This is a genomic window from Paraburkholderia sp. RL17-368-BIF-A, from assembly GCF_046054045.1.
In the GTDB taxonomy this organism is placed as follows: domain Bacteria; phylum Pseudomonadota; class Gammaproteobacteria; order Burkholderiales; family Burkholderiaceae; genus Paraburkholderia; species Paraburkholderia graminis.
Genome location: NZ_JARESN010000008.1, coordinates 56043 through 109963, shown reverse-complemented (window position 1 = coordinate 109963; position 53921 = coordinate 56043). Strand labels below are relative to the sequence as shown.

The 53921-nt window shown below is 60.6% G+C and carries 66 protein-coding genes and 1 pseudogene (1 of these 67 only partly in view); 37 read left to right on the top strand and 30 right to left on the bottom strand.

From position 1 onward, the window contains the following. Window positions 1-10: 10 nt before the first annotated feature. The 13 genes from P0D87_RS16095 to P0D87_RS16035 all read right to left on the bottom strand — a co-directional run bounded on the left by P0D87_RS16095 (window position 11) and on the right by P0D87_RS16035 (window position 15843). Window positions 11-388, bottom strand: coding sequence for a hypothetical protein (locus tag P0D87_RS16095; protein WP_408636949.1), 378 nt, complete (start codon window positions 386-388; stop codon window positions 11-13). Between the two features lie 25 nt (window positions 389-413). Next, entirely contained in the window at window positions 414-6137 is a 5724-nt protein-coding gene (locus tag P0D87_RS16090; RefSeq protein ID WP_408636948.1) for an LPD22 domain-containing protein, read from the bottom strand. A gap of 40 nt (window positions 6138-6177) precedes the next feature. After that, entirely contained in the window at window positions 6178-7041 is an 864-nt protein-coding gene (locus P0D87_RS16085; protein WP_408636947.1) for a hypothetical protein, read from the bottom strand. Further along, complete coding sequence (locus P0D87_RS16080; protein ID WP_408636946.1) at window positions 7038-9194, bottom strand: right-handed parallel beta-helix repeat-containing protein; 2157 nt, start codon at window positions 9192-9194, stop codon at window positions 7038-7040. Before P0D87_RS16080 ends, P0D87_RS16085 begins: the two co-directional genes overlap by 4 nt. Before the next feature lie 266 nt (window positions 9195-9460). After that, window positions 9461-10114 (bottom strand): hypothetical protein, encoded by a 654-nt coding sequence (locus P0D87_RS16075; protein WP_408636945.1) that lies wholly within the window; start codon window positions 10112-10114, stop codon window positions 9461-9463. Then, complete coding sequence (locus P0D87_RS16070; protein ID WP_408636944.1) at window positions 10111-10914, bottom strand: hypothetical protein; 804 nt, start codon at window positions 10912-10914, stop codon at window positions 10111-10113. Before P0D87_RS16070 ends, P0D87_RS16075 begins: the two co-directional genes overlap by 4 nt. Window positions 10915-10986: 72 nt before the next feature. Continuing rightward, entirely contained in the window at window positions 10987-11238 is a 252-nt protein-coding gene (locus P0D87_RS16065; protein ID WP_408636943.1) for a hypothetical protein, read from the bottom strand. Window positions 11239-11274: 36 nt separating this feature from the next. After that, complete coding sequence (locus tag P0D87_RS16060; protein ID WP_408636942.1) at window positions 11275-11484, bottom strand: hypothetical protein; 210 nt, start codon at window positions 11482-11484, stop codon at window positions 11275-11277. A 260-nt stretch (window positions 11485-11744) separates the two neighbouring features. Next, window positions 11745-13781: an AAA family ATPase gene (locus P0D87_RS16055; protein ID WP_408636940.1), complete on the bottom strand. Its 2037-nt coding sequence runs from the start codon at window positions 13779-13781 to the stop codon at window positions 11745-11747. A 70-nt stretch (window positions 13782-13851) separates the two neighbouring features. Further along, window positions 13852-14169: a hypothetical protein gene (locus P0D87_RS16050; RefSeq protein ID WP_408636939.1), complete on the bottom strand. Its 318-nt coding sequence runs from the start codon at window positions 14167-14169 to the stop codon at window positions 13852-13854. Then, window positions 14166-14390 (bottom strand): hypothetical protein, encoded by a 225-nt coding sequence (locus tag P0D87_RS16045; RefSeq protein WP_408636938.1) that lies wholly within the window; start codon window positions 14388-14390, stop codon window positions 14166-14168. Before P0D87_RS16045 ends, P0D87_RS16050 begins: the two co-directional genes overlap by 4 nt. Then, complete coding sequence (locus P0D87_RS16040; protein ID WP_408636936.1) at window positions 14387-14578, bottom strand: helix-turn-helix transcriptional regulator; 192 nt, start codon at window positions 14576-14578, stop codon at window positions 14387-14389. The genes P0D87_RS16045 and P0D87_RS16040 overlap by 4 nt, the downstream gene beginning before the upstream one ends. 80 nt (window positions 14579-14658) lie before the next feature. Further along, window positions 14659-15843 carry a tyrosine-type recombinase/integrase gene (locus tag P0D87_RS16035; protein WP_408636935.1) on the bottom strand — a complete coding sequence of 395 codons (1185 nt, stop codon included), beginning with the start codon at window positions 15841-15843 and terminating at the stop codon, window positions 14659-14661. Between the two features lie 347 nt (window positions 15844-16190). Here P0D87_RS16035 and P0D87_RS16030 point away from each other — a divergent pair, with 347 nt between their 5' ends. Beyond that, window positions 16191-17201, top strand: coding sequence for a tyrosine-type recombinase/integrase (locus P0D87_RS16030; RefSeq protein ID WP_408636933.1), 1011 nt, complete (start codon window positions 16191-16193; stop codon window positions 17199-17201). A gap of 11 nt (window positions 17202-17212) precedes the next feature. Here the strand turns inward: P0D87_RS16030 and P0D87_RS16025 are convergent, their stop codons facing one another. From P0D87_RS16025 to P0D87_RS15980, 10 genes are all read right to left on the bottom strand, one after another. After that, window positions 17213-17533: a helix-turn-helix transcriptional regulator gene (locus tag P0D87_RS16025; RefSeq protein ID WP_408636932.1), complete on the bottom strand. Its 321-nt coding sequence runs from the start codon at window positions 17531-17533 to the stop codon at window positions 17213-17215. After that, on the bottom strand, window positions 17530-17712 hold the full coding sequence (locus tag P0D87_RS16020; RefSeq protein WP_408636931.1) for a helix-turn-helix transcriptional regulator: 183 nt from the start codon (window positions 17710-17712) through the stop codon (window positions 17530-17532). The genes P0D87_RS16025 and P0D87_RS16020 overlap by 4 nt, the downstream gene beginning before the upstream one ends. Then, a complete protein-coding gene (locus P0D87_RS16015) occupies window positions 17709-17897 on the bottom strand; it encodes a hypothetical protein (RefSeq protein ID WP_408636930.1) in 189 nt (62 codons plus the stop codon). Before P0D87_RS16015 ends, P0D87_RS16020 begins: the two co-directional genes overlap by 4 nt. Beyond that, window positions 17894-18241, bottom strand: coding sequence for a hypothetical protein (locus tag P0D87_RS16010; RefSeq protein ID WP_408636929.1), 348 nt, complete (start codon window positions 18239-18241; stop codon window positions 17894-17896). Before P0D87_RS16010 ends, P0D87_RS16015 begins: the two co-directional genes overlap by 4 nt. Next, window positions 18231-18491 carry a hypothetical protein gene (locus P0D87_RS16005; RefSeq protein WP_408636928.1) on the bottom strand — a complete coding sequence of 87 codons (261 nt, stop codon included), beginning with the start codon at window positions 18489-18491 and terminating at the stop codon, window positions 18231-18233. The genes P0D87_RS16010 and P0D87_RS16005 overlap by 11 nt, the downstream gene beginning before the upstream one ends. A 92-nt stretch (window positions 18492-18583) precedes the next feature. Beyond that, the gene (locus tag P0D87_RS16000) at window positions 18584-18901 is read right to left on the bottom strand and encodes a S24 family peptidase (RefSeq protein WP_408636927.1); all 318 of its coding nucleotides are present in this window, start codon (window positions 18899-18901) and stop codon (window positions 18584-18586) included. A gap of 1 nt (window position 18902) precedes the next feature. Then, window positions 18903-19163 carry a hypothetical protein gene (locus P0D87_RS15995; RefSeq protein WP_408636926.1) on the bottom strand — a complete coding sequence of 87 codons (261 nt, stop codon included), beginning with the start codon at window positions 19161-19163 and terminating at the stop codon, window positions 18903-18905. Beyond that, the gene (locus P0D87_RS15990; protein ID WP_408636925.1) at window positions 19156-19482 is read right to left on the bottom strand and encodes a hypothetical protein; all 327 of its coding nucleotides are present in this window, start codon (window positions 19480-19482) and stop codon (window positions 19156-19158) included. Before P0D87_RS15990 ends, P0D87_RS15995 begins: the two co-directional genes overlap by 8 nt. Beyond that, window positions 19475-19870 carry a hypothetical protein gene (locus P0D87_RS15985; protein ID WP_408636924.1) on the bottom strand — a complete coding sequence of 132 codons (396 nt, stop codon included), beginning with the start codon at window positions 19868-19870 and terminating at the stop codon, window positions 19475-19477. The genes P0D87_RS15990 and P0D87_RS15985 overlap by 8 nt, the downstream gene beginning before the upstream one ends. 914 nt (window positions 19871-20784) lie before the next feature. Further along, window positions 20785-21561: a LexA family protein gene (locus P0D87_RS15980; RefSeq protein WP_408636923.1), complete on the bottom strand. Its 777-nt coding sequence runs from the start codon at window positions 21559-21561 to the stop codon at window positions 20785-20787. A 105-nt stretch (window positions 21562-21666) separates the two neighbouring features. Between P0D87_RS15980 and P0D87_RS15975 the strand changes: the two genes are divergently transcribed. The 5 genes from P0D87_RS15975 (at window position 21667) to P0D87_RS15955 (ending at window position 25862) form a co-directional block, all read left to right on the top strand. Continuing rightward, entirely contained in the window at window positions 21667-21885 is a 219-nt protein-coding gene (locus tag P0D87_RS15975) for a helix-turn-helix transcriptional regulator (RefSeq protein WP_408636922.1), read from the top strand. After that, complete coding sequence (locus tag P0D87_RS15970) at window positions 21882-22796, top strand: ParB/RepB/Spo0J family partition protein (RefSeq protein WP_408636921.1); 915 nt, start codon at window positions 21882-21884, stop codon at window positions 22794-22796. The genes P0D87_RS15975 and P0D87_RS15970 overlap by 4 nt, the downstream gene beginning before the upstream one ends. Beyond that, window positions 22793-24337, top strand: coding sequence for a DEAD/DEAH box helicase family protein (locus P0D87_RS15965; protein ID WP_408636919.1), 1545 nt, complete (start codon window positions 22793-22795; stop codon window positions 24335-24337). Before P0D87_RS15970 ends, P0D87_RS15965 begins: the two co-directional genes overlap by 4 nt. After that, the gene (locus P0D87_RS15960) at window positions 24334-25227 is read left to right on the top strand and encodes a toprim domain-containing protein (RefSeq protein WP_408636918.1); all 894 of its coding nucleotides are present in this window, start codon (window positions 24334-24336) and stop codon (window positions 25225-25227) included. The genes P0D87_RS15965 and P0D87_RS15960 overlap by 4 nt, the downstream gene beginning before the upstream one ends. Window positions 25228-25643: 416 nt before the next feature. Continuing rightward, window positions 25644-25862, top strand: a complete 219-nt coding sequence (locus tag P0D87_RS15955) for a hypothetical protein (RefSeq protein ID WP_408636917.1) — start codon at window positions 25644-25646, stop codon at window positions 25860-25862. A 70-nt stretch (window positions 25863-25932) separates the two neighbouring features. On the opposite strand, the gene P0D87_RS15950 is transcribed toward P0D87_RS15955, so the two are convergent. Then, a complete protein-coding gene (locus P0D87_RS15950) occupies window positions 25933-26238 on the bottom strand; it encodes a hypothetical protein (protein WP_408636916.1) in 306 nt (101 codons plus the stop codon). 625 nt (window positions 26239-26863) lie between these two features. Between P0D87_RS15950 and P0D87_RS15945 the strand changes: the two genes are divergently transcribed. After that, a complete protein-coding gene (locus P0D87_RS15945; RefSeq protein WP_408636915.1) occupies window positions 26864-27031 on the top strand; it encodes a YodC family protein in 168 nt (55 codons plus the stop codon). A gap of 92 nt (window positions 27032-27123) precedes the next feature. Here the strand turns inward: P0D87_RS15945 and P0D87_RS15940 are convergent, their stop codons facing one another. Next, entirely contained in the window at window positions 27124-27471 is a 348-nt protein-coding gene (locus P0D87_RS15940) for a hypothetical protein (RefSeq protein WP_408636914.1), read from the bottom strand. A gap of 390 nt (window positions 27472-27861) precedes the next feature. Between P0D87_RS15940 and P0D87_RS15935 the strand changes: the two genes are divergently transcribed. The 29 genes from P0D87_RS15935 (at window position 27862) to P0D87_RS15795 (ending at window position 50747) form a co-directional block, all read left to right on the top strand. Next, entirely contained in the window at window positions 27862-28272 is a 411-nt protein-coding gene (locus tag P0D87_RS15935; protein WP_408636913.1) for a hypothetical protein, read from the top strand. After that, a complete protein-coding gene (locus P0D87_RS15930) occupies window positions 28269-28670 on the top strand; it encodes an HNH endonuclease (protein ID WP_408636963.1) in 402 nt (133 codons plus the stop codon). The genes P0D87_RS15935 and P0D87_RS15930 overlap by 4 nt, the downstream gene beginning before the upstream one ends. Window positions 28671-28817: 147 nt before the next feature. Next, window positions 28818-29288 (top strand): terminase small subunit, encoded by a 471-nt coding sequence (locus P0D87_RS15925; protein ID WP_408636912.1) that lies wholly within the window; start codon window positions 28818-28820, stop codon window positions 29286-29288. 3 nt (window positions 29289-29291) lie between these two features. Further along, window positions 29292-31007: a terminase large subunit gene (locus tag P0D87_RS15920; protein ID WP_408636911.1), complete on the top strand. Its 1716-nt coding sequence runs from the start codon at window positions 29292-29294 to the stop codon at window positions 31005-31007. 7 nt (window positions 31008-31014) lie between these two features. Continuing rightward, on the top strand, window positions 31015-32304 hold the full coding sequence (locus P0D87_RS15915) for a phage portal protein (RefSeq protein WP_408636910.1): 1290 nt from the start codon (window positions 31015-31017) through the stop codon (window positions 32302-32304). Then, window positions 32282-33124 (top strand): head maturation protease, ClpP-related, encoded by an 843-nt coding sequence (locus P0D87_RS15910; protein ID WP_408636909.1) that lies wholly within the window; start codon window positions 32282-32284, stop codon window positions 33122-33124. Before P0D87_RS15915 ends, P0D87_RS15910 begins: the two co-directional genes overlap by 23 nt. 4 nt (window positions 33125-33128) lie before the next feature. Continuing rightward, window positions 33129-34412 carry a phage major capsid protein gene (locus tag P0D87_RS15905; protein WP_408636908.1) on the top strand — a complete coding sequence of 428 codons (1284 nt, stop codon included), beginning with the start codon at window positions 33129-33131 and terminating at the stop codon, window positions 34410-34412. A 75-nt stretch (window positions 34413-34487) separates the two neighbouring features. Further along, window positions 34488-34724 (top strand): hypothetical protein, encoded by a 237-nt coding sequence (locus P0D87_RS15900; protein ID WP_408636907.1) that lies wholly within the window; start codon window positions 34488-34490, stop codon window positions 34722-34724. A 3-nt stretch (window positions 34725-34727) separates the two neighbouring features. Further along, entirely contained in the window at window positions 34728-35069 is a 342-nt protein-coding gene (locus tag P0D87_RS15895) for a head-tail connector protein (RefSeq protein ID WP_408636906.1), read from the top strand. After that, window positions 35069-35395, top strand: a complete 327-nt coding sequence (locus tag P0D87_RS15890; RefSeq protein WP_408636905.1) for a phage head closure protein — start codon at window positions 35069-35071, stop codon at window positions 35393-35395. Before P0D87_RS15895 ends, P0D87_RS15890 begins: the two co-directional genes overlap by 1 nt. Next, entirely contained in the window at window positions 35388-35741 is a 354-nt protein-coding gene (locus P0D87_RS15885; RefSeq protein WP_408636904.1) for a DUF3168 domain-containing protein, read from the top strand. The genes P0D87_RS15890 and P0D87_RS15885 overlap by 8 nt, the downstream gene beginning before the upstream one ends. A 4-nt stretch (window positions 35742-35745) precedes the next feature. Beyond that, on the top strand, window positions 35746-36171 hold the full coding sequence (locus P0D87_RS15880) for a phage tail tube protein (RefSeq protein ID WP_408636902.1): 426 nt from the start codon (window positions 35746-35748) through the stop codon (window positions 36169-36171). Between the two features lie 14 nt (window positions 36172-36185). Next, the gene (locus P0D87_RS15875) at window positions 36186-36557 is read left to right on the top strand and encodes a hypothetical protein (protein ID WP_408636901.1); all 372 of its coding nucleotides are present in this window, start codon (window positions 36186-36188) and stop codon (window positions 36555-36557) included. A 35-nt stretch (window positions 36558-36592) separates the two neighbouring features. After that, a complete protein-coding gene (locus P0D87_RS15870) occupies window positions 36593-36907 on the top strand; it encodes a phage tail assembly protein T (RefSeq protein ID WP_408636900.1) in 315 nt (104 codons plus the stop codon). Continuing rightward, the gene (locus P0D87_RS15865) at window positions 36900-37334 is read left to right on the top strand and encodes an HK97-gp10 family putative phage morphogenesis protein (RefSeq protein ID WP_408636899.1); all 435 of its coding nucleotides are present in this window, start codon (window positions 36900-36902) and stop codon (window positions 37332-37334) included. Before P0D87_RS15870 ends, P0D87_RS15865 begins: the two co-directional genes overlap by 8 nt. Then, the gene (locus P0D87_RS15860; RefSeq protein WP_408636897.1) at window positions 37324-40017 is read left to right on the top strand and encodes a phage tail tape measure protein; all 2694 of its coding nucleotides are present in this window, start codon (window positions 37324-37326) and stop codon (window positions 40015-40017) included. Before P0D87_RS15865 ends, P0D87_RS15860 begins: the two co-directional genes overlap by 11 nt. Window position 40018: 1 nt before the next feature. After that, window positions 40019-40372: a phage tail protein gene (locus P0D87_RS15855; protein WP_408636896.1), complete on the top strand. Its 354-nt coding sequence runs from the start codon at window positions 40019-40021 to the stop codon at window positions 40370-40372. A 4-nt stretch (window positions 40373-40376) separates the two neighbouring features. Next, the gene (locus tag P0D87_RS15850; RefSeq protein ID WP_408636895.1) at window positions 40377-41921 is read left to right on the top strand and encodes a hypothetical protein; all 1545 of its coding nucleotides are present in this window, start codon (window positions 40377-40379) and stop codon (window positions 41919-41921) included. A 2-nt stretch (window positions 41922-41923) separates the two neighbouring features. After that, entirely contained in the window at window positions 41924-42607 is a 684-nt protein-coding gene (locus P0D87_RS15845) for a phage minor tail protein L (protein WP_408636894.1), read from the top strand. Further along, on the top strand, window positions 42607-43359 hold the full coding sequence (locus P0D87_RS15840; protein ID WP_408636893.1) for a C40 family peptidase: 753 nt from the start codon (window positions 42607-42609) through the stop codon (window positions 43357-43359). Before P0D87_RS15845 ends, P0D87_RS15840 begins: the two co-directional genes overlap by 1 nt. Continuing rightward, entirely contained in the window at window positions 43356-43931 is a 576-nt protein-coding gene (locus P0D87_RS15835) for a tail assembly protein (RefSeq protein WP_408636892.1), read from the top strand. The genes P0D87_RS15840 and P0D87_RS15835 overlap by 4 nt, the downstream gene beginning before the upstream one ends. A gap of 2 nt (window positions 43932-43933) precedes the next feature. Continuing rightward, window positions 43934-47326, top strand: coding sequence for a TipJ family phage tail tip protein (locus tag P0D87_RS15830; protein ID WP_408636891.1), 3393 nt, complete (start codon window positions 43934-43936; stop codon window positions 47324-47326). Continuing rightward, window positions 47326-47634 carry a hypothetical protein gene (locus P0D87_RS15825; protein ID WP_408636890.1) on the top strand — a complete coding sequence of 103 codons (309 nt, stop codon included), beginning with the start codon at window positions 47326-47328 and terminating at the stop codon, window positions 47632-47634. The genes P0D87_RS15830 and P0D87_RS15825 overlap by 1 nt, the downstream gene beginning before the upstream one ends. Then, window positions 47634-48353 (top strand): hypothetical protein, encoded by a 720-nt coding sequence (locus P0D87_RS15820; RefSeq protein ID WP_408636889.1) that lies wholly within the window; start codon window positions 47634-47636, stop codon window positions 48351-48353. The genes P0D87_RS15825 and P0D87_RS15820 overlap by 1 nt, the downstream gene beginning before the upstream one ends. Before the next feature lie 7 nt (window positions 48354-48360). Next, window positions 48361-48675 (top strand): hypothetical protein, encoded by a 315-nt coding sequence (locus tag P0D87_RS15815; protein WP_408636888.1) that lies wholly within the window; start codon window positions 48361-48363, stop codon window positions 48673-48675. A 62-nt stretch (window positions 48676-48737) separates the two neighbouring features. Further along, window positions 48738-49577 carry a hypothetical protein gene (locus P0D87_RS15810; protein ID WP_408636887.1) on the top strand — a complete coding sequence of 280 codons (840 nt, stop codon included), beginning with the start codon at window positions 48738-48740 and terminating at the stop codon, window positions 49575-49577. Window positions 49578-49679: 102 nt separating this feature from the next. Further along, window positions 49680-49997, top strand: coding sequence for a hypothetical protein (locus tag P0D87_RS15805; protein WP_408636886.1), 318 nt, complete (start codon window positions 49680-49682; stop codon window positions 49995-49997). After that, entirely contained in the window at window positions 49994-50260 is a 267-nt protein-coding gene (locus P0D87_RS15800; RefSeq protein ID WP_408636885.1) for a DUF7940 domain-containing protein, read from the top strand. The genes P0D87_RS15805 and P0D87_RS15800 overlap by 4 nt, the downstream gene beginning before the upstream one ends. Beyond that, complete coding sequence (locus P0D87_RS15795) at window positions 50247-50747, top strand: hypothetical protein (RefSeq protein WP_408636884.1); 501 nt, start codon at window positions 50247-50249, stop codon at window positions 50745-50747. Before P0D87_RS15800 ends, P0D87_RS15795 begins: the two co-directional genes overlap by 14 nt. A 130-nt stretch (window positions 50748-50877) precedes the next feature. On the opposite strand, the gene P0D87_RS15790 is transcribed toward P0D87_RS15795, so the two are convergent. The 5 genes from P0D87_RS15790 to P0D87_RS15770 all read right to left on the bottom strand — a co-directional run bounded on the left by P0D87_RS15790 (window position 50878) and on the right by P0D87_RS15770 (window position 53261). Then, the gene (locus P0D87_RS15790) at window positions 50878-51267 is read right to left on the bottom strand and encodes a hypothetical protein (RefSeq protein WP_408636883.1); all 390 of its coding nucleotides are present in this window, start codon (window positions 51265-51267) and stop codon (window positions 50878-50880) included. Between the two features lie 465 nt (window positions 51268-51732). Then, window positions 51733-51963, bottom strand: a complete 231-nt coding sequence (locus P0D87_RS15785; protein WP_408636882.1) for a hypothetical protein — start codon at window positions 51961-51963, stop codon at window positions 51733-51735. A 47-nt stretch (window positions 51964-52010) separates the two neighbouring features. Further along, the gene (locus P0D87_RS15780; protein WP_408636881.1) at window positions 52011-52469 is read right to left on the bottom strand and encodes a DUF6941 family protein; all 459 of its coding nucleotides are present in this window, start codon (window positions 52467-52469) and stop codon (window positions 52011-52013) included. Continuing rightward, complete coding sequence (locus P0D87_RS15775; RefSeq protein WP_408636880.1) at window positions 52466-52912, bottom strand: helix-turn-helix domain-containing protein; 447 nt, start codon at window positions 52910-52912, stop codon at window positions 52466-52468. The genes P0D87_RS15780 and P0D87_RS15775 overlap by 4 nt, the downstream gene beginning before the upstream one ends. Beyond that, on the bottom strand, window positions 52851-53261 hold the full coding sequence (locus P0D87_RS15770; RefSeq protein WP_408636879.1) for a hypothetical protein: 411 nt from the start codon (window positions 53259-53261) through the stop codon (window positions 52851-52853). The genes P0D87_RS15775 and P0D87_RS15770 overlap by 62 nt, the downstream gene beginning before the upstream one ends. A 466-nt stretch (window positions 53262-53727) precedes the next feature. Here P0D87_RS15770 and P0D87_RS15765 point away from each other — a divergent pair. Continuing rightward, a pseudogene (locus tag P0D87_RS15765) lies at window positions 53728-53921 on the top strand (SOS response-associated peptidase family protein); its annotated part runs 88 nt beyond the window's last position; the annotation flags it as partial.

Sequence of the window (53921 nt, the reverse complement as noted above, 5' to 3'; positions counted from 1 at the left end):
TCCGGTACGACTAATCGAACATCGCCAGCGGCGACATGTACGGGTCGAGCGCCTTCGCGTCGTCGAGCATGCCCGGCACCGCGGCCACGATATTGGCGAGCACTGCGCGCGATGTGGTGCCGTGCTGCTTCTCGACGCTCATGCGCGGCAGGCATCCGTCCAACTGCGCGAGCAGGCCGGCGAGTTCTTTCTGCAGCTTGCTGACCAACTGCACGCCACCCAACGGGGCCGGGCCGCCGAGGCGGAAACCGTCGACGGCCTTCGCCGCGCGCACGAGGTACATGCGGGGAGTGTCGAGCACGTCTTCGATGGGGCCTTCATCGAGCGCCGCGTCGAGACAGGCGGCTTCGAGTTTCGTCAGCGCGTGGCGGATTGCTTTGCTTGGCATGGTGTTACCCCTTAGTTTTTATTGCTCAGTGCGGCTCGGCGCGACCTGACACCAAGCCGTGAAACCAGTCCGCGACGCTCTGCGGATTCTGCGCGCCGTCGGTCGTATCCCACAAAAAACGCCCGGTCGTCGTGGCCTGGCCCACCGGCAACCCGAACGCATAGCCCGCTGCCTGCACCGCATGGGCAACAGGATGCGAGACCTTGCCGCCCGTCGCCGCGTGCGTGCCGTCTTTAACGACGTTCGTGATCGCCTGTGCGGCCTGCGCGAGCGGCGTCGCCGTGAACTGCTGATCGTGCAAGAGCGTCGGGGCGATGTCGCGCACCAGCGGCACGCCGGCCAGGCCAAGCCCGGCCAGCTCTTTCATGAAGTGCCCGACATAGCTCTCGTTGTGCGGCGTGCCCTTGATCAGCGTGTCCCACACCGCGACCATCGCGAAGTACCAGAACGACTTCGCGAGCACGCGGGAGAAGTCGCCCCCGGCTGCGCGCACGTCGCCCTGCGCCAGATTGCCGAAGCCGCTGGCCGCGGCGCGGCCGATGTCGCGCTGGCGGTTGTACACGTGATTGAAGAAGGAATAGAACATCGTGATGGCTTTCTGGAACTCACTACCGCGCTGGATCGCCGCCTGATCCTTCACACCGCCGCCGCCGTGCGCATTTCGCACCGCCTTGTCGGCGTAGTAGATCGCCTCGTGTTCGGTCAGCCCTTCGTGCAGCCCCTTGTTATAGGCCCCCATCCACGTCGGCATAGCGGACGCCATGTCGATCATGGCGATGCCGTAGTAGCCGTACCGGCGCGCGCCGTTGAGCGTCTTCGTCGCCGCGCTCACCGGCCCTGACTGGCTTTCGATCTGCACGTTGCGGATCAGGTCGCGCACGTCGCGGTCGACCTGTTCCATCCGGTGACGCATCTCGCCGCTGCGTTCGAACACGAATTCGCGCGTGCCGGCCATGTCCTGCCGGAACGCGTTCACGCCCGATGCCATCCAGCGGGGCCCGATCTCGCCGACCGAGTTCAGCGCCGCGGCACCGCCGTGCTTCAGGATGGTCGTCAGCCGGTAGCCCAGCCCGACCATCGTCGCATTGGTCCGCGCGGTCTTGATCAGCTTTTCCCAAAACGCCACTTCGCGGTTATCGACGTTGCGGTCGTTGGCGATCGCCTTCAGCCACGGCGTGAACTGCGCGTAGTACTCGCGGCCGAGCGTGTTCTCGACGCCTTCGCGCACCTTCGAATCGGACAGGAACCGGTGCGCGTCGATAATCGCCTCACGGTATGCGATGTCGTGGATCACCTGGCCGACGTGTCGCGGCAGTACATCCATGCTCAGATAGAGCGGCGCCTTGTACTGCTCGATACGCTCGTTGGTGAAGCCGTGGCGGGTCGTCGCCTTGGTGTAGTTGGACGCGAACAGATCGGTCTCGCGCCCCTTGTGACGGTCTGCCGTGAAGCTGCGCAGCGGGTCATAGACGACAGGGTAATAGCCGCCCGAATAGCGCCCGTGCGGGGTGACAACTTCACGTGCCTGCACCTTCGGCGGTGCCACGCCAGACACGCGCTTTTCGAGTGCCTCAATTTCCGGCCACAGCGTATCGATCGTGTCCCATACACGCTGCACGAGATCCCAATCGCCCTTCGTCATGTGGCGATTGAGCACGCGCTGCACGGCCTGGTCGTGCCAGCCTTTGCCTTCCAGCAGCTTCGCGTAATTGGATTCGTTGCCGGTGTTGAGCGCCATCGCGATGACTTCGCTTTTGAGCATCGACGTCGGTTTGCCGGTCTTGTCGTCCGGCAGTTCGGGCATCGTGTAACGGTTGCTGAAGTCCTTCGTTACCTCGTCGGGCACCGCGTCGAATGCTTCCTTGAACTTCGCCGTGATGGTCTTGCGCAGATCGTTCTCGCGCGCCTCGGCGTTAGCGATGCGCCGGAACACGACCCGGTTAAACACGCCGTTCGCGTCGTGGTTATCCAGCCAGTCCATCACCTGTTCCATCTTCAGCAGCGAAGCGTCGCCGCTCCTTACCGCGCTTTTGAATCGCATGCTGGCCGCGCGGATCGCGTCTACACCTTTGCCGCCTTCGCCGGGGTTGAGTACGTCTTCGGGCGTGTGCTGCTTCAGCTTGAGCATCTGCGCGACAGCTTCGTCGCGGATCGCGGCGAATTCGCGCGCGTCCTTGTTGTCGAGCAGCGTCTGCTTGAGCCGGCCCAGGTGATCGATCGAGCGCACCGAATCCACGAAACCGCGGAACGCTTCGAGCGTCATGTCCTTGTAGTGGCCGCGCATTGACTCGTTGAGCAGCGCCTGCGGAATGGCGGGCTCCAGGCCTTGCGCTTCCTGTTCTTGCACCCAATCCATGAGCGACAGGCGCCGCGCGCGCTCCTTCGCGGTGATGCCGGTGCGAAGATCGTAGCGGTCGAGCAGTGCGTCGATCTGCTCCATGTAGTCGGCGCCGATCGCTGCGCGGGTCGTCTTGTTGCCGAATCGCTTCAGGTATTCGAGACTGCGCTGCACTTCGTCGGCGGCTTCGGTCGCGACTTTGGCGAGCTGGTTGTTTAGCAGTTGATCGCGCTTCGCCTTTGCCGCGGCAGCAATGTCGCCCGCCATACGGGCGCGTTCGGCTTCTTTGCCGGCGCGCGTCTCGGCGGCGGTGTACTGTGCGGGGCGTAGGTTCTTCACGCGCGACGCGGCAATGGTGCGTTCAGCAGCGTCGTGCGCGGCGCGGGTGATCTCGCGCACCGGGCCGGTCGCCTTGTTTAGCGCGCGAAACTCAGTCGCGATGAACCGGGCGCGGGCTTCGTTATGGATCGCGGCATCCGCGGCGCGGCTCATGGCATCAGGCGACGTAATGTCGCCGTGCTTTTCCAGCATCCGGCGATCGGTCACCGCCTGCACGACGTCGCGGAACGGCTCGGCCGCGAGCAGCGAGCGCACCAGCTCGTCGCCAGATCCGAAGCCGAACAGGTCGGCCAGCGTGTCGGGGTGAATGCCTTCCGTCGCGGCGAGCCCGTGCTTGCCCGTCGGCAGATAACGCCAGATCGCTGCCTCGCCTTCGCCATACATCGCTTTCAAGTCAGGCAGCGACAGCTTCGTGCTGCCCATGCTCGCGTCTTCGAACGCGCGGCGCTCCTTGTTCGTCCGATCGGCTTCGAGCAGTGCACCGTTGCGGATGAATTGATCAGCCTGATAGGTCGGCTCGGCCGCGATCTCACGCTCGACTTCTGCTTCGGTGGCGTCGCGCTTTGCGGCAACGTCACTTTGCACGTTGCGCAACGCATCGGCCTTGCGATTTTCCAGCCAGCGCAAATCGCGCAGCGTGCGTGCGCCCAGTTTTTGCACCGCGTCGAGCGTCGCTTCGTTGCCCAGCGCGCGATACTTCGCGTAGTCATCCGGCGTCATGCCCGCTTCTTCGGCGGTGTGGAACAGCGGCATATAGGCGCGCGCGGCTTCGGCGGCCTTGATGTTCTCGTTCGTCGCGAGCAGGCGATCGAATACGCCGCGCATCTCGGGCGAAACCTGCACGTTGAGATCGCGCACCGACTTATACACGTTCACGAGCCACGCGCGGAAGCGCTGAAATACGGTCTGCATTTCCAGCGATGGTGCTTTGCCATCGCGCAGGTACGACTCAAATCCGCGCGCGAACTGCTCGTGCAGCGGACGCTTATCTTCGAGACTCATAGCGCGCCACGCTTCCGGCGTCGTGCCGAACCAGTCGGCGACGGCCTTGAAGTCGGACTGTAGCGGCTCGGGACCGGTGCGCGACACGTGGTCGAGCACGTTGAGGAAGTGGTGCCCGCTCTCATGCAAAAACGTCGACAGGTCCGCGTTCTTAAGTAGCGTGATTGTGCTCGGCGCACTGGATACGTCGTCAGCAAACGACAGCTTGCCGCGTTCGTCCTGGTCGAGCGCATTGGCGCCCGGCACGCCTTCGGCCGTAACGCGCAGGGGGTAGGCCGCGAACATCTGTTCCGGCGTCATGCCGAGCCGTTCCGACGTTGTGCCGTAGAACGACTGAACCAGCTTCGCATACGCCTGGTTCGTCTCTGCCGGGAAGCGGTTGGCCTCGTTCATCTGGGCGAGCATGTTGTCGCCGACCTGCTGCGCCGACAGTTCGTGCGCGGTCTGCAGCTCGTCTTCGTTCCAGATCTGTTCCGCATGCCGCTTGAACTCGTCGGCGTGCGACTGGTAGAACGCCTGCGCCTCGTTCTGCGTCATGCCTTCCGGATCGGTGCGCAGGTTCGGGATCAGCGCTTCGGCGAGCTTCGGATCGGCGAAGTGCGTCGCGAAGTCGGCGACGGGAATGCTCACCTGGCCGTTTGTCTGCAGCGCGATGTTCAGTTGCTCGGCGACGTCCGGCAGCTTGGCTTGGAGCGCGTTCGCGTCGATGCCCGACTGGTTGAGCGCGTTCGCGAGCGTGGCGCCGTCGACGTACACATGCTGCACCGGACCGTCGGCGTTCGCTTGCGCAATGAACTGGCTAAACGCGTTCGGGTCGCGCTCGCGCAGCTTGGCGTTCGCCGCAGCGCCGACAAGGCCCGTCAGGTTTGCGGCGTCCGTCGTGGCAATCTCGGCGCGCGCGGCGTCGGTCAACCAGCCGCCACCGGCACGGCCTTGGCCGTGGAGCGCGAACAGCGTGTTGAGCGCGTAGTCGAAAGCCTTCTGCGCGGTCGGCCGACTGTCGAACGGATTCGAGCCTTGAAGTACGTCCATTGCGGCGTTCACGCCCAGCATGCGCGCAGCCGTCTGCACGATCGTGTTGTCGGGCAGTACGCGGCCGGCCACGCCGAACACAGCACCCATTGCGGCGCCGCTTGCGCCCGCGCGGCCAATCGACGAAAACGCGTCGGCTGCGCTGTTCTTATTGAGCGCGTCGCCCGTCGCGGTAAGCGCACTGGCGGTGCCGAGCGTAGCGGCTTGCCCGGTGATGTCTTTAGCCGCGGCCTTCGCGAACGACTCGCCGGCCGCATGCTCAAGCAGCGAGCCGCCAACGCGTTCGACGGCACCTGTGGCCAGCTTCAGCGGCGCGCCGGTGACGAAACCCGCAAGGTTGCCCGCGCCGGCCGCTACGTCCGCGGCTGTGTTGCCGCTCGGGGTTGCATCCGGCGTCGCGCCGGCAAGGAACGAATGGAAGAAGCCGCGCGCGAACGACACTGGCGCGGGATTCATGCCGCCAACCGCCTGGCGCTGCTCGTCGAGCGGAGTGTCGGTCTGGCTCGCGTAGACCTGTGCCGATGCTTGCGCGGCGCCCGCGCTTTGCGCATTGCCGGTCTGATCGAGCCCAAGCAGGCTTGTCGCGTCAGGTCCAATGACGCCACTCAGCCAGCTCGCCATGCGAGTGCGGAACGGCAACGGGCTGTTGTCGGGCTTGAAGTAGCCGGACGTACCAGGGGCAAGCGGCACCAGGTTGCCCGCGGCGCTTTCGACGCTTGCAAGGCTGTGCACGTCGTCATGGGCAATCAGCGCATTGCTTTGCGATTGATAGAACGCAGCGGTCGTCGGGAACTGCTTCGCGAGCGCGTGCCAGTCGGTGTCCTGAATCCGCGCGCGTTGCTTTACCTGATCGGGGAACGCCTTCACGCTGTCGACGGGCACCCCCGTTTGCTTCGCGAGGCGCTGCATTTCCGCTTCGTAGTCGGGGTTCGCCCCGACCGCGAGTGCGACATTGCCCTGCGCGGCGCTCGCCGTGCTTTGTAGATAGGCCGCGGCAGGCGACGGCGTGGTGGGAGATGCGTTGGTGTCGTCGTTCATTTACGCTTCAATGAGAGAGTGTGCGGCGCCACTGCTTCGTTCAGTGCACCCGAAGCGCACGGAGGAATCCGGTTGCGCTAAGCGTGCTGGTTCCGAAGATCGCCTGGCCGACGAGAAACACGGTCTGATTCGAACTTACGTTGATGCGCTGAACCGGGCAGATCAGCGAGTTGGCCGCATTGACGGGAAAGTTGGCCGTCATCTGCGAATAGTTGCCAAGTGACGGCAATGAACCCGACGTAGTGCTCGTGCCCGCCACCAGCGCGGCAGTCGTCGTTGTGGCCGCGGCCGAGTAAATGACGTTGCAAGTGATGTCCCACACCCCTGCGCCGACCGGAATTGATGTCAGATTTTGGGGGACGTTGGAAGCCGTGATGTTCACAGACGAAAAGGTCTGAAGGTTCACTGAGCCGATATCACCTGCCGCCGGCACCGCGCCCGAAGTCGTTCCCGTAATTCCAGCGGCCGTCAGCGTCCCCGAAAACACCACGTTGCCGGCGTCGTCCATCGACATCGGCGTCGCGCTGTTTGCGCTGTTGACCACCTGGAATGCGCCATTGAACGCGCGGAGGAACTTGCTCGGCGTCGTCGCGCCGTTGCCATTCAGAACGATCTGCGCGCCCGATCCGGTATTGCCGGTCGCGTTGACGACGATCGTGTTGCCGCTCGTCGCGGCGTTCGTGATCGTCACGATGCCGGTCAGGTTCGGCGATGCAGACGGCGCGGCCCCTGTGACCTTCGCGACCGGCACATTCCCCCATGCGGGCGCGCTCGATGCTCCTGTCGAAATGATCGCTTGGCCCGCGCTCGATCCTACCGGGTTGATCAACGAGACGGGCGATAGCGTCGCGGCAAAGGCCGTCGAGGAAAGCGCAATGAGCGCGGCGAGCAGAAGTTTTTTCATTGCACTGTCCTGTAGCCAGCCCACACGTTGTTTAGGTACTTGAACTGCATCCAGTTACCGCCGCCGGCTGTCAGGTTCGTGTTGCCATTGCCGTACATGTTGGCGTTCGAATTGAATTTGAATGTCGTGTTTGAGTCGTTCATCTGGACGTCGAGTGTCATGCCCTCGTAGCCACCAATGAGGTTCGTCACGGTAGTCGCGCCCGATTGACTAAGCGTCACGTTCTCGCAACCGAACACGTTCGGCGTCACACCGGTGACGGGGACGACCTGCAGCGGGTAGGTGTTGTTCTTCCAGCGCCAGCCCGAAGGGTTCGCCGCCCCGGTGCCGTCCGCGAATACGCCAGCGGTTCCGACCTGAGAAAAGTCGTTGCCGCTGAATTCGTTGTCGCTCATCGTGACCCCGGCTTCAAATACGATGCTCAGGCCGTATTTGGTGTATTGCGCGGCACCAGTACGCGAATCGAGTACCGTGTTGTTTCTGATTTTTATGCCCGAATAGACGCCCGGCGGATGCCCGCTAAACACCTGAATACCCATGTTCTGCGTCGACGGGTACAGAGCGGTCGGGTTGTTCGGCTGGATGATCAGATTGCCGTCGATCAGGCAGTTGGTGCAGTTGCCGCCGAGGTCGGTGCCGACTTTGATGCCGCACTGTGTCGAGAGCAGAATAACGTTGTTCTGCACCGTGCTCTGATTCGTGGCGTCGATGCCGAACAGGCCGGCATACACCACGACATTGCCCTGCACGATGCACCCCTGATTCGTGTGCGCGCCGTCTTGACCCAGGCCGATGCCGTCGTTACCCGCATTCCGGTTGTCGTAGCAGAAATTGTCCTGCACGAAGACGTATTTGTCGCCCGCGCCGTAGACGATCATGAAGCCGCCTTCGGCAGTTCCGCCGCGGATATGTGACGGCGGGACGCTCTTATTGACGCTGTTCTCGACGATGTTCAAGTTGAACGAGACACCGAGGTTCAGATTGCCGAACACACCGTCGGTGCGAATTCCGTCAAGCCCGGTGCGGAAAATGTCGTTGCGCTCAATGCGGCCGTTCACGCCGTATAGCACGGTGATACCTTCGGCCCCTACGTTCTCGATGCGGTTGTCGGTGATGTCAAAACTGCTGTTTGAATTGGCGCCAGTGATCGCGAAAAGCGTCACGCCCGCGCCGATCACGTTGCGGATGTAGCAGTTGCGAACGATTACGCCGCTTTGCTCCTGGGCGAAGACTGCGCCAAATACATTCGCGACATTGCTTTCGATGTTCCCGTCGATGCCGATGCCTTCAAGCGAGCAGTTCGCCGCCTGAACCTTGAACATCGCCTGGGCGTCGATGCTGGTGGCACTCGCCGCGGCCTTAAACGTATTGGCGTAGCGATTGCGCGCGTACAGCGAGACGTTCGGGTAGTTGAAATAGACCGAACGCGCCAAGGTCATACTTACCCCGTCGCCAACGTACACGACGCCGCCACCACGTTGACCCACAAAATCGAGTGCCTTCTGCACACGTGCGGCGTCATCGCCCGCGGTGAACCGCGGGTCCATCAGGCTGAAATTGTTCGCGATCCGGTCATACAACGCAGTGCCCGGCGCGACACTGGCGTCGGTCACGCTCTGCGGCGGCGGGGTGTAGACCGACAGCGTCGTGCCGGTGCGGATATACACGCGCGAGATTCCGGCGGGCACTCCCGACGTGAGTGTCAGAATCGAGTTTGCGACGGATTGAATCTGGTCGCCGCCCTGGTTCTCAGTGTCGAAGAAAAGCCATAGATTGGCTTTGCTGCCGGGCGAACGCGACAAGGGGATCTGTGTGGCGCCCACGGCCACGTCGGTGCCGACGATAAGACCGGGCTTGCCATCGCTGCCCAGCTCATCGCGCAGATCGCCCGCGCCGACGCTCGACGGCATCGGCAGGAACGTGAGATTGCCGAGGCTATCGAAGGCGAGCACTGTGCCCGCGCGCTGTAGTGCTGCCGGCAAAATGCCGGATACCGCTTCGGAAACGGGGAAACTCACGCTGCGTGAAGTGGTCTCGGCAAGCTGCTGAATCTGGATTTCGGTGCGGTCGAGCGCGTCTTCGACAACTTTGGGGTAGAAGCCGCCCTGATTGGTGATGTCCGTCGGCTGTGTGTACGGCAGCGCGCCCAGCACAACGATGTTCGAGCCGGCCGGGAGTGGCGTGCCGACAAGCGGGTAGTTGATCGAGCCGCCAGGCGAACCGTTCTGGTCGGCGCTGAGGCTGACTGAGTAGTCGCTGTCCAGCGTAAGCGTGGTCGTCGCGCCGCTCGCCGCAGTCAGAATAACCTGCACGTCGGTCTTGCTGAAAATCTTGAAGGAGAACGGAAAGGAAACCGTTGCGCCGTTGCCTGCAAACGGTCCCGCTCTGCGTGTCGTGTTGTTGACAGTCATGGTTATCCTTATCCGCGCATCTTCGCGCTACGCGCGAGATGTGCGATTTTTAGAACCGTCTGCGGATCGTTGCCGAGGCGTGTCGCGTCGAGCATCCGTGTGAGGCGTGAGTCGCGCTTGATCATCTGTTGCGCTGCCTTCAGTGCGCTGGCCGCGTCGTTGCCGAAGTGCTGGTTGAGCAACTCGATAGCGGCGTTTGTGTTCGACGCGTCGCGCTCGGACGTCATTGCCTCGGCCGTGAAGCGAGAAGCGGCGTCGACGAGTTCGTGCGCGTCCTGCGGACTCGCTCCGAGGTCGGCGAATATTTCGCGAAACTCCGTCGCGGCTGCGGTCTTGATCTCGGGGGCGGCAGCCGCGTCTTTCATTGCGGCTTCGAGCTGCACGCCGGCATAGGTTCCTTGCGGGCTAAACATGCGGCGCAGCGGGTCATCACGCAATTCTCGAATCGCATCCGGCAATTCGCCCGGCGCGGCCGGCTTCTCGGTTGCGGGTTCGGTTTCTGCCGGCGTTTGCGTGGCCTCGGCGGGCTTGGCGGCCTCAACAGGTGTCGCCTGCTCGGCCGGTGTGCTAGGAACGCTGGACTTGCCATAGAGGCGGTCCGCGATCGCAGAGAGGTCAGGGCCGGAATCCGCCGGCGCGGGGCTCGCCGTTTCGTCGCTCATTTGGGCGCGCCCCATTCGACCGAGACAACGTCAATCGTGTAGACGGAGCCATCTGGCAGGTCCGTTTCGCTCGGTGGCGCGATTGCGGGCTCGGCTTCCGCTACAGGATCGGCATGCAGGATGCCGAGCGTCTTGTGCAGATGGTCGAGCGCGTAGCCGAGTTGGTCTGTGGATAGGTCAACCGCAGCGACGAGACCGCGACTGCCGTGGGCGAAGAAATCCGGATTCTTGAATTCGAGAAGGGCGTCGAGGTCGAAAACTTCCGCAATGCCCGCATCGCGCAGGCTTAGCGCGAACGCGTCGCGAATGCCCGCAGTAACGGTCTGCGCGGCCGCACTGACCCGCTGTCCGAACATCAGCCCGTCGTTGGGTAGTCCGCGAGGTTCCGCACCTTGGACGGCCTCGTAGACGGCCTGCAGCACAGCATCGTTGGAAGCCTCAAAGCCTTTGAGCGCCGCGGCCAGTGCGTCGAGTGCCTTTTGCACTGCGCGGGCATCCTCCGCACGCGCCGCGGAAAGGGTCACTGCCTGATTGCGGGCGGCGATCCAGCCTTCGCGCCGCGATGCCTTGTCGTCGATGTCGTCGAGCCGCATCGCTTCGTGCATCGCTTCGTTGAGGCGATCGAGGCGATCGCTCAGCGGGCGCACAGCCGCCGCTGCGTCGTCGAGTGCCTTGTGTGCCTTATCGTTGGTGGGATCGGTACTGACCGCCTGGACGGCCGCGCCGCGAGCATTGATCGCGAGGTTGTACGCGTGCTGCGCCTGGGCGATTGCGGATTTCAAAACAATGGACCTGCGCATGGAGCGCTCCTGAGTTAATTGAGCCCAGGATATCCGCCCATGCCCGCGTTTACCACGCTAGTCACATTCTGGTCAGTGCCTCGGTTTGTAGATGGCGACGCCGCCTTCCCAATGCACGTGAAACCGCAGAGCGACGGCGAGCTTTGGCGAATACCGGCCCAAGGCATCGGCCGCGCGCTGCATCCGCATGATCGCCGCCGTGCGCTTCACGCCGAGCATGTCGGCGACGGGCAGCGGGCGATACGGCGCGACGTAGAGCTGCAGCAGAATCAGGTTCGCCGCCGTGCGCGGCACTAGCGTTCTGCCGATGAAAATCAGGATCATGGTGACAAGTCCGCCTGTTTTTTCAGGTGTGAGTTTTCAAGTCAGATCGCGCGCTTCGAGCGCTTCGAAAATCGCGGCAGTCTCAGCGGCGTCGAAGCACCAATATCGGCACCGCTCGAACAGCTTCAGGCGGTTAGCCGTAGTCGGTAGCGCATCGCCGAATACGAGCGCGTTCATTGCACGGTCGCGCTTGCATGCGCGGTCAAGCCGTTCGGCGAATGGTTTGCGTTTGGTGTCTGGTTTCATAGGTTCCCTCTTGCGCGCGCATGCGCGTCGCGATGCGTCTGTCTTCATGCATTCCCTCGCGTGCGCGCACATGTCGCGCGTACTGGTCCGGAAACCCTCGCGCGTGTGCATGTGCGCTGCGATGCGTGACGGTGTACGGCCGGCACCTGTAAAAAATTTCAAGTTCGCCTCCTTCAAACACGAATCCGCGTTCCTCAATTCCTCATGCCTATAGGCATTTGAGGAATTTGAGGAAGAATCGCGGCTCTTTCCTCAGTTCCTCAGATGTCATCTGAGGACAGTTGAGGACTTGAGGAACGCACTTTCCCGTCGAACACGTCGAAAATTTCAAGTTTGCTGCTCCCGCTAATCCAACGTCGAATGTTGGAGCGTGCGTTTTTTGCCTCGTTCGGATAGACCTCAAGCACTCGATCGATCACTTGCTCGACATCGACCCACCCGTCGACAGAGAAGTCGGCAAGCTCGATAACTGCGTCGAGTGCCCGCGCGGCGTCTTTGCTTTGTGGCTTGTTTACAACAGCCGGCCTTTCATCCGACGGCACAGCAACGGCTGAGAACACTGTGTCGCCGTCTTCGTCTACGCCGACCTCGATCGACGTAAGCGTGAAGCCAAACTCGACACCATCGACGTCGTCCTTTGATTTCGTGAGCTTCAGGCAGCGCCACTGCGTTTCCAGATGGCGGCTCACGGCCAGCTCAAAGTCGGCCGCCGCGCGCAACGTGGAAGACCCACGCACGCCCTTGTCGTCTTCCTTGCCGGCGTGGGCGATCACGATCACCATGCAGCCAGTCGCGCGGCCGAGCATCTGGCAATTCTCGATAACCTGACTCATATCCTTCGCCGAGTTTTCTTCGACGCCGGGGATCGAGCGCGACAGCGTGTCGATGAATATGACACCCGGCTCGCCGGCCGCAATTTCGTTGATGTCTTCCGCAGCCGGAACCCAGCCGTTCTTCGCGTGCATGTTGATCGCCCGCTCGCGGGTGTAGAAGGGCGTCAGCGCGTCGACGCTGTGGTGCAGGGCGTATGCCTTGGCGCGACGTCGGACACCGTGCGCGCCTTCCGCGGCGATATAGAACACCTTGCGCTGCTTGACCTTGCGTCCACGCCACGCGGCGCCACGCGCCAGGTGGTATCCGAGATCGATCGCGGCGAACGACTTGCCGCTGCCCGACTTGCCGTAGATGATCCCGAAGTCGGCGTCTGGAATGACGCCCTTGATTAGGTCCGAACGCATCGGCGCTTCCGCACGCTTGAGCGCGAGCTGGAACGAGTTAACGCGGTTGCCGTCGGCATCCGTCTCAGGCAACTCAGCGACGGCAGCAGGGGAGTTGCTCCAGCCTGCGGCAATCGCAGCCTTGAAAATCGCGCGGTAGTCGGAGCGATCGCCCTTGATGTCGGTGTCCCATTTGCCGCGCAGATCGGCGTCGGGATCGTGATCGGCTTGGCTGACCGAGTAATCAAGCCACAGCCCATAGCCGACTTCGCCAAGCGGTTTGAGATTTTGTGCACGCGTTTGCCACTTGTCGTATCCGGTCTCCCGGGCGGCGAGGTAGAGCAGAGCGCTACGCAGTTCGGCGATCTTTTCTGGACGTGGGTTGACCCATTCAGGATCCGCGTCCAGGTCGTCGTGCGGCAGAAGCGGCTCGCTCGCGCGCTCGACGACATCCACTGAACTGATCAGGGTATCGGGCTCGACGAAGCCCGATCCGGATGAGCTGCCGCTCTCAAACGGCGCGTTCGCATTGCGCACTGGCAGGAACATCATCTGCGACGGCTTGATCGACGCCGGATCGTAACTGACGCCAAACGCGGCGCCGAGCGCCGGCACGATGCGCCGGTATTCGGCCGCCGACACAGGCCGGTTGAACGGCACCACAATGCGCAGGCGCGGCGCTTCTTCCGTGTGGCTGCGCGTGGTGTGCCAGGCGTACGCAAACGGCACTTCGACGCAGCCAAGGCACAGGGCTCCGTATAGCGCGTCCGCGTCTTCGTCCACGTCGAGCGTCGCCGCCGATCGGGATTCGAGATGTGCGTCGTCGCGCTTGCCGTCCCGACACGTGCCCGGCAGCATGAAACGGTCGCGCTTCTTCAGCGCGTTGCGCTGGTCTTTCGGCAGCGCGAGGTATTCGGCGTGATCGATTGCCGCGGCCGTCGGCTCAGTCAGAGCGTCGACTAGGCTACCCCACGTCATAGCCTGCTGCGCGACGGCGCCGAGATCTCGCTGCCCGAAGGCGACAGCGATTTCCGTATGGCCTTGCTTGACAACGCAAGCCTCGGTGCTACAATGGTTCATGATTCGTAGTCCTAAAATCCCTTGCGAGAACAAGGGGTTAGATTCAGAAGCCGCCTGCCCAGGCGGCTTTTTATTTCCTGCCCAAGGCCAGCTTGCGCGCGTGCCTGTAGTCCCGCAGCGTTTGCAACCCCGCATGCTCAAGAGCCATGGAGCCATCAGGCAACGCGATAGCGGTGTATTCGCTAATCTCGCCGTCGATGCTGAGCACGGTCGTGAAGTGCGTATAAAACCTGTGGCCGTCCGTTGCCACGTTCTCGAATACTTCGATGGAGAACGCGATCACTGGCTCAATGTATTCAGAGTCGTCAATGCGCGTGTAGGCAATGGTCCCCGGCGCCGCGGGGATGATCGTCGGCGGCCCGACAGGGTTCACTTTCGGCTTATTCATTTCGCCCCCTTTGCTTTCTTGATTGCGTCTGCCGTAGCGTGGCCAGCATCGTGCTCGCGCACCTGGCTATCGACGGATTGCGCAAAATCGGTGAGTTCGGGGTCGATGTCTTCAGTTGGCGGCGCCGGCGCTGGCTGATCGCTGAATTCTGTCGGCGGCTCCGTGTCGGGCAAGCCGAAGGAATCGCGCGCCAGGTCGGCCGTTGTCTTGGGCTTCGTCATGCTGCGCTGCCTTGCGCTTCACGCTGTGCGATAAACGACTCGATGTACGATGCACGCCACCCACTAGTGCGGGGACCGATCTTAATAGGCGGAAGCATCAAGCCTTTGCGCACCCACTTGTAGAGGCAAGCTTTCTGGACGCCCAGCCGCGCGGCGGCTTCGCGTGGGCGCAAAATGGAGTCGTTCATGTCAGTCCTTTTGGGAATCGTTGAAGTACCAACGAATCCTAAGGGACCGCGCATTCAGTATGTGAACGCTAGGTATCGCCTTACATCAGCACGAGCCCGTCGAGGTAGGTGGCCCACGCCTGCATCATCTTGCGGCGCTCGGGAAGAAACTCCGCGTAGTTGTACGCCGCGCGAACGCCATTGCGCTCCACGTGGGCGAGCTGGCGCTCAATCGCGTCGGGGTTCCACTGTTGTTCGTTGAGCAACGTTGACGCCATAGAACGAAATCCGTGCCCTGTGGCCTCGTCGTTTGTGTAGCCAAGCCGACGCAGCGCGGCATTAATTGTGTTCTCAGACATCGGCCGGCCGCGCGCGCGCGCGCCAGGGAACACATAGCCTTTAGGCCCGGTGACAGGGTGCAGGGCGCGAAGGATCGCTACGGCCTGCGTCGACAGCGGGACGATGTGCGGATCTCGCATCTTCATTTTTGCCGCGGGGATGCGCCACTCCGCGCCATCGAGATCGATCTCCGTCCATTCTGCCGTGCGCAACTCGCCTGGCCGGACGAAGACAAGAGGCGCGAGCCGCAACGCGCACTGAACGATAAATGAGCCGTCGTATCCTTCGATAGCGCGAATCAGGCCGCCGACTTTCTGCGGGTCGGTGATCGACGCGTGGTGCTTGGTGACGACAGGGTGTAGGGCGCCTCGAATATCCGCGGCGACATCGCGCTCGGCGCGTCCGCTAGCTATCGCGTATCTGAACACGTGCCCGCAGTCCTGCCGCGCGCGGTGCGCCGTTTCGTATGCGCCCCGAGCTTCGATCTTTCTGATACACGCGAGAAGCTCCTGTGCTGTGATCTGCGAGATGGGCCGCTTGCCGATCGTCGGGAACAGATCCTTGCGCAATCGGTTTTCGATCTTTTCGGCGTAGTAGGGCGTCCACTTCGGTTTGTTGCGTTCGAGCCACTCGACCGCAATTGCTTCAAAGCTGTTGGCGGCGGCGACCGTCTCGGCACGTTTCGCCGCTTTCCTCGCTTCCGACGGGTCGATGCCTTTGGCAAGCAGTACGCGGGCACTATCGCGCGACGCCCGAGCATCCGCCAGGGAGACGTCTGGATAGACACCAAGTGCGAGTAGCTTTTCTTTGCCGGCGAACCGGTATTTAAGTCGCCAATAACGGCCACCGGCCGGGGTGACTTCGAGATACATGCCTTTTTCGTCCGCCAAGCGATAGGCTTTCTCTTTGGGCTTTGCAGCACGTACTGCGACGACGGTCAGGGGCATGGGGGTATCTGTTCTCGATCGTTTCGACGACCCCGAAATACACCCCCAGGAGGGGGTATCTCTCGGAGTTTCTCGGGATACTAAAAGATACCATTAAAAATGCAAAAAGCCCGCAATGGCGGGCTTTCGGGAGCGTACGGCAACGTCAGGATTCGGTTATTTGGTCCCCCTGGCAGGAACCTGCGGCCATTCCATCATAGTCGTGTGCATCACCACCAAGTTCCATAATTCCTTATCTGACGCGGCCTTGCACGCAGTCAGGAGGGTGCGGGTTCGTTTCCTAAAACGTCCAACTAAGTCCAAGTTTCGGTTATGCTTTACGCCAAATTTACGCCAAGGCGGGGAGCATGGCCACATATCGAAAGCGCGGCGGCACGTGGCGAGCCGAAGTCGCAAAAGCGGGAATCAGAGAATCCAAGTCGTTCGACACAAAGGCTGAAGCGGTCACCTGGGCAACGAAGCTCGAGGCTGAGATCGATGCAGGCCAGCGACGGTCATATTCGAAGGTGCAGAAGACGCTAAGCGATGCTATGGACGAGTACTTGGAAAAGGTGTCGACGTCCATGGGCAAGCACGAGTGGAACAAGACACGCATCGAATTCTTCAAGTCAGAGATGGATTTCGTCGGTACGCTCGTGCGCAACGTGAAGCCGGAGCAGATAGCAAAGTGGCGCGACAAGCGCCTGAAGGACGTCAAGACGTCGACGGTCAATCGCGATCTGAATCTCCTTTCTGCAGTCTTCGAGGTGGCATGCAAAGAGTGGAAGTGGATACACACCAACCCCGTGCACGAAGTCAAGCGCCCAAAGGATCCGCCGCCGCGCCGGCGGCGCGTGCCAGACGAAGAAGCGGCTGTGATGGCAAAGGCGTTGGGTCTGACGGAAGATGGCCCGATCGAGACAGCACAGCAATACACTGCGCTCGCGTTCCTGCTCGCGATCGAGACCGGCATGCGCCAAGGTGAAATAATCGGAACAGTTTGGCGGGACGTGCATTTGTCGCAGAAGTACTTGCACATTCCTAAGTCCAAGAACGGCGATGCTCGCGACGTGCCACTGTCAACCAGAGCCGTTGCGCTGCTCAGCCGGCTCAAGCGCACGAAGGATGAGCCGCGGTGTTTTCCCGTTGCTCAGTCCAGTGTAGATGCGCTGTGGAGAAAAATTCGGACCAAGGTGGCCAAAGATAAGCCCGAGTTCGCGGACCTGAATTTCCACGACTCAAGGCACGAAGCGACGACGCGCCTATCTCGCAAGCTGAACGTCCTCGCGCTCGCAAAGATGATCGGTCATCGGGACGTACAGTCGTTGATGATCTACTACGACGAGACGGCCGCCGAGCTGGCGGCGCGCCTCGACTGAGCCACTGAAAGTTACCCTGTCGCGCCTTTGCGGCGGCGACCGGGTCGTGACGCGGGTAAAGTGCCTTTGTTGCTTCGTGCCCATTCCAGCACGTCGCTCGCGAACCAGCGGCGCTGCGCCTTTTTGGAATCGACCGGCCGCAGCGGTGCCGGGAATCCCGGTCGGGTGACGACGCGCAGCTCGACGGTCTGCTTTGACAAACCGAGCCATTGCGCGATCTGCTCGGTGCTCCACAGCGTCTCGTCGAGCTTCTTTGGCTTCTCTAGCGCTGCGACCAAGCGCTCGACGCGGGTCACGAGTGCCATCACTGGATCGGCGGTATCTTCGATCATTTTTCCTTTCCTCCATGCATCAAGGCGCGCAGGCTATCCGCCGGCACCGCGCTCGCGCGCTTGCCCACTTTGACGAGCTTCAAGTGACCAGCGGCGACCATTCGATAGATGGTCGACTGCGAGAGACCTAGCAACTGCATTACCTCGGGTATCCGGTAGTGCTTCTGGATTGGCGTCATTTCGGCTCGTCCTTCCAAAAGTCGATCTGTGCCTCGATGCGATGCTTCACTTCGTCGAATCGCTCGATAGGGAAGACAGCGGTGCACCACGTGCGCTCGCCGTCGCCGTGGTAGGTGATCTCATACGCGGGCTTTTCGGGTTTCTTGCCGCGGCCATATTTGCTCCAATCGATAACGTGGCTCATGCCATTACCTGGTCTGCTTCCTGCGCCCAATTCGCGGGCTTGCCCGCAAGCATCCGCTCGAGCGCGGCCGCGCGCATCGCTTCGATGTTCTCGGCGGCGCGAAAGCTAACGGCCACCTTCGGTCGCTTTCCGATCACGGCCGGGGCCGCAGGAACCCACCGAACGTCACGCGTGCGTGCCGCGGTACCGACCGGGCGTAGCCGTCCCGATTCTTCGAGCTGGCGGCACCGGGTGCCCATGATGCCGAGATCGACGCCGAGGGCGTCCGCGATCGCCTTGGTGGACAGTGGCTTACCCTTCGACGCGAGGAGGTCCACGATGGCTGAACGCCGGTTACTTGCCATGGAGGACCTCGTCGAGCAACTCGCTGATTTCCCGCGTAGCTCGCACCGCGTCGAGCATGGCCCGAGCCAGTCTGCTCGTGATCTCGTCAATTTTTCGCAGACGCTGATCGGGTGAGTCGGTCGCGTCAACAGAATGGAATGCGAGGATCGGCGCAAGCGGTGCACCGTGGATTGCATTGGCGCGGCGTCGCCCCGGTTTCCGTCTGATAGGAAGCGGGCGAACATTCGCATCAAAATGAACTTGGCTCATTTCAGGCATCTCTCAATTTGAAGATTCGGAAGATGCTGGCCGTCGTCGCGCTGCCTACTAGGCCGCGATTGAAGGCCGCGATGGCGGCGCGCTTAATGAGCGTTCGCATCATCGATCTCCTGGACGAAGTCGGAATGGCCGCGCAGCACCACCGGATAGATCGCCTTGACGCGCGCTGCGGGCAGCGCACCGACGGCCGCCGGCGAGTAGCACTTCAGGCGGTAACCGTCCGCGGTGAACCCAAGCAGGCCACGCACGATGCTGCCGCCGTCGGCAAGCAGAATGACCACGTCGTCGCCCGGCTCGGCCTTCGACTGGATGTCGTAGATCACAGCCTCGCCGGCGCAGATTCGTGGCCGCATGTCGTTCGTCGGCATGCGTAAGGCCGCATAACGGGGATCGGATGCCATCTCAGATGCTCCCGTAATGGGCGGCGAAGTAGCCGAGACTGTCGGGCCGGCCCTCGAGGGTTTCGGTGCACTTCTCCATGTCTCGCGCGATTCCGCGCAGCGCCTCGCTGAGAATCACGAAGTCGGTGACATCACCTTCAGCCGGTGGATTGCCGATGCTGCGCAGACACAGGTCATGCAAAGCAGTCACCGAGTGGAACGTGAGCTCGCAGCGGCCAGCCACTGCGGCGATAGTCTCAGGTGTGGGCAGAACGTTACGCACGAGACACCTCCCTCGCACGATCGAACTCCGCAAGCTGCGCCGCGGTATCACGCATGCCTTCCATTTGATCGAAGATGTAATCGCCCAGGCATTCCAGCGCATACATGAGCGCGAGTTCAGTGCTGCGGCCGAGCGGCGGAGCGCCGGTCATTTCCGGTTCGCTGAGGCTGTTGTGTACGATCCGTGCAATGGACTTGATGCCATCAGATGCACGGCTCACATTGGCAATTCGGAACGAGTGAACCTTCGCATGCTCCAGTTCGTCGCTGTGTTGCCAATAGTCGCTGACGAGCGGATGTGCCTTTTTGGCTTCAGACATGTTGGGCTCCCCGCTTGCGCAACAGGAACTCCGCCTCCGATCCGATATTGGTCAACGCCGAGATAGTGCGGATCTGGTCGGCAATCACAAACAGCAGGCTCGACACGTTGTCGCCCATCTCGAAGTTGCCGGCGCGCAGCTTGCCGGGCGTGTAATCAGCGGCGATGACGCAGCCGACATTACTGACCGTGTCGGCGAGGTTCTGCGCCATGTGGGTGGCGCATTCGCTGGATTTAGCGAGGAATTCGAGTTCGTCCTTCGCCCAGGTATCCTCGCGATTCCAGAAGAAGTCGAGCACGGACATCGGCGTGCAAGGACCGAACCTACGCGGTTCGGCGTTACAGGTATTGACTTCTTGCTGCTCTGCACTAGAATTCAGCTTGTTCATTTCGTTTTACCCCTGCGCTATACGCGCGCCGTCTGTTCCTAGGCATTCGGCGCGCAACCTTCCAAGACGCCATTTCTGGCATCCACCCCAAAAATTCTGACCCGCTTCAAATCGTAGGCATGAGCTCGCCCAACTAGGCAGGACTGCCAAGTTAATCGGTGACGCTACGGTTCGAGGATTTCGAATGTTCTTCTGTTCGCTAGAACTGCTCCTTGGTTCGTCTTGCTACGTTGTGGGAATCTATGGTGGAGAAAATAACGCCAAATAACAACTGTCCGATCAGGATAAGTGCTAAGACTGTCGGGATCCCGACCAACTTCATTTTCCGAATCTATCACAGCATATGGCGAGACCCGAGCACGTGAAAAAGAAGCGCGCTGTGCCCATCCATGCAAAAAATGCTACAGCATAAAAGTACGGTTTCGACAAGTAACGGAGGTCAGTAGGCGTTGCTTGATGAAAATGTCATTTAAAAACAAAGACATCTGTGCATCGAATACGTTACGTCGTTGTCGTCGTTGTACTTCACCATGTCGAAAAGCGTGCCGCCTGAACCGAATAGCGGGTCCTTCACAGTCACGGCAAACCGAGAAAATGGAGGAAATGGAGGAAAACAAAGGTGACTTTGTACTCAGAGCGCTCCGGCATTGATCCAGCCAGGCGTGAGGCCGTCGGCAAGTAAATTCGCCGAAACGCGGCAAATCAAAGCGTTGATCAAACGGCTGTCGCGCGACGCCTTGGAGAAGCGCCAGCCGGTTGCGCGCATTACCGGCGCTGCGGTATGTGCGGCGGCGCGCTGGAAAACGTATCGGTGGCAGGTCAGGTTCATTTCAGTGCTCAGTTGTGTGTCCTGAAGCACATATTAGTTGCACTGCTTGTGGATGTCAACAGTAAAACTAATTACCACTGATAAGTTACAAGATTGACAGCTTCGCTACCACCGTGCCGAACGGAAGGGCAGTCGTGTCGATGGGAGTGATGCGCTCCGGCCAGACCGGGTTCAGTGCCTTTAGAAACGATTTACCACCCTCGCTGATGAGCTGACGCAGGATGAAATCGCCGGACGCAGTACGAATCAGCAGGACTGAGCCATGTTTAGGTCTCACGTCGACATCGATCAATACCAATTCGTCTTCTCGGAAAGACAGTCGCGAGTTCGCATCGAACATGCTTTCGCCTGGGACGCGCATAAAGAACGAGCGAGGCGACACATCAATGGGCGAGCGATAGGATTCGGTGACCCTTATGTCGACGCGTGACATCAACCACTGGTCTATCTGCGAAGGCTGGAGGACAGGATGCCTGTTACTGTCGTCCGGTGGTTCACCGGATGGCGGCACGGGAGGCCCATACACCGGTTCCCGGCGATCGGTTCTCCAGACGGAATAATTCTCTCTGGAATCTGCAACCCGCGCGGTCAGCAGTGTGGCCTGCTCGGCAATCCGCGGGCTAATATCTCGGATCGTGCAGCCCAACAACCGAGCAAAGTTGCTGGCAGCTCGGAAGTTCAGGGGAATCGTTCCCTTGAGATATTGACTTACAGCACTCTGACCCATACCCAAGGCACTCGCTGCTTCTGCTTGCGATGACGGTAGGCCTTGCTCGGCTTGACGTCTTTGCCAAGCATGAAATAAGGCCTGCAGTCGGCCAGCATCAGACATTTGATCACCAGTGGCGGATTTTGCATTCATTCCGGCACTGTATCAGTAGGACTGGTAGAAGGCAATTACTATCACTGTTGACGCGTGCCTCGCTTGTGAATATTATGAAAACTAATATCCACTGATGAGCTAGGTATGAACAGTGTCTCGACCATTCGAAAGCGCTTGGAGTTGTCCCAACACGACCTATCGGTCCTCTTAGGTGTCGGGCAAAGCGCTGTCTCGCAGTACGAAAACGATGGCTGCGATCCCTCGGTTAAGGTCGCTCGGAAGATTGTCGAGCTAGCCGCATCCCGAGGCATCGTTATTACGATCGCAGAAGTCTTCGCGCCGTCCGAAAAGGAGGGCGCATGATCGACTTCCAGCGGCATCCCCTCTCAGCTGCTTTTCCGACCTTCACGGAAGACGACCTGGACGCGCTGGTCGAAGACATCCGGCAGTTTGGACAGAGAGAATCAGGGCTGGCCCTAGAAGGGATGATTCTTGACGGTTGGAACCGCTATCAAGCGTGCCTGCGCTTGGGCGTCGACTTCAACTACCTCGAGTTCGAAGACGAGTATCCTGGAATGGACCCGCGCGCCTATGTGAAGTCGAAGAATTACCATCGACGGCATATGACCGCGTCGCAGCGTGCTGCGTCGATCGTCGCGCTGTCGCAGTGGGCACCCGCCGGAAATCCAAACCTCGCAACCGTTGCGAGGTTGCCGACAAATGCCGAGTTGGCGCGCGAGGCAGACGTTAGTCCTCGCACTATCAGTCATGCGAAAGCGGCGCACGAAGCAGGTCTGGGCGAAGCGGTTATATCCGGCGCCTTGAGCCTGCGTGAGGCCGACGCGCAGATCAAAGCCTCCCGCGCACCAATCATTCGTGAGCAGAAGGTCGCCCCAGCGCACGAAGCCGCGGCGGAATGGGCGGCGCGCACTGACGCAACCGTCGCTCAACCGTCTCCGCGTGTGGATGCCGTTGAGGATTCCTCACGAGACGGTGACGACGATCTGATCATCGAATTGGAGGCACTCCAAAATCGCGTCAGCGTGCTATCAGCCGAGATCGATTCGCTGACCGCGACCGACCACGGCGCCGAGATCCACAAGCTGACGCAGCTACTCGTGAACGCCGATGACAAGATTGCGCGGTTCGAGGAGCGCATGAAAGACCTCAAGGATTTCGGCGCTAAGTTTGATGCGCTGCGGAAGTTGCTTCACGTTAAGAGCAACCGCGAAGTGGTGGGCGCCGTTCGCAAGTTGGTGGAGGCCAAGCAATGAGGCCCATTACTCCAGAAGAACAATCAGCGTTCGACCACTTCGGATTGCGCCAGTATCAGATAGATGCCGTATTGCGCGTGCGCGAGGCTTATCGCAATGGTGCACGCAACGTGCTGCTCTGCGCGCCGACAGCAGCTGGGAAGACGCGCATTTCCGCGTGCGTGGTGTACCTGGCGTCGAGCCGCGGTAAGCAATCTCACTTCGTCGTCGATCGTGAAAATCTCATCGAGCAGACGATGCGCACATTTGATCAATTCAAGGTATCGCATGGCGTTGTGCAGCAAAAGCACTGGCGCTATCGCCCATATGAGCGCGCGCAGATTCTGTCTATCCAGACTGTAATGCGTCGCGGCTGGCCCGCAGATCCAAAACCCGACTTCGTGGTCGTGGACGAAGCGCACACCGTGCACGAGGACACCAAGAGTCGTTTGGCGGCTGGCGATGTGCGCGGCTTGGGATTGACGGCGACCCCGTTCACAAAAGGTCTAGGTCAGATTTATGACGCGCTGATCAACGTGGAGACAACGAATCGCCTAATCGAGCAGGGTGCTCTCGTACCGTATCGCATCTTCTCGCCCTCGCAGCCGAACATGGAGGGCGTCAAGGTCAACGCTGGTGAGTGGGAGCAGAAGGAAGCAACGAAGCGTGCGCTTCAAGTGGTGGGCGACTGTGTCGCTGAGTACATCAAGCACGGCAATTCGCAGAAGTTCATCTGCAGCGCAATCACGGTCGACCACGCCCGCGAGATCCAACGGCAATTCACCGCGGCCGGTATTCAATGCGTCGTGTACACCAGCCGCGAAACGAAGGACGAGTGCGATGAGATCGTCAAGGAATTCAGCAAGACGGATTCCTACATTCGCGGCTTAATCACGGTCAGCAAGGCAACGAAAGGGTTTGACGTGCCCGATGTGGGCTGCGTGATTATGTGTCGCCCCCTGCGCAAGTCGCTTGCCGATCACATTCAGCTGCTCGGTCGGGGCTTGCGCACCAGTGCTGAAACGGGAAAGACCGAGTGCATTGTTCTCGACCACTCTGGGAACTGTGAGCGTTTTTGGGCCGAGATGAACGAGTTCTTCGAGACTGGTGCCATTGCGCTGGACGACGGCACCAAGAAGCCGAAGGAAGTCAAAAAGAAGCCCGAAGCTGAAGATGTGATGGTGAAGTGCCCGCACTGCAAGGCATTGCACAAGGCGCGCCCCACGTGCCCGAGCTGCGGTCATGAGTATCCGCGTCGCGCGACGACGGAGCACGTTGCCGGAACGCTAGAGGAAATGCTGGCCGCTGGTCTCCACCGTCGTCTGAATGCAGACGTTTGGCCGCAGGTGTGCGCCTATGCCCGCAATGCGTGTCCAGACGACTTTGTGCGTGCGCGTAGCCGGGCTTACGCAATGTACAAGCAGCTAACCGGCCAGATGGCGAAGGCTGATTTCTATCAAACCGAGTCAGCACCGGTTACGCCGGAAGTCCGAAAGAAGCTCGAAAACATGGATAAGGCGTACTGGGCGGCTACACGTGCGAAGCGCAGGAAGGCCGCATGAGATTCCGAGACGCTCTGCAGGCTCACGGCCTCATCCCGCGGGACATCATCGACGACGGTAAATGGCACCGCTGCGCGACGGCGGACAAGCCGCGCCGGAAAAACGGCGCTTACAAATTGTGGGTCGGCGGTCGGCGCGGCTATTTCATGAACTTCGCCGAGCATGTCGAGGCGATCGAATGGCGCGACGACACGCCGATGGCGCCGCGTGACCAGCGCGCAATCGACGATCGGATCCGCGCACTTCGACAGCGCGAAGCGCGCGAACGTGCGCGGGCAATCCGTGCTGCACGCGAGCATTGGGATACGTTGCCGATCCTCACCGACTGGCATGCATATATCGAGCGCAAAGGGCTGTCGATACAGGGCTGCAAAGGACTGCGGCTGCAAGGCGATGACCTGGCGATTCCGATGTACTGCGGCGGCGCGCTGGTGAACATCCAGACGATCTCGATGGAGGGCGAAAAGTTTTATCGCAAAGGATGCCCGGTCAAGGGTGCGACGTTTGTTATGGCCCGCGCGCGCGCCGTTGTGACTGCGTTCGTCGAGGGCTTTGCAACAGGCCTTGCGGTGTTTCAGTCGGTTCCCAATTCGACCGTCGTCGTGTGCTTCGACGCCGGCAATTTGCTCGCTGTCGCTGAAGACGCGAAGCCGCGCGGCATGGTGGTCGTGTGCGCTGATAACGATTGGGAAACACAGCGTGACCGCGGTTTCAACAAGGGCGTCGAAAACGGCACGAAAGCGGCCGAGATCATGCGCTGCGGCGTCGCCTATCCGCAGGGTATTCGCGGTACCGATTGGGCCGACGCGCGACAGGAATGGGGCGACGCGGGCCCGGCGCGTGTGCGCATGCAGATCATGAAGGGCGCGAAGCTGGTTGTTTCGCGGTAAGGGTGTAATCGAATTACACCACGCCATGACAGGCGTTATGCGGAGAGCCCGCAGTCATGCAGTACCGGTAGTACCGCGAATAGGTGTAGCGGGATAGAAGAGAGCCGAACGGGGGGCCATAACCCAGCCCTAGCGGAAAAAAGGATCTGGAAACAGGTTCGGCGTAGCGCCTGCCGCGATAAACGTACCGAACTTCGGGAGCTTGAATGTGAGCCCGTTGGAGCAGATGGAAAGGTCACCGCACACGGGCGCGACAGTCTGCTTAGGTTAGATAAACCCAACGCTACCGCACTGTCTTCTTGTGCGCCCGGGTGTGGTTCTTTAGAGGTGGAAGCCCAGGTTGGATGTCCGCTGGCTGGCAACGGCCCTAGAAACCCAGTCATGAAAGGCAAGTACGAAAACCGAACGGAGAAACGATGCAGCATTGCACCGAACAAGAGGCTCTGACCGTTGGATGGGGCACGACGCAGAAGAAAGACGGCTCACAAACGCTGCGGGAGCCGTTCTACTCGACGAACCCGATGTATGTGGCGCAACACAAGGAATGGGACTGGCAGGAGTGCGATTTTGCGGTCGCGGAGCAGGGCGTGCGCCGGCAGATGGGCGAAGACCCGACGCCCGGCGACGCCGCTTAGGGAGGTTCAGAGATGACCAAACGTCGCAAGAGCGGGTCAGCAAGAGCGGTGGCGATCTATATCCGGATGATCAAGCTTGCGCCCGCTTTAGGGCGATCGCGCTGCCTACGAGCGCGACCAGATATGCCGCAACGTTCCGGCCAATCTTTGCCCACACGTCCCCCTCCGTCATTTGCGCGACCTGTAGGTCGACGTAGACCCTGAAGTCACCGACCCAGTGGAGCTTGGCGAGAAGCCACAAGTCCTTGCAAATGGGAACGAACGCCAGCAGTAGAGCAGCAATGAGCATCCACTTTAGCGCACGGTCCATATCCAGACTGAAGTAGACGAGACATCCCATCACAAGGCCAAGAGAGGCAGCAATCAGAAAAGACATGGGCACATTTCCCCCAAAACCCGCTTATACGGCAAGTTACAGAAAAACTTGAGAGGTAGTTCGATGACAGAACATCAGATTGACGCTTACTGTGACCGTTGGCTATGGTGGTGCCAAACACGCCGGCTGTACGTGCCGGCAGGTAGGCTAAACATTCTCGCCAGGCTGCAGCCGCGGCGATCCAGCGGCAGAGAGACGGACGCGCGTCTCGATCCTGAGATGCCATACTTCAATTCAGCGCTTCACGGTCTGTTCGATGACGAGGAGCGCGCGCAAGAGGCAGCGTGTTTCCTTGGAGTCTACTGGTCTGAGGCGAAGATCAAGCAGGTCGCGGCCGAACTCAAATGCGCTCGAGGCACTGTCTACAATCGAGCTCGAAGATTCGCGCAAGACGCGATTTCTATGAGTAAAGCGCTAAAGAAAGCACACGAGACCATGAGTGCGCAGTGTTCAAGTTTCGCTGAACAAAATAGTGCTTTAGTGGATTGAACACTTCGTCGTAAAATTGAAGGTAATTAGGCAGTCTCCGAAACTGTCTCCGAAGCCCGCAAAGCGAAAGCAGAGCGGGCTTTCTCGTTTCCTTGACTTCGATTATTCTTGCATCTCCACAAAAACGGAGGTGTATGTGAGTGAGATCAGAGCTGGCGACGTCGTCGTCCTGAAAAGCGGCAGCCCATTGTTGACAGTCGCATTTGTGAACGGACACGATGTCCGCTGCCAATGGTTCGATCAGAAGGATCTGAAGCAGGGCGATTTCATGGCACAGTCGCTCAAGCATCCGGAGAAGGAATAGGCTGGCAGCCTTTCGAGTCGGCTGGCATAAGGCTGGGAAAACAGTTGTCGAAGCCCGCTAGGTGAAAGCCTCGCGGGCTTTTTTGTTTTGGATCAAATTTTCCAAAGCTCTCGTAGTCGCATCGCTTCTCGAATCAAGTGCTTATGCGGTGTGCCGTATGGTCGCATGATGGCGTCCTGTAGTTTCGGGTCGGGATAGACCACCGTTTTGTTGTCGCCACTACTAAGCCAAACGGGAATAGACCCTTCTTCGGAGAACATGCGGATGATGTTCAGGTAGGCCTCCGTGTCGACAAAATCCATTGGTCCTGTGCTTGATCGCAGAACGATGCAGGTGCGTTCGTACGGGTTGCCGGATTCTGGATGTTCTTCAAGTGACGCGACAAAGCCGCATCGATCGGGGCGCAGGCTTTCCGGAAGTGAGTCGATGATGCGCCACAAGCAATACCACCCCCGACACACTGCCGGCCTCGTAGCGTAAATGCTACATCCGTTACCGGTGCAGTGTTCGCACCGAACCCCGGGCTCTTTCCTGACTTCGGGCTCTTCGATACGAAGGATCTCGCAGCAGGCGACGCAGTCGCCGCAGGATCGGTCAGGGACGAGATATTCAGGAAGCATTTTTAGTTGGATGTGCATAGTGACGATCACGACCTCAGATCGCCGAGTTATGAAAGTGGCTGAGCTTGGCGCATCCATCGTTGAACGACTCAGCCTCCTTCGTTACGACTGCGCGCCGGCCTCCTTCGGTGCCGAGACTAGCGCGGCTCTAGCCGAGTCGAATGAGTGCTTGGATGGGTCGCGCGATTGTATCTCTCACGGCGGGAAGCCATGAATTTCGCCAAAGCCTTCATTCAGAAGATCGCCTTGTGGTTGAGGAGCGAGGCAAAGACCGTCGAGCAAACCGTTATCGAGAAAGCGCAGGCTGAGGTCGGCACGCTTAAGACTGTTGTCGAAGGCGGGCGGACGTACGTCGCTGGCATTGGTGTTGGCATCGCGGACGATCTAGACACTTGGCTTGCAACCAAAGGCAGCAGTTTTTCACTTACCGATCCTTCATTCGAGGCAGTCATGAGTACACCTGCAGCAGCAACGCCGGCAACCACCGGCAACAACGTGAACACCGCAGTGCAGATCGCGCTTGCGCTGAAGGCGATTGACGCGTCGCTGTCGGTCGAAGCAGTGCAGGCCGCAACCAATGCAGCACTCGCTGCTGCATATCCGGCCGCTGCTGCTGCCTGATGCCGCGCCTTCGCACGTTGCCGACCCGCTTGCAGTCACTGCCGAGCCGTGTCGTCGTTGCGGAGGCCGTCTCGTGGCGCACTGGCAAGACCAGTAGTACAGCGCGAGGCTATGACTACGCCTGGCAGAAGCTGCGCGCCAAGCACCTCGCCGCGCATCCGCATTGCGTGTACTGCCTGCGTGATCTTGGCATGCTCGGCATGTCGCCGGCCGATGTCGTGCTTACGTGCGCCGCGCGCGGCTTGGCCGAGCCGCTTGGATCGATTGGCGATCACATCGTGGCGCACGAAGGCGATGAGCGGCGCCGCCTCGATCCGTCGAACGTGCAGACCTTGTGCAAGCCGCATCACGACGGCGAGAAAGCGCGCGCCGAGCGAGGCTCGCATCAAACGTTGTAAAAATGCGACAGACAAACAACATACGTTGCGTTTTTGCAACATAGACTGAACCTAAAGGGCGGGGGTGGCGAAAGTCTGGGCCTATCAATGGCCTAGACCGACCGTTCCCGCACGCGCAGAATTTTTTCCCTTTTGAGGATTTTGTTAATGGCTTTAACAGCGAAAAAGAGGCGTTTCGCCGACGCTGTTTTGGCCGGCAAAGCCAATAAGGACGCGGCGATCGAGGCGGGCTACAGCGCTGCAACCGCATCCGCCGCAGGATCTCGCCTTGTTAAAGACAAAGACGTGGCCCTTTACCTGGCCGCGCAACGAATTCAGCAGGAATCGAAGCCCGAGCCGGTGGCAAAAGCCGCGGCAGGCCGCGCTCCGCCGCCGGATTTCGATCTGGATGCGATGACGAGCTTCACCGACCCGAAGGCGTTCTTGATTGCGGCTATGAACGACGGCCGAACCGAGCCGAAGCTAAGGGTCGATGCTGCAAAAGCGCTGATGCCGTTCGTGCATGCCAAGATTGGCGAGACGGGCAAGAAGGATGCGAAGGGCGTGGCCGCCGAGAAGGCTGCGAACAAGTTTGCGGCGCTCGCGACGCCGAAACTCGTCGTCAACAACCGGAAGTAACGCGTGGAATGGTCAACGGCATGCTTGGACTGGCCCGAGCGGCTCAGGTCTGGGCGCTCGATTATTCCGCCTCCGATTTTCCCGGAGCAGGCTGAGATAGCGCTGAACGTTTTCAAGCAACTCAAGATCGTCGATGCGCCAGGCAGTCCGACGTTCGGCGAGTCTTGCGCGCAGTGGGTGTTCGATCTCGTCGCATCGATTTTCGGCGCGTACGATCCGGACAGCGGGCGGCGTCTGATTACCGAGTGGTTCGTGTGCATCCCGAAGAAGAACAGCAAATCGACGCTGGCTGCCGGAATCATGATGACCGCGATGATTCTCAACTGGCGCCAGTCTGCCGAGTACGCGATCCTCGCGCCGACGATCGAGGTGGCGAACAACAGTTTCGCGCCGAGCCGCGACATGGTGAAGCACGAGGAAGACCTCGACGAACTGTTCCAGGTGCAGACGCACATCAAGACGATCACGCACCGCGTCAGTGGCGCAGCGTTGAAGGTCGTCGCGGCAGACGCGAACACGGTCAGCGGTAAGAAAAGCGTTGGGACGTTGATCGACGAGCTTTGGCTGTTCGGGAAGCAGCCAAACGCTGAAGATATGTTGCGCGAAGCGACGGGCGGTCTCGCGTCGCGGCCCGAAGGCTTCATCATCTACCTGACCACGCAGTCGAACGATCCGCCGGCGGGCGTGTTCCTGCAGAAGCTGCGCTACGCGCGCGACGTGCGCGACGGCAAGATCGTTGATCCCTGCTTCGTGCCGGTGATCTTCGAGCACCCGCCTGAAATGGTGAAGCGCAAGGAGCACCTGAAGGTCGAAAACCTCGCGATGGTGAACCCGAACTTCGGATTCTCTGTTGATCAGGCGTATCTCGAGCGCGAGTTCCGCAAGGCGCAGGAAACCGGCGAAGAGTCTTTTCGCGGCTTCCTCGCGAAGCATGCAAACGTCGAGATCGGGCTCGCGCTGCGCAGTGATCGCTGGGCCGGCGCCGAGTTCTGGGAGGCCGCAGCGCTTGCGCCGCGCCTAACGCTCGAGCAACTGATTGATCGCTGCGAAGTCATCGACGTTGGTATCGACGGCGGCGGTCTTGATGACTTGCTGGGGCTCGCGGTGGTTGGCCGGGAGAAAGGCACACGCAATTGGCTTGTCTGGACGCATGCATGGGCGCATCCGTCGGTGTTCGAGCGCCGCAAAGAGATCGCGGACACGCTTCGCGACTTCGAGAAAGAGGGCGATTTGACAGTGGTCGAGCAGATCGGCGACGACGTCGAGGATGTCGCAGAGATCGTTGCCACGATCCATCAGGCGGGGTTGCTCGACAAGGTCGGCGCCGACCCGGCAGGGATCGGTGGCGTGCTCGATGCGCTTGGCGCGGCGAAGGTGCCGGAAGACAAGGTCATCGGTATATCGCAAGGCTGGAAGCTCTCGGGAGCGATCAAGACCACCGAGCGGCGCGTCGCGGCGGCGAGCGGTAGGAAGCTCGAAGACGGCGGCGAGAAGCCTGACGGCACGCTGACTCACGGTGGTCAGCGAATGATGGCGTGGTGCGTCGGCAATGCTCGTGTGGTGCCGGTCGGCAACGCTGTGAACATCACAAAACAGGCCAGCGGGACGGGGAAGATTGACCCGTTGATGGCGATTTTCGATGCGGTTTCGCTGATGGCGCTCAACCCGCCGGCTCAAGGGCCGTCGGTGTACGAGTCGCGCGGCATCCGATTCCTTTGAGGTGTGAATGAGTTTGTTCGATTTCTTCCGGCGGGGGTATCAGCCGGAGGCCCAAACTCGTCCGCTGCCAGAGCCGCCGGCGCCGCGCGCTGAATTGCCGCCCGGCGGCGAGACGTTCACCGGCCTCGACGATCCGCGCCTGCTCGAGTACATCCGGCGTGGCGAACTCGACGGGCGCGACCCGCGCGCCGCGCACGCGCTGCGCAATATGGCTGTGCTCCGCTGCGTGACACTGATTTCCGAAGCGATCGGCATGCTGCCGTTGAACCTGCAGAGCAGTGACGAAAAAAAACAGGTGCAGGTCGACAATCCGGCGCATCGCCTGTTGAAGTACAAGCCGAACGACTGGCAAACACCGATCGAATTCAAGAGCCTGATGCAGTTGCGCGCGCTGCTAGACGGCCAGTCGTTTGCGCGTGTCATCTGGTCTGGAAACCGACCGATTCGGCTGATTCCGATGGACCGCGGCTCGACGAAGCCGCGCCTCACAAGCGCCTGGCAATTGGTGTACGACTACACGGCGCCGAGCGGCGATCTGATCACGCTGACTGCGCGAGATGTCTTTCACCTGCGCGACCTGTCGCTCGACGGCATCAATGGAATCTCTCGCGTGAAGTTGTCGCACGAGGCGCTCGAGCTTGCCGAGCAGGCAGAGCGTGCCGCGTCGCGCACGTTCCGTACTGGCGTGATGGCTGGTGGTGCGATCGAGATCCCGAAAGAGCTTTCCGACAATGCCTATAAGCGCATGAAGGAGTCGCTCGCTGACAATCACTCCGGCGCAGAAAACGCGGGCAGTTGGATGCTGATCGAGGAAGGCGGCACGGCGAAGCAGTTCACCGCGACGGCGGTGTCCGCTCAGCAGATCGAGACTCGCAACCACCAGATAGAAGAGGTCGCGCGCATGTACGGCGTGCCGCGGCCGCTTTTGATGATGGACGACACGAGTTGGGGTAGCGGCATTGAGCAGCTCGCGATCTTTTTTATTCAGTACGGTCTTGCGCACTGGTTCGTTTCCTGGGAGCAGGCCGCGGCGCGCAGCTTTATCCCCGACAGCCAGCTTGGCAAGCAGCAGTTCAAGTTCAACGAGGGCGCGCTGCTGCGCGGCACTCTAAATGATCAGGCGTCGTTCTTCTCGAAGGCGCTCGGCGCCGGCGGCCAGGCGCCGTGGATGTCGCAGAACGAGGTGCGCGAGCTCGCCGACCTGCCGAAATCCGACGATCCGCAGACCGATGCGCTGCGCAATCCAATGACCCAGCAACCGAAGGGAAGCGGCAATGAGCCTCCTAAAACTGCCTGAAATCCGCGCCGACCATCGGCTCAACACAGCGCAATACGAAGTTCGGCCCGATGCGCTTGAGCGTTGGGAACCGGGCGTTCGCGCGGCAGCCGCCGATGACTCCGCTTCGATTTCGATTTACGACTCGATCGGCGACAACTGGGAGGGAACTGGTATCACGGCGAAGCGTATCAGCGCCGCACTGCGCAACATCGGCGCTCGCGCGCTGACGGTGAACGTCAATTCTCCAGGCGGCGACTTTTTCGAAGGCGTGGCGATCTACAACCTGCTGCGCGAGCACCAGGCGAAGGTCACGGTCAACGTGATGGGAATCGCCGCGTCAGCAGCATCGGTGATCGCGATGGCGGGCGACGAGATCCTCATGGGAGACGGCGCGTTCCTGATGATCCATAACGCCTGGACGGTCGCAATCGGCAATCGCCACGACATTGCGCAGGCCGCCGAGGTGCTGGCGCCGTTCGACGCCGCAATGGCAAAGGTCTATTCGCAGCGCGCGGGCATTTCCCAAGCTGAGGCCGCCGCCCTGATGGACAAAGAGACGTGGATCGGTGCGGAACAGGCGGTCACGGACGGTTTCGCAACCGGGCTGCTCGATAGCGCGCAGGTCGCCAAAGACACAAACGCGAGCGGTAGCCGCAAGGCGCTCGCTCTCATTGAAGCGTCGATGGCGCGCGCGGGCTACTCGCGCGGCGCGCGTCGCGACGCTCTCAAAGCCCTATTCGACGGCACGCCGGGCGCTGCCGCTGAAAACGCCAAGCCGGGCGCTGGCGACGACGTTGCAGCTTCGCTGCAGAACCTCATCAACGCTCTTCAAGGATAAATCCATGAGCAAGAAACTCCTGATTTCCGCGCTGACCGCAGCGCTGGCTGGCAACTTCGCATCGGTGCCGCGCGGCATCGTCTCGGTGCGCGCGGATAGCGGCCCCGGCGACGTCAAAGCGCTCGTCGACGGCGTCAATCGTGCGTTCGAACAGTTCAAGGCTGAGCACACAAAGCAGCTCGACGCGGTCAAGGCCGGCTTGCCGGCCGCTGACATCACTGCGAAGGTCGAAAGGATCGGCGCCGATCTGGACGCGTTTCAGAAGGCGCTCGACGAGCACAGCGTCAAGATGGCGGCGCTCGAAATGGGTGGTGGTGGTGGTGGTACCAAGCTGCGCGACGCCGAATACTCCGATGCGTTCAAGGCGCACGTGAAGCGTGGCGACATCAATGCGTCGCTCAACAAGGGTGCGGCCGACGAGGGCGGCTATCTGACGCCGATCGAATGGGACCGCACCATCACGGACAAACTCGTGCTCGTGTCGCCGATGCGCCAGATCTGCCGCGTGCAGGCGGTTTCGAAGGCTGGCTTCTCGAAGCTGTTCAACATGCGCGGTACCTCGAGCGGCTGGGTCGGTGAAACGGACAATCGCCCTCAGACGAACACGGCCTCGTTCGCTTCGCTGGCGTTCGGCCAAGGTGAAATTTACGCAAACCCGGCCGCAACGCAGGGCATTCTCGACGACTCCGAGATTGACCTCGAATCGTGGCTGGCTGGCGAGGTGCAAACCGAGTTCGCCAAGCAGGAAGGTCTTGCGTTCGTCTCGGGCGACGGCACCAAGAAGCCGACCGGCATTCTGACGTATGTCACCGGAGGCGCCAATGCCGCCGTGCATCCGTTCGGCGCGATCGATGTCGTGAATAGCGGTGCAGCGGCGGACATCACGTCGGACGGCATCATCGATTTGATTTACGACCTGCCGAGCACGTTCACGGGCAACGCGCGCTTCATCATGAACCGCAACACGCAACGCTCGGTGCGCAAGCTGAAAGACGGTATGGGCAATTACCTGTGGCAGCCGTCGTTCGTAGCTGGCCAGCCGTCCACGCTTGCCGGCTACCCGCTCACGGAAATCCCGGACATGCCGGACGTTGCTGCGAACGCGACGCCGATCCTGTTCGGCGACTTCGCGCAGACGTACCTGATCCTCGATCGCATGGGCGTGCGCGTGCTGCGCGACCCGTACACGGCGAAGCCGTATGTGCTGTTCTACACGACGAAGCGCGTCGGCGGAGGTCTGTTGAATCCTGAGCCGATGCGTGCGATGAAGGTCGCGGCGAACGCGTAAGCGCGACGCAACAGAGTCTCCGTAGCGTGTGGGTTTGGGGCGTCCAAGTGGCGCCCCATTTTTTTGGAGAAAAGCATGGCGAAGTTCACGAAGCCCTTCAGGGGCGTTCCGAAGGGTGAGATCTACCCGAAGGAATACTCGGTTGGCGAGGAATGTCCGGCTGAGCTGGAAGACGGCGCGCGATCGTTGAAGGCGCTCGAAAAAACGGCCAACAAGGCTAAGACTGACGACGCGGGCGCGTCTGCAGGCGATGTCGCTCCGAGCGACGTGTCCGGGGCTGACGCGGCAACCGACGGCGCCTCTGCGAAATAAGCGATGGCGCTCGTCGATCTCAGTCTGGCGATCTCTGCCGTCAAGCAGGACCCCGGCGTCGATGACGACATGATCCAGTTGTCTCTCGACGGCGCGACGCAGTCTGCTCTGGACTATCTGAATCGCCAGGTGTTCGAAACCGATGATGCGATGGCGGCCGCTGTTGCCGCCGGCACGGCTGGCGATAACCCGATGGTCCTGAACGGCGCGATCAAGGCGGCGATCGTGAAACTGACCGTCGAAATGTACACAAATCGCGACGACTCGGCTCCGGGCACCGTATCTGAATTGCCGTTCAACGCGCGCACGCTGTTGCGTCCGCATCGAATCATTCCGGGCGTCTGATGCGACCTGGCGATCTCAATCGGCGCGTGCGCATCGAGCAGCGCGGCCAGGGTCAAGACGACCTCGGTCAGCCGATCGACACATGGACCGAAGTCGCGACCGTCTGGTGCAACGTGCGCATGCTAACTGGCAAGGAAACGCTTACGTCGGATACAGACGTCGGCACCGCGTCGGCGAGCATCCGCATCCGTTACCGGACGGACATCACGAACGGTATGCGCGCCATCGTCGACGGGGTCGTGTTCAACATCGGTGCGCCGCTGCCGGATCTGGCGGGGCGGCAATACGTCGACCTGCCATGCACGACAGGTGCGAACAATGGCTAGCGCAAAAGCAATCGTCTATGCGGCTTTGAAAGCGCTCGCCGGCGGCCGCGTTTATCCAAGCGTCGCCCCGGCTGGCGTGGCGCGGCCGTACATCGTGTATCAGGGCGTTGGTGGTCAGGACGAGACGACGTTCGACGGCTCCGATTCACTGCAAAACCGTCGCGTCCAAGTCGTCGCGTGGTCGACGACTGCCGACGAGGCTGATTTGATCAACAAACAGGTACGTGCCGCGCTCAGTGGTGAGCCTGTTCTTGGCGTGCCGATCGGCGCGCCCGTGGACGACTACGAAGACGACACGAAGCTGTACGGCACCCGGCAGGACTTCTCAATTTGGTATCAGGAGTGAAACCATGACCAGCACCGCAATTGGCTCGCAGGGAACCAAGATCGCAAAAAACACTGGCACCGCCCAGGCGCCCGTGTGGACGGCGATCAAGAACGTGTCCAATTTCAACGGCTTTGCCGGATCTGCGAACGACATCGACGTTACGGACTTCGACAGCACGGCGAAGGAATCCCGGCCCGGCCTGCAGGATTGGGACACCGTCTCCTTTGACATCAATGTCAACATGAAGGAGGCGAGTCACGCTGCGCTGCTTGCGGACAAAAAGAGTGGCGAAGTCGCGCCGTATCAGGTGACGCTTAGCGACGGCACGACGCTCGAATTCGACGCGTACGTGAAGAGCTTCCCGATCACTGCCGGCGTCGATAACGTCGTCAAGGGGACCGTAGTTATCAAAGTGACTGGCGACATCGAAGTAACGCCGGGCGCCTAACAAGGGCTATCGAAATGCTGACTAAAGAAGAAATTCTTGCTGCCGCGGAGCCGGCGACGGAGGTGGTGAACGTCGTTGGCGTCGGCGACATCCGCGTCAAGGTGATGGATGGCTTTGCGCGGGATGCGCTGCAGAAGACGCTGCAAGACCAGGGAACCAGCGACAGCGTGTATTTTTCCGCGCTGATCGTCGCGACAGTTGTCGACGAATCGGGAGCGCCGATGTTCACGCCGGCCGACCTCGATACGCTCCGGTCAAAGAGCGCCGAAGTCGTGCGCAAGATCGGTTTGGCCTGCTCGAAGGTGAATGCGCTCGGCGATGCTCAGACGAAGGAAGCCGAAAAAAACTCCGAAGCCATCCAGAGCGGCTCTTCTGGCACAGACTGACGCTTGCCCTTGGGCATAGGTCTGTCGCGCACGCGATGCGCGACATCAGCAGTGTCGAGTTCGCCCACTGGATGGCGTACTACAACATCGAGCCGTTCGGAGACCCGATAGCTGACGTGCGCATGGGTATGGTCGCTTCCACGATGGCGAATATTCACCGTGATCCGAAGCGCCCGGCCTTTGAGCCAGCTGATTTCATCCCTTGGTCGAATAACAGGCGCAACACCGAGCCCATCGTTTTCGATGACCCGAAGGACCAGGCGAAATTCGTCGCGCTTTCGGTTTTCGGCATCGATATATCGAAAGCGAAAGGCAAGAAGTTCAAGGTAAGGCGGAGTGGCGGTGGCTAGCAAATTCACGATTGAGAATCCGACTGCCCTCACGGACTACCTGGATCGGTTGGAAACCGTCGGGAGCGAGTCTGTTTTGCGGCAGGCGGCTGTCGCCGGAGCGCGCGTAATTCATGCGGAAGTTCAATTGCGCGCTCCGATCGGCGCAGGATATGAGCGCAAGGGAACCCAGCACGCGCCTGGCACACTCAAGCGGTCTGTTTTGATCGCGTACGACCAAGAGTCGTCTGTTGCCGGGCATGTAGCCGTGTATCTGGTGACGTGGTCGAAAGAGGCGTTTTATGGACGCTTCGTTGAATTTGGTACGTCTCATTCCACCGCAAAACCGTTCCTCAGACCGGGATATGAGGCCAAGAAGCAGGCAGCCTCTGAGGCAATGATCCAAGTGATACAGCAAAAGGCTGAGGAGGCCGCGCGTGGCAAATGAAACCGTCGTCAAGGTAGGCGCCGATGCGTCTGGCTATACGACCGAGCTTGAAAAGGCCCGGAAGTCAGCCAACTCTTTCATCGCGACGCAATCCGAGATGGCTAAGCGTACTGCACTCGCGCAGGACGCCATTGCTGAGGCCACTGCCAACGGGTCTGACGCGAGTGCGCGGGCGGTCAAGAGCTTCACCGACGCGCTGCTAAAGAATGCTTCGACAGCTGGCAAGTCGCGCGCGGAAATCCTCGCGATGCGAGCGGCTAATCTGGGGCTAACCGATTCTGTAAAGCCGTACATTGACCAGATCGCCAAAGCATCGGAGCACACGCACAGTTTCAGCCTCGAGTCGGCAGGGGCGAAGCGCGAACTTCTCGTGCTCGGTCACGAGCTTTCGCAGGGCAACCTCAAAGGCTTCAGCGGATCACTGCTGGTGATGGCCGAGCGAACAGGCGCGTTCACCGCGTTGCTGCAGCCGGCCGTGCTCGCCACTGGCGCGTTCGTCGGGGTTCTGGCGATTGCTGCGCACGCTACGTTGGCCGCTGGCGAGCAACTCGCCACGTACGGCGAGACGATTGAGAAGATCTCGAAGCAAACGGGTCTCTCGACCGATGATGTCCAGAAGTTCGGCTTCGCAGCGAAGACCGTCGGTGTAGAAACCAAGGACGCGGCAGGCGCGCTCGCTGATCTGACGAAGGCGCAGAACGAGGCACAGCACGGGAACAAAGATGCTGCGGCAGCGTTCGCCGCTGTCGGCATCTCGCTCGCGACACTTAAAACCGCATCGCCGGAGCAACTGCTCAACACGATCTCAGACGCATTTGCAAAGAGTGCGGACGGTGCCAGCAAGGCCGCTGTCGCTAACGAGTTGCTCGGGTCGGCCGGGAAAGATTTGATTCCACTGTTGGACCAAGGATCGGCGCGCCTCAAGGAATTGGGCGTAACAGCTAACCAGGTGGGCGCAGTGCTGTCGGAGCAAACCATCGCGCAGTTGTCCGCGCTTCAGGAGCAACTGGAGCTCTCGCACGCGAAGATGGAGGCGCTGACCCTGTCGGCGAAGCTCGCTCTGTTGCCGACCATCATCAACCTGACGAATGCGCTCGCCGATAACGTGGCACTGAAGCCTCTGTTGAACGATTTCTACAGCGGCGTCGCCATCATCATGAAGACAGCGGCCAGCGCCGTCGCTACGTTGGTCGTCGGCTTTGAGCAGACTGCGGAGGTCGTCGCCACGCTGGCGACTGTGGTCGCTTATGGCTTGACCGGTCAATTCAAAATGGCATCGGCGGCCGCGGAGGTGGGCTACGATAACCTGAAGAAGCAGGGCCAAGGCTACGCTGATTTCATGTCGCGCCTGTGGGGCGAAACCACCCCGGGCGGCAATGTGCACGCTGCAGCACCGACGGGAAAAATCAGCTTTTCGAAGGGAAACAACACTGAGAAGCCCTTTCAGGAAAGCCGCGGCGATACGTTGCTGGATCAGGCGCGGCAGGCTCAGGCATCGCTTGAGGCGTCACTGTCAGGTCAGGAGAAGTTGACTGGCTGGGCAGCAAAGGAGGTCGAGTTGCGCGCCGAGATAGATGGATTTTCCGGCAAAACCCTCACCAAGGCACAACAAAGCGTACTTGCGCATCAGCAGGAACTGTTGGCGCAGTACGACATAAACGCGTCGCTCGAGAAGCAACTGGATCTGCGCACGCGTGGCGACAAGCTGAATACGGAAGCCCGCGAAACCAACATCAAGATTCTTGACCAGACCGAAGCCATCGCGGAGCAGCACAAAATCGAGCTTTCGACCTTGGGAATGGGGACGCAGGAGCGGCAGCGACAAATCGAACTGCTCCGGATAGAGACGGATCGGCAGAAAGAACTGAACGAGTGGCAGAAGAAAGCGGTTGCTTTGAAGTTGGATGGGTCCGACCAAGATACCGATGAGCGGGCCGCTATCAACAAGCGATTCGATGCCCGCCGCGACGAGTTGAGCAGTTACTTCGGCCAGACCGATGTCGCTAAGGGCGATTGGGTCAAGGGCGCCACCAGCGGCATCCAGGACATTATCGACAAGACAAACGATCTGGCGAGCGCCGCGAACAACACTGCGCAGAATGCAATCTCGAACCTCGGTGATGCGATCGCCAATTTCGCCACGACGGGCAAGCTAAACTTTTCCGACTTCGCGAAATCGATCGTTGGCAGTCTTATCAAGGTTGAGGCAGAGGCGTTGATTGCGAAGGCAGCCTTGAGTGCGACGAGCTGGATCAGCGGCTTCGCCACTGGCGGGTCGGTATCTGTGCCGGGGCATGCGACGGGAGGCTACATCACTGGTCCGGGGACTGGCACCAGCGACAGCATCATGGCGAGGCTGAGCAATGGCGAATTCGTTATGACGGCTGATGCAGTGAAGCGCATTGGCCCAGCCAACCTCGATGCGATGAACAATGGCGCCAACGTCCATAGCATGGCCCGCTTCGCATCTGGTGGGCTCGTGGGCGGAAGCGTCGCGCCGACTTCTGGCTCCGGCTCGACGGTTGCGCTTACCGTCCAGACCAGCGATAGCAGCGGCGGTCTCACGGCCGCAGACGCCCGATGGTTGCAGGGTCAGCTAAAGACCTTGGTCGACGCGCGCATCGCCGCGAAGATGAAGGGGCAGGGCGGCTATGCGTGGCAGCAGAAGTACGGAGCCGTTTGATATGCCGACGCAAACATTCACGTGGGCGCCGGCAGTGTCGAGCCCATCCGGCACGGCGACGCTGAAGGTCCGCAAGGCGCAGTTCGGTGACGGATACGAACAGCGCGCAGCCGACGGCCTCAATAATCGCCGTTCGTCATACAACCTGACGTTCATCGGCGACGCGTCGAAGATCGGCGCGATCTTGGCATTCCTCGACGCGCGCGCCGGCGCAGAGGCGTTCTATTGGACGCCGCTACTGCGCACGCAATCCCTCTTCACCTGCGAGACGTATTCGGAGCCGACGAAAGACGGCGACATCTACACGATAACCGCAACGTTCGACCAGACGTTCGACACAACATCCGCTTCCTAAGTTTATGACCTCTCTCCAGAAAGTCGTCCTCGGTACACCACCTACCGCGGTCGACGGCGACACCGTGCGCGTCGCAAACACGAAGGCGAACGCGAACGTCGATGTGCTCAACGCGCAGGCCGCGCTCACCAGTGCGGCGGGCATCACGGCGGCGCAGGCGCTGACTGTGGCGCATATCGGCAAGCGCATCAACATTGCGCTCGCCCAGGCAGGAGTAATCAACGTGCCCGCGGCGTCAACCTGTGCGGCGGATAACGTTCTGCATCTGCGCAACATCGGCACGACCGTTGTCACGCTCGCGATCACTGCAGGGTCGGGCGACACCATTGGGCTTTCGAAGCTGAACCCCGGCGAGGCCGCGCTGTTGGACACCGATGGTGTGCACGCGTGGACTGTCCTCATGAGGGGCCGCAGCAACTCAGATAACGAGATAGTGAACGGAAACTGCACGGTAGCCGGTAATGAGACCGTGGGTGGCACGCTCGGTTTAACCGGTCTAGCTACGCTTGCCGGAGGCGCATCATTTGGCAACGGAGGTCAGGCGACCATTTCGGCCGCCGGTGCATACACCGGCGCGAGCGCTACATACACGGGCAACGTGTCGGCAAACGGTACTGTCTTCGCGAGCATCGCATCGCTCGGACTCGCTCGCGTGGGCACTGCCGCGTCCGTGGACGGCGCCGTGCTTTTCGCATCCAATAACCAGGCGGCAGTTGGCAGCACGCCCGCGGCCAGTTTTAGCAGTGGTACTGCGTCCGGCCCACGGCTATGGGTTGTTCCGAACACGGGGGCCGCGTACTTCAATCCGATTGTCGGCGCAAACGATGTTCTGTTACTGCCGAACAACGGTGGGAATAGCGGAGTCAACTTGTCCATTTGCCCTCCCGGCAGTACCGCGGGCGGTTGTCGGGTTACTGCGGACGGGAATGTGTCGTTCGCAGTCAGCAACATTGCAGGCTTGTACAACGGAACCGCATCGGGGGACGGGGCGGGCTTCGGCGTCGACCATGGCTTTTACATTCAGCGCAAAGCTGCAGCCGGCATATGGGTGTCGAAGAACGGCAGCGTTGCTGGCACATGGGACCCGGCGTATATCCAGTTTTACAACCAGGGCACTCAGATCGGCAGCATCGCGACGCCCGCCGGCTCTTCGATCTCGTACAACACGACTTCCGACTATCGCATCAAGACTGTCGTACGCCCTGCCAGCGCCGTCCTTGATCGTGTGTGCGCCGTCCCTGTCTATCGTGGCTACTACACGGCGGATGGCGCTGAGTCGGAGCACGAGATCGCATTGGCGCATGAGATCGCCGAGCAATTCCCGGCCGTCGTGAGCGGGGAGAAAGATGCGGTGTCCATACACCCGGTGTTTCGGGATGACTACGACTCGCAAGACGTAAAGCCGGAGGACGTTGCCGGGCTCGCAGAGGCGATCGTCCCGCAGCAGGTAGATTACTCGAAGCTGGTCGTGCCGCTTTTCGCTGCCGTTCAAGAGATGAAAGCTCTCTTGGATCAGGCAATGGCGCGCATTGCTGATCTGGAGCGCTGACTGTGCCAATTTCTGCTGACATCCAGCAGCTTGAGCCGGGCGCGGTGATAGAACTGTTTGAAGTCGATTGCACGCCTATCGGCGGCGACATGCTGCGCTTTCACGGACACTTGCAGTCCGCATCGATCTGGTGGCAGGGCAACGAATACAAGCCGTGGTCTATTCAGGCAACCGGTTTCGAGCACACATCTGATGCGCAGCAGCCTTCCCCGACGCTGACCGTCGGCGACATCAATGGCACCGTTACCGCACTCTGCGTGTTCCTCGACGATATGGTTGGCGCAAAAGTAACGCGTCGTCGCACGCTCGCGCAATACCTTGATGCGGTCAACTTTCCGGACGGCAATCCCACCGCCGATCCTGACGAGAACATAGCGACGGAGATCTGGTACATCGAGCAAAAGGGCAACGAGCAGCCGGGCCTCCAAGTGTCATTCACGCTTTCCTCGCCGACTGATTTCGGCGGACAGCAGGTGCCTGCGCGGCAGATAGCCGGGCTTTGCGGTTTCAAATACCGAGGTCCTGAGTGTGGCTACGTTGGCATCGCGTATTTCGATAAAAACGACCAGCCCGTGAGCGACCCAGCGCTCGACCGTTGCAGCTTCAAAACAAGCGGCTGCGAATGCCGCTTCGGCGTCAATAATCCGCTCCCTTGGGGCGGCTTCCTTAGCGACACCCTTTCCTGATGAACGAGCAGATCAAGAACGCGATCGCGGCACACGCGCTCGCGGAATACCCGCGCGAGTGCTGCGGACTGGTGGTGCTGGTGAGCGGAAACGAGGTGTACGTGCCGTGCCGAAACATCGCCGAGAAGCCGACAGACGATTTCAGCATGGCGCCCGACGACTACGCGCGCGCCGAGGACATGGGATCGATCGTCGCGGTGGTGCATTCACACCCTGGCGCGTCAGCACGGCCGAGCTGCGCCGATCGCAAGACGTGCGAGCAGAGCGGAATTGACAAATGGGTAATCGTGTCGCTCGGCGTGCAGGGCGACGGATCAATAGCGTTCGACGACTGGTTCGAGTTCGGATCGAGCGGCTACATCGCGCCGCTCATCGGCCGCGTGTTCGTGCACGGCGTGCACGACTGCTACGACCTCATCCGCAGCTATTACCAGCTCGAGCGCGGTGTGACGCTGCCGGACTTCGAGCGACCTGACAAGTGGTGGGAGGACGGCGCCTCCAATCTCTATCTCGACAACTTCGAAAAGGCTGGTTTCGCTGATGTAGGGCAAGACGCCGCGCTCCAAGTCGGCGATGTGCTGCTGATGCAAATCCGCAGCAAGAACGGCGTACCCAACCACGCCGGCGTCTATCTCGGCGACAACGTGATGCTGCACCACATGTACGGTCAGCTATCTGGTCGGACGGTATGGGGTGGCATGTGGGCGCACAGCCTGCGCACCGTGCTTCGGTACAAGGGGGAATCGGCGTGAGCGAGAAAGTCCGGACGATTCGTCTTTACGGCGTCGCTGGGGCGCGCTTCGGGCGCGTGCACCGCTTTGCGGTTTCGTCGACGGCGGAAGCCATGCGCGCCCTGTGCACGCAGGTTGCCGGTTTCGAGAAATTCATGATGAACGCCAAGGATAACGGCCTGACGTTCGCGGTGTTCAAGGGCCGCAAGAACCTGGGCGAGAAGGAACTGGCGCACCCGGTCGGCGACGACGAGATTCGCATCGCGCCTGTGCTCGTCGGCAGCAAAAAGGCGGGCTTGTTCCAGACGATCCTCGGCGCCGCGCTGATTGTGGTCGGCGTGCTCACGAGCGCATACGGCGGCGGCTCACTAATCGGGCTGGGTGCATCGCTCGCGCTCGGTGGCGTTATGCAGATGCTCAGCCCGCAGACGGCCGGCCTCGCCGGTACTGGGCCAGATAACGGCACCTCGTATTACTTCAACGGGCCGGTCAACAGCGCGGCGCAGGGCGAGCCGGTTCCGCTCGTCTATGGCCGCATGCGCGTTGGCTCGAAAGTCATCAGCGCCGGAATCTACGCGCAAGATCAGGCATAAGCATGCTCATTCAGGGTTCGAAAGGAGGGGGCTCCGGCAGCACGCCGACGGAGTCGCCGGATAGCCTGCACTCAATCGCTTATGCGCGCGTGCTCGACCTGGTGTCGGAAGGTCCGATCTTCGGGCTGGTCAACGGCCTGCAATCGGTCTATCTCGACGACACGCCGATTCAGAACAGCGACGGGTCGGTCAACTTCGCGAACTACAGCGTTGACTATCGCCTCGGCACGCAAGACCAGACATACATGTCTGGCTTTCCGTCCGTTGAGAGCGAAGAGCCTGTCAGTGTACCGCTGACGTCTGAAGCGCCGTGGGTTCATCAGGTCGAGAACACGCAGCTGACCGCGGTGCGCATCCGTTTCGGCGTGCCGGCACTGCAGAAGTCGGACTCGACGACGGGCAACGTCACTGGATACCGCGTCGAGTACGCGATCGATCTGGCGACAGACGGCGGATCATATGCTCAGGTTGTCACCGGAGCATTCGACGGCAAGACAACGACACTGTACGAGCGCAGCGTGCGAGTCGAACTGCCGGCGGCAGCGACCGGTTGGCTGGTGCGCGTGCGCCGCATCACGCCGAACGCACATAGCTCGCTGATTGCCGATACGATCAACATCGAAGCGATTACCGAGATCATCGACCGGAAGCTCCGCTATCCGATGAGCGCGCTTGTCGGCCTGTCGTTTGATGCACAGTCGTTCAGCTCAGTCCCGACGCGCGCCTATGACATCAAGGGTCTGTTGATCCGCGTGCCAACGAACTACGACCCGGAGGCGCGGACTTACTCTGGCACGTGGGACGGGACATTCAAGACGGCATGGTCGAACAACCCGGCATGGGTGTTCTATGACCTCGTTTTGAATGCGCGGTATGGACTGGGCGCGCGCATCGACGCGTCGATGGTCGACAAGTGGGGGTTGTACAACATCGCGCAGTATTGCGACGTCATGGTGTCGGACGGCAAGGGCGGACAGGAGCCGCGCTTTACGTGTAACGCAGTCATCCAGTCGCAGGCCGACGCATACAAGGTGCTGCAGGATCTCGCCACGACGTTCCGCGGCATCGCCTATTGGGGTCCGGGAGCAGTCGTCGCGAGCGCAGACATGCCTTCCGATCCGGTCTATGTCTACACGGCGGCGAATGTCGTCGACGGCAAGTTCGAATACGCCGGATCGGAGCGAAAGACGCGATACACCACGGCGTTGGTGAGCTGGAACGATCCGGCGAACGCGTACAAGCAGGCCGTCGAGCCTGTGCTGGATGACGACGGCATCGCGCGTTATGGCGTCGTCAAGGCGCAGATCACAGCGTTCGGTGTTACGTCACAAGGACAGGCGCACCGCGTCGGTCTTTGGACGCTTCTCACGAGCCGTTACGAGACCAATACGGTCACGTTTCAGGTAGGGCTCGACGGCACCCTCTGTGCGCCCGGTCAAATCATTGCGGTGGCCGATCCGAAGAAGGCCGGCAGGCGCATCGGTGGCCGCGTTCGCGCCGTCAACGGCCGCACGGTCACGCTTGACAAGGCACCGGCCGTCGCCTCCGGCGACGAACTCACCGTCATCCTGCCGACCGGCATTGCAGAGAAGCGAACGGTGCAATCAGTCGCGGGCGATGCGATCACCGTCTCAGACATTTACACCAGCACGCCGGTATCTGGCGCGGTGTGGATGCTCGAGAGCACTGATCTTGCATCGCAGCTGTTCCGCGTCGTCAGCGTTGCAGAGAGCGACGACGATGGCCAGATCGTCTACACGGTCAACGCCACTCAGCACGAGCCAGGCAAATACGCGGCGATTGACAACGGCGCGGCCATTCAAGTGCGTCCCGTAACGGTCATTCCGCCGTCGGTGCAGCCGCCGCCCACGAACGTCGCGCTGACGACGTATTCAGTCATCGATCAGGGCATTTCCAAAACGGTGATGGTGATCGCCTGGAATGCCGCTGACAAGGCTGTGTCGTACCTGCCAGAGTGGCGAAAGGACAACGGCGAGTGGGTAGCCATGAACTCGGTTGGCGGCCTTCAGGCGGAGGTCGTGGGCATCTATCAGGGCACATACCTCGCGCGCGTGCGCGCCGTCAACGCGATGGGCGTCACGTCGATTCCGGCTTACAGCGTTGACACGGCGCTCACTGGGAAGACCAGTCCGCCACCGCAGGTAACGTCGTTGACTACCGAGTCGATCGTGTTCGGCATCAACGTGAAGTGGACGTTCCCTGCGGACGGCTCCGCCGGAGACACGCAGCGCACAGAGATTTGGTACAGCCGGACAAATGTGCTGGCGGATGCGATCAAGTTTTCCGACTTCGCCTATCCGCAAGCCTCGACTTCCTATCAAGGGCTCGCCGCGGGCCAGTCGTTTTTCTTCTGGGCGCGGCTGGTCGACACGTCCGGAAACATTGGCCCGTGGTATCCGGCGGGCGCTGGCGTTAATGGGCAGAGCAGCAGCGACGAGACGGAGTACGAAGCGTATTTCGCCGGCCACATTTCGCAGACGTCGCTCGGCGCCGACCTGCTCGAGACAATCGAGCTCATCCCGGATCTGCAGCAGGACGTCCAACAGAACGCCGCTGCCATCACGAACGAACAACAGGCGCGCGTCGACGGCGACACGGCGCTGTCGAACCGCATCGATCAGGTGTCGGCGCAAGTCGTCATTCCAGAGATGGCCGGCAGCACAGGCGACTATGCTGGCTCGACTCAGGTCTACGCCGGCGTCTGGTCGGAGCAGTCAGCGCGCGCCGAGGCGGACTTGGCGATTGCGAAAAACGTTGAAACGACGACTGCGCAAATCACCTCGACGAAGACGACACTGCTCGCTGCAGTGCAGACCGAGACCCAAGCGCGCGTCGACGCTGACAGTGCAATGTCGTCGCAAATCACGACAGTGCAGGCGCAGGCAAACGCGAACACAGCAGCTGTGCAAACGGTCGCGACTTCCTATGCGGACCTGAACGGACGCGTGGCCGCTTCCTACCAGATCAAGACGCAGATCACGGCGAACGGCCGCACGTACATCGCCGGCATCGGCGTTGGCGTCGACAACACGAGCGGCGTGGTCGAGTCCCAGGTGCTCGTGTCGGCGAGCCGCTTCGCAGTGCTCGACCCGAACGGCAGCTCCGTTACAGCTCCGTTTGTGATTCAGGGCGGCCAGGCGTTCATCAGCCAGGCGCTCATTGGCATAGGCTGGATCCAGAACGCAATGATCGGGGACGTGATCCAGTCGACGGCGCTGGGAGCGAATGGGCAGCCTCGCTGGAAGCTTGATAAGAATGGCACGCTGACGATGAACGGCGCGAATGGCGGCAGCGGCTATCTCACGTTGAGCGATTCGACGCTGCTCGTCTACGATAACAATGGGACGCTGCGCGTCCGCTTGGGGCTCTGGTAATGACGGCTGGACTTCAGATATGGAATGCAGCCGGCCAGTTGATGCTCGACGCGACGCAGAGGGTGGGGCGCATCAAAGGCTCGGTCTACATACCCAATAACGGTTTAAGCGGCTCTCAGGCCGCAGACCTTTCCGGAGGAACGCCGTTCTTCTCGTTCCAGCCTGATTTTCTCTTCATGCACATCAACGCCAACAGTCCTCCGCCTCAAATCTCCATTAGTTCGACCGGCGTCAGTTGGATGTTCAGCGGTAGCGCCGGCAGCTTCTTCTATCCGGTGTCGGGCTGGCTGTTCTATGGGGTTTTCTGATGACGGCAGGGTTTCAGGCGTTCACCGATACTGGCATAGTGCAGATCGACGGTCAGACGCCGAACTACCAGATGACGGCGCAAATGCGGCAAGCCACCGCAGTCACCAGCGTGCCTACCGTTTTCAACAACGTTGGCACTCAGTTCTACGTCAATTTCCAGTCGACCACATTCACTTTCAATGCGGCGTATCCGCTGTTTGCTTTCACGGCAGACGGCGGCGTGATGGTGACACCCTACAAGTTCACGCGAAGCGGCAATACGTTCACCGTTCAGTTTGTCGCCGCGGCCGCGACGACGATCAACCTGTTCATCTTCGATCAGGTTCCGACTTCCGCCAATCGTTTCGGTCTTCAGGTCTTCGATTCGAATGGCGTACTCATTGCGGACGCGGCAAATCCGTTCGCCCGCATCATTGACGTCAAATCCGGGCAAGTCATCCCTGGAACCGGCTTCGACGGAACGGGCACATCGATGCCCGGCCCGGGCACGCAGTCGGTCAACTATGGGCGGAATGTTGCTGTGGCCGGGGCCTACGCCGGGCACCTATTGAACAGCGACGGATCCGCCGGGGCATGGATGACCGCATGGGGCGTTAGCGGCGGCACAGTCACGTGGGAATGGCACGCGTACTACAACAACAGCGGCGGCCACTACATTGGCTTCCGCGAGGCGAGTGCCTGGAATTTTATGGTCATGGATATGACCGGGATTATTTGAGGAAATCATGCCACTTGAAATCGAATACGTTACTCCCTCCACGGGAGCTAAAGCCGGCTATCACGTGGTGATTCAGGTCGCCATTGACTACGAAATGGTAGCCACTGTCGCTACCGTAGCCTCTTACCTTTCAAAAGATGCAAAAGACGGCGGAAAATTTCCCATGTATGCGCAACAGATCGCTGTATCGGGTCTTCCGGACAAAGGTGTCGATGCTCGCGATTTTGCCGAAACGGCATTGGCCGCCGTCGCGCCTACTGAAAGCAGCGTGCCGACATCCATGAATCGCTATGCGCTGGCTGGCGCCGAAATAGTGGATTAGCGCTTTCGTAAATTCCCTGTAAACTTTCTTGCCAGAAACAATCTGAAAGGCGACAACGGGGGATGATGATGTTGAGAATGATTGCGGGGATTGTATTAGCGGCAGCTTCGCTCGTGGGCTGCGGTGGTGGCGGGGACGGCGGCAGCGTCGCGCCGGCGGCAAAGACGATGAAGCTCTCTTTGTATGGCCAGCCCTTGGTCATCGGGTCCAAAGCGTCATCGAAAGCGCAGCTGCTTGCCGTCGCTAATGCCGCGTCGTCGGCGCCGGCCACCAGCAGCGATGCGGCAGCGTCAGTGCAGGCACTGCAGGCTGCGCTTGCGGCGCGCGGTGTTACGGCCAATGTGACTGCGCAAGTGATGGACGGAACGACACTCCATCAGATCGTGGTTGGCGAAAATAACGGCTTGCCGCCTACACCGGATCAGTTCAAAGCGGACCCAAGCGAATATCTGGTGGTCAATTTCGAACTCGATGACATGGCCAGTCGCACTGACGACCCTACTCAGGGCGCGGCGATCAATCAGTTCATCCAAGATTTGACGGTGTTTGCTCAACGCGCTTCGGTGAGCGGCAAACTGGTGCTCGCAATTGCGCCTATTCTGACGTGTGACCAGCCGCCGGGATTTTCTGCGGCGTACGGGTTGCAATACGCAATCACACAGGCATCAAGCAAGGCACTTATTCAGGAGATCGGAGGAGTGCCTCTGACGATCGGTTATGACGGCTCTGGTAACGTCATACGGACGCCGGAGTTGGCGCACTTGGGGGCTGATTGCCGGACGCCTGACGCATATCTCTTGGACGCGCGAACGCAGGCGGCCGCAGACGCTATTGCCGCGCTTTACAAGCAGTCTGCCGGAACGGCGACCGCTGCGAGCGGCGCATCAGCTGCCGGGACTTAATCAGCAGTACAACACCGAACAAGCCAGCTTTCGAGCTGGCTTTTTTATTGGCCGCCTTCGGGCGGTTTTTTTATGGCCGCGCAGTTTTCAAAGGAGAGGCGCGTGACGCAAGAACGGCAACCGGGGGCGGTGCTGCAAGCAGGCGGGCGGCAATGGTCGTTCGACAGGTCGGTGAATATTCCGACGCTCATGACGTTGGTCGCGCTTCTGGCCGGCTGCTTGGGTTCTGGCTTCGGCCTGTATCTCAGCTTTGACCGGCGCATCAGCAGTCTCGAGGACAGGACGAACCACATCGAGAAAGACCAGAGCGAGCAGAAGTCCGACAACAAGGAGCAGCTCAAGGCGATCAACGAGAAGCTGGACCGGCTTCTCTACGACCGCGCTGGCGTGCGGCCTGAAACGCGAGGATGGACAAAATGAAATTCAAACTCACGCTGGCCGATGGCTGGCAGCAACTGCACAAGCGCGGCACAGTGATTCTCTCGAGCGCGCTTGCAGCGATCTCTGCCTTCGGGCCGGTTATTCGCGACGCTTGGCACAGCCTGCCGGACGATCTCAAGTCGATTATCCCGGCACACACGCAGCAGGCCATCGCGTACGCGATCCTCTTCGCGTCGATCGTTGCAGTGCGCTACACCGCGGTGCGGCGCGTGCCGAAGGAGGGCGGCGATGGTACTCAATGACGTGATCGAGCACGCCATTGCGCCGGCGCTCGCGATCCTTCCTCCGCAGATGGATACGCCTGAGGCGCGCGTGATGATGCTGTCGATCGGCCTGCAGGAATCGCGCTTCACGGCACGTCAGCAGATCGGCGGCCCGGCGCGCGGATTCTGGCAATGCGAGCAGGGCACGGCGAAGACGCGCGGCGGCGTCTGGGGCTTTTATCTGCACCCAGCGAGCCGCTACTGGCTGAGCATCCTTTGCCGCGCGCGCGACGTCGCATTCGATCCTGCCGCGATCTATGGCGCGCTCGACAAGGACGACGTGCTCGCTGCTGGCGTCGCGCGGCTGGGGCTCTTCACCGATCCAAAGGCGCTGCCGCCCGTCGGCGACGTGGCCGGATCGTGGGCGCTCTATCTGCGCGTGTGGCGGCCAGGTAAGCCTAAGCCTGACACGTGGCCCGCGCTGCATGCGCAGGCCGCCGCGGCGGTCCAGGCAGTTCTGCAATGACAGGCGATCCGCCGGCGAAGCCGCCCGACTGCCCGGAGTGCCGCACGCCTCTCGACATCAACGGTGTTGACCCGGGGCGCGCCCCTGCCGTGCTCGTCTATAGCTGCCCGCGCTGCCGGGCGAACTACTTTCAGAAGGTGAAACTGCCATGACAGTGATATTCGGCTTCATTGCTGCGCACTTCGGCGTGATCATCGGCGCCGTGCTCGCCGCCGGCGGCGTTCTTTTCGGGTTTGTGAAGAGCAAGGGCGCTGATGCAAAGGTGGCGCAGGCCGGGCAGTCCGCGGCGCTCGCGAAAGCCGACGCCGCGGCGGCGAAACAACAGGTCGCGGAAACGCGCGACGCAGAAGCGCAAGCAAACGCGGCGGCCGCTCAGGCTGGCGCACGAGCATCCAAGGAGAGAACCGATGTGGAAAATGACATTGCCGCTTTGCCTAGTGGCGTCGCTCAGCAGCGGTTGCGCGACGAATGGAGTCGACCAGGCGAAGACGCCGGCCGCGGAGCCATTGGTGCAGGTCAAGACCCGGTTCGTTGACACCGGGTGCGACTGGACGAAGCCAATCTACGTGAGCAAGGGTGACGTGCTGACAGACGAGACGGCGAAGGCGATTCTGGCGCATGACCAGGCGGGCGCGGCCAAGTGCGGCTGGCGGCCATCTGCAGCGAAGTAGATGCAGGCCTATTCCGCGAAGCCTTCGTGCGGCGGTACGTCGCTGTCGGTGGAGAGCGGCGGCGCAGTCATGCTGAGCACGCTGCCGCATTTATCGCACTGAGCTTTCGTGGCGCGTTGTGGCCTGTCGCCCGGCCGCCCTCCGATCAAGAGCGGGATAAGGGAGCCATTGCCGCATATTTTGCACTTCAGGAGCACTTCTTGGAGACTGCTGGTCGTTTGGGACGAACATTATGCGCCGGTTGTCGGATGCGTGCGTTGAGGCAGCGCATTCAGGCGTCAAGCCATCGGGCATCGCCGTTCAGCGGACGTCATTCAAGTCTCGTCGGCCCATCTCACCGGCGCAAGCATTGGCTTCGTCGCGTCGATTCCCGCTGTCTTCAGCGCCGCTTCGATCTGTCTGATTTGAGGTATGAAGTCGAGCGTCCACGTTTGACCCTCGCTCGTCACTTCCATGCAGTCGTGTACGACAAGAGTGTGCAGCGCGACGAGTAGCGCCTCAACTAGCGGCGGCTGCTGAAACGGGTCAAAGGTGGGTTCTTGCATGACGGCCTCCTGAGCCGTCTGGAGCATCGGGTGTGCCCGTCAGAACCCTATGCTGGCGTGGGCAAGTTGGTGTTCGACTCGCCCATGGTTTCTACGAGGAGGCTTGGGGCGGGGATGATCATCCCATCGTCAAATATTGCTCTGACTCGAAACTTTGCGTTCGCCGTGAATTCAACGTTTTCGAAGATGAACGGAACAACGGCTCCGACGAATCCTTCTTGGCCATCCCATTGCTCTTGAGGCGGACTGACTTCTATTTCAGCGAATAGATCATCGTCTCGATAGACCGCAAACTTGGCAGTTTTGAATGGTTGGTTCTTCGGGCAGAACAACTGCAGGACAATACACAGCCGCAAAATACGCGCGGGGAAAGCAGGCACTAACAACTTGTGCTGATAGATGCCGACGAAAGAAAACTTGTTGTGTATTTCGCTTCGGACGTCGTCGCAGTATACGACCGACAGAAAGCGCTCTACCTTGTTGGGAGCGGGAACAGATGGGGTCATTCTTCAGACACGCAGTCGAGGATCTCATCGGCGGAAACGCCCAGCGCTTCGCGCAACTTCCGAATTGTCTTAGCGTTTGCAACCGCAATGCCGCCGGCTTCAAGTCGAGCGATTTGGGACTGTGGCACGCCTATCCTTTCACCGAGTTGTGTTTGCGATAGCCCTGCGCCGAGACGCATAGTCGCCAAAGTCCGGCGGCCCCCGTTTGCTTCCGAAATTCGAGCTGCGAGCTTTCCACGGGCTCGCTCGATTGCGGCTCGCTTAACAGGATCGGCTTCATATTTTGCGGTAACGTCGCGAATGGACCGCCCTGCGCCTCGGTGCGACACAACGGGGAATGACTTCACCACAAACTGCAGGAGCGTTCCACCAGACGTGGCGCTACTTGGCTCTATAAATCCCAATGGCGTCGTAGTCTTCAACGCATCTTCTGACTTTTTCATGGGCTGTGTCATACGCGTAGTCTCTATGTAAGATGCCGAGGATATGTGTGCAAGCGCTGCGCCCGTCATATGCGTGAAGCACGCGTTGGTCCAGTAGACCGCCATCCATATCCCATATCTTGAGCCTGTAGATAGTGTATCCGGCGTCCCATAGCTCAATGAATCGCTCGTTGTTAAACGCTGGATCTTCCAAGCGAGCAGTCCTGTTTGCGCAAAGCAGCTGGATCAACTCTTCATCACCGTAAATTTCGTCGAGCAAGACATCGATGATGGCCGCTGCGTCTGGATCGGTTTCGAACAGTTCATCCAAGTCACTTTCGGCATTCGGTTCAACGATCAGTTGGGACATTATAGCATCTGTGTTATATCCGAGGGTGCCGAAGGTTTACGTTCGCTTCCACATAGTTGTCGGCGTTCCGAGCGAAATCTTTAGACCTAGAGTCTGCGTCGGGGGCTTCAGGATTTTACTCAGCACCGGCGCCGCTATGGCCCCTCGGCTTCGAAATTGATGCGACGTACATGACTTTTATCGTCGTCCGCTCCGATTGACCTGACCCAATGAACGCAGCCCTGCTGGGGTTGAGCGTTGACCTGTGCGCGATCGCCGTACATGCATAGAACGATCGAGCCGCCGGTGCGGAACTCGGCAAAGTGCTCGCACCCGACGCAGGGGCGTGGATGAAATGAGGCATGGGGTACACCCTGTATGGATGTACGGCATAACCGGGAGCCGGCGGATTATCATGGGGTCATCTGCGAGACGCACGGGCGTCATGAGCTACTCGGAACAGATCGTAGCTGATCGACGGAACCCGCATGGAAAGGACGAAAACATGGTTTTGGAGTTCCGCCCTTACGTCGCTGGCCAGATGCTTGTCGCGTGCCTGTGGTCGCAGTGGAAAGCGCCGGCGCCCCCGCTGCTGTCGTTCGCGGCGATCACCGACGAGCCGCCACCCGAAGGCGCCGCGGCAGGCCACGACCGTTGCATTGTTCCGATCCAGCCACACGC

Coding starts and splice junctions, on each gene's coding strand:
- P0D87_RS15915 (WP_408636910.1), top strand. CDS start 31,015: ATGAGTTTGTTCGATTTCTTCCGGCGGGGGTATCAGCCGGAGGCCCAA.
- P0D87_RS15840 (WP_408636893.1), top strand. CDS start 42,607: ATGAACGAGCAGATCAAGAACGCGATCGCGGCACACGCGCTCGCGGAA.
- P0D87_RS16070 (WP_408636944.1), bottom strand. CDS start 10,914: ATGCGCAGGTCCATTGTTTTGAAATCCGCAATCGCCCAGGCGCAGCAC.
- P0D87_RS15970 (WP_408636921.1), top strand. CDS start 21,882: ATGATCGACTTCCAGCGGCATCCCCTCTCAGCTGCTTTTCCGACCTTC.
- P0D87_RS15975 (WP_408636922.1), top strand. CDS start 21,667: ATGAACAGTGTCTCGACCATTCGAAAGCGCTTGGAGTTGTCCCAACAC.
- P0D87_RS16095 (WP_408636949.1), bottom strand. CDS start 388: ATGCCAAGCAAAGCAATCCGCCACGCGCTGACGAAACTCGAAGCCGCC.
- P0D87_RS16025 (WP_408636932.1), bottom strand. CDS start 17,533: ATGATCGAAGATACCGCCGATCCAGTGATGGCACTCGTGACCCGCGTC.
- P0D87_RS15870 (WP_408636900.1), top strand. CDS start 36,593: ATGCGCGACATCAGCAGTGTCGAGTTCGCCCACTGGATGGCGTACTAC.
- P0D87_RS16000 (WP_408636927.1), bottom strand. CDS start 18,901: ATGGCATCCGATCCCCGTTATGCGGCCTTACGCATGCCGACGAACGAC.
- P0D87_RS15910 (WP_408636909.1), top strand. CDS start 32,282: ATGAGCCTCCTAAAACTGCCTGAAATCCGCGCCGACCATCGGCTCAAC.
- P0D87_RS16055 (WP_408636940.1), bottom strand. CDS start 13,781: ATGAACCATTGTAGCACCGAGGCTTGCGTTGTCAAGCAAGGCCATACG.
- P0D87_RS15820 (WP_408636889.1), top strand. CDS start 47,634: ATGACGGCAGGGTTTCAGGCGTTCACCGATACTGGCATAGTGCAGATC.
- P0D87_RS15885 (WP_408636904.1), top strand. CDS start 35,388: ATGGCTAGCGCAAAAGCAATCGTCTATGCGGCTTTGAAAGCGCTCGCC.
- P0D87_RS15890 (WP_408636905.1), top strand. CDS start 35,069: ATGCGACCTGGCGATCTCAATCGGCGCGTGCGCATCGAGCAGCGCGGC.
- P0D87_RS15905 (WP_408636908.1), top strand. CDS start 33,129: ATGAGCAAGAAACTCCTGATTTCCGCGCTGACCGCAGCGCTGGCTGGC.
- P0D87_RS16045 (WP_408636938.1), bottom strand. CDS start 14,390: ATGACGAAGCCCAAGACAACGGCCGACCTGGCGCGCGATTCCTTCGGC.
- P0D87_RS15955 (WP_408636917.1), top strand. CDS start 25,644: ATGCAGCATTGCACCGAACAAGAGGCTCTGACCGTTGGATGGGGCACG.
- P0D87_RS16005 (WP_408636928.1), bottom strand. CDS start 18,491: ATGAGCCAAGTTCATTTTGATGCGAATGTTCGCCCGCTTCCTATCAGA.
- P0D87_RS16085 (WP_408636947.1), bottom strand. CDS start 7,041: ATGAAAAAACTTCTGCTCGCCGCGCTCATTGCGCTTTCCTCGACGGCC.
- P0D87_RS15795 (WP_408636884.1), top strand. CDS start 50,247: ATGGTACTCAATGACGTGATCGAGCACGCCATTGCGCCGGCGCTCGCG.
- P0D87_RS15800 (WP_408636885.1), top strand. CDS start 49,994: ATGAAATTCAAACTCACGCTGGCCGATGGCTGGCAGCAACTGCACAAG.
- P0D87_RS15980 (WP_408636923.1), bottom strand. CDS start 21,561: ATGAATGCAAAATCCGCCACTGGTGATCAAATGTCTGATGCTGGCCGA.
- P0D87_RS15855 (WP_408636896.1), top strand. CDS start 40,019: ATGCCGACGCAAACATTCACGTGGGCGCCGGCAGTGTCGAGCCCATCC.
- P0D87_RS16035 (WP_408636935.1), bottom strand. CDS start 15,843: ATGCCCCTGACCGTCGTCGCAGTACGTGCTGCAAAGCCCAAAGAGAAA.
- P0D87_RS16010 (WP_408636929.1), bottom strand. CDS start 18,241: ATGGCAAGTAACCGGCGTTCAGCCATCGTGGACCTCCTCGCGTCGAAG.
- P0D87_RS16050 (WP_408636939.1), bottom strand. CDS start 14,169: ATGAATAAGCCGAAAGTGAACCCTGTCGGGCCGCCGACGATCATCCCC.
- P0D87_RS16030 (WP_408636933.1), top strand. CDS start 16,191: ATGGCCACATATCGAAAGCGCGGCGGCACGTGGCGAGCCGAAGTCGCA.
- P0D87_RS15925 (WP_408636912.1), top strand. CDS start 28,818: ATGGCTTTAACAGCGAAAAAGAGGCGTTTCGCCGACGCTGTTTTGGCC.
- P0D87_RS15810 (WP_408636887.1), top strand. CDS start 48,738: ATGATGATGTTGAGAATGATTGCGGGGATTGTATTAGCGGCAGCTTCG.
- P0D87_RS15935 (WP_408636913.1), top strand. CDS start 27,862: ATGAATTTCGCCAAAGCCTTCATTCAGAAGATCGCCTTGTGGTTGAGG.
- P0D87_RS16020 (WP_408636931.1), bottom strand. CDS start 17,712: ATGACGCCAATCCAGAAGCACTACCGGATACCCGAGGTAATGCAGTTG.
- P0D87_RS15875 (WP_408636901.1), top strand. CDS start 36,186: ATGCTGACTAAAGAAGAAATTCTTGCTGCCGCGGAGCCGGCGACGGAG.
- P0D87_RS15830 (WP_408636891.1), top strand. CDS start 43,934: ATGCTCATTCAGGGTTCGAAAGGAGGGGGCTCCGGCAGCACGCCGACG.
- P0D87_RS16075 (WP_408636945.1), bottom strand. CDS start 10,114: ATGAGCGACGAAACGGCGAGCCCCGCGCCGGCGGATTCCGGCCCTGAC.
- P0D87_RS16090 (WP_408636948.1), bottom strand. CDS start 6,137: ATGAACGACGACACCAACGCATCTCCCACCACGCCGTCGCCTGCCGCG.
- P0D87_RS16060 (WP_408636942.1), bottom strand. CDS start 11,484: ATGAAACCAGACACCAAACGCAAACCATTCGCCGAACGGCTTGACCGC.
- P0D87_RS15965 (WP_408636919.1), top strand. CDS start 22,793: ATGAGGCCCATTACTCCAGAAGAACAATCAGCGTTCGACCACTTCGGA.
- P0D87_RS15880 (WP_408636902.1), top strand. CDS start 35,746: ATGACCAGCACCGCAATTGGCTCGCAGGGAACCAAGATCGCAAAAAAC.
- P0D87_RS16065 (WP_408636943.1), bottom strand. CDS start 11,238: ATGATCCTGATTTTCATCGGCAGAACGCTAGTGCCGCGCACGGCGGCG.
- P0D87_RS15850 (WP_408636895.1), top strand. CDS start 40,377: ATGACCTCTCTCCAGAAAGTCGTCCTCGGTACACCACCTACCGCGGTC.
- P0D87_RS15990 (WP_408636925.1), bottom strand. CDS start 19,482: ATGTCTGAAGCCAAAAAGGCACATCCGCTCGTCAGCGACTATTGGCAA.
- P0D87_RS15770 (WP_408636879.1), bottom strand. CDS start 53,261: ATGTCCCAACTGATCGTTGAACCGAATGCCGAAAGTGACTTGGATGAA.
- P0D87_RS15780 (WP_408636881.1), bottom strand. CDS start 52,469: ATGACCCCATCTGTTCCCGCTCCCAACAAGGTAGAGCGCTTTCTGTCG.
- P0D87_RS15950 (WP_408636916.1), bottom strand. CDS start 26,238: ATGTCTTTTCTGATTGCTGCCTCTCTTGGCCTTGTGATGGGATGTCTC.
- P0D87_RS15825 (WP_408636890.1), top strand. CDS start 47,326: ATGACGGCTGGACTTCAGATATGGAATGCAGCCGGCCAGTTGATGCTC.
- P0D87_RS15960 (WP_408636918.1), top strand. CDS start 24,334: ATGAGATTCCGAGACGCTCTGCAGGCTCACGGCCTCATCCCGCGGGAC.
- P0D87_RS16015 (WP_408636930.1), bottom strand. CDS start 17,897: ATGAGCCACGTTATCGATTGGAGCAAATATGGCCGCGGCAAGAAACCC.
- P0D87_RS15900 (WP_408636907.1), top strand. CDS start 34,488: ATGGCGAAGTTCACGAAGCCCTTCAGGGGCGTTCCGAAGGGTGAGATC.
- P0D87_RS15785 (WP_408636882.1), bottom strand. CDS start 51,963: ATGCAAGAACCCACCTTTGACCCGTTTCAGCAGCCGCCGCTAGTTGAG.
- P0D87_RS15985 (WP_408636924.1), bottom strand. CDS start 19,870: ATGAACAAGCTGAATTCTAGTGCAGAGCAGCAAGAAGTCAATACCTGT.
- P0D87_RS15815 (WP_408636888.1), top strand. CDS start 48,361: ATGCCACTTGAAATCGAATACGTTACTCCCTCCACGGGAGCTAAAGCC.
- P0D87_RS15775 (WP_408636880.1), bottom strand. CDS start 52,912: ATGAAAAAGTCAGAAGATGCGTTGAAGACTACGACGCCATTGGGATTT.
- P0D87_RS15895 (WP_408636906.1), top strand. CDS start 34,728: ATGGCGCTCGTCGATCTCAGTCTGGCGATCTCTGCCGTCAAGCAGGAC.
- P0D87_RS16040 (WP_408636936.1), bottom strand. CDS start 14,578: ATGAACGACTCCATTTTGCGCCCACGCGAAGCCGCCGCGCGGCTGGGC.